This window comes from Pseudalkalibacillus decolorationis, from assembly GCF_024609785.1.
Lineage (GTDB): Bacteria > Bacillota > Bacilli > Bacillales > Fictibacillaceae > Pseudalkalibacillus > Pseudalkalibacillus decolorationis.
In genome coordinates this window covers 1-57,671 of the sequence record NZ_JANHJQ010000002.1, presented here as the reverse complement: position 1 = coordinate 57,671, position 57,671 = coordinate 1, and the positions used below count along the sequence as shown (strand labels likewise).

Sequence of the window (57,671 nt, the reverse complement as noted above, 5' to 3'; positions counted from 1 at the left end):
GGATTAGGAGAATCAAGCGGTGGGCGGAAACCACTGATGTACGCGATCGAGCCTAATGCCAATTATTTGATCGGCATTGATATTTCTCGATCTTTTACCACTGTGGTGCTCCTTGACTTGAAATTAAACATTTTAAGCGTAAACAAATTGGAAATGCAATCATTTTGCACAGCCGATTATACCTTAGAATATATTTGCAATCGCATTCATGAGATGCTTCATAAACACAACTTACCACTGCAAAAGGTGCTTGGAATTGGTGTCGGTGTTTTCGGGCCATTAGACCGTGAAAGCGGAATGATCTTGGAAATGGAGAACGGCTGGGGAAATATTAATATTGTAGAGTATTTGAAAAAGCATTTTGACACGCTCATTTTGCTAGATAACGGTGCAAACTTAGCAGCTCTTGGAGAATACCGCAGGAGATACTGGAAGGATATCGATAATCTCGCCTACACCCTATGCGGGACTGGCATTCGAAGTGGCTTTGTTTTAAAAGGAGAAGTCGTTGACAGTAAAATGAATATGGATAGTTCACTTGGACATATTATCGTAGATATTCATGGTCCTAAATGTTCATGCGGGTCATACGGATGCCTGGAAACATTCAGCAGTGTTTCAGCAATACGTAAGGAAATCATTCGGCAAATGAAGCGTGGCAAAACATCCGTGATCCAGGACATAGTAAATGACCCTGAAGAAATACGGTTTGACCATATATTAAAGGCATTAGATGATCGAGATTCACTTTGCAGCAGTGTTGTTCAAGAAGCTGCCTTCTACTACGGTATTGGTCTTTCTAACCTTGTTTACTTAATGCGCCCGGATGTCGTCGTTGTAGGCGGTGCATTAGGTCCAAAACCGATTTTTTTCGAAACGGCTATGGAAACGGCAAAACAACGTATCCAGTATTATCCGAACTATCAAGTCGAGTTTAAAGCAGCTAGTGATTATAATGCAGTAGCTGTTGGTGCAGGCAGTCTGATTTTTGACTATTTTATAGAAACCGCGTGAACAAACACGCGGTTTCTATTAATTTATTGTGAATAAACTTCACAAAACTAGTTACAGCTAGCCGTTAATTTTCAAGCTTTCTATCTTCATTCAACCTACTTCAAGTATGATCCTTACATCTTGTTGATCGGTGTAGGTGTGCAACTGTTTTTCAGCAATTAATTTACTACTCTAAATGCGAATAACACTTCCAAATCTACGAATAAATAAATGGTTTCCGCGAATAAAAATGCTCGAGTATCAAGATTTTCGTCCTTCAGCAACAAGTTTGCTGCTAAAAAGAGCTGCTATTTAGAACATTAAACTAAATCAATAGCAAAAGGGCATCAGTCAATTCTGATGCCTTTTTATTGTGCGGGACTTTAACTCGATAGAACTTGTTGCAAACAAGCAATCTCTCAAATCTTGATCCGTATCTTTGATCCCACATCCCCGGACATAGTTATTACTTTCACCTTGACGAAGCTTCCTCTGCCATTTCAATTTTAGGTTGAATCGGATCTTTGTCGTTGTCTAATTCGTAAACGACCTTTTTGATTGTACCGTTGTATGGGAATTCACCTTGTTCTAAATAGGATTCAGTGACAGTTGGCAGTGAATCGCGACCGATACTTAGCCCTTTTCGTGAAATTTTTAATTGGTAGGTTTTCGGAAGCTCCCTTTCGGCAAAATTTTCTCCATTAATGGATAAGGAACCAGTACCTGAAATAGAACCTGGTTGTTTTCTAAACGTGAAGCAAATGTCTAACGATCCAGTGGGAACATCGCGGTTCGATTCGATTTTGTAAAGGGTGCGTGTATGATTATATTCAAAATACAGGCGATTGTTTCGAATATAGAGTGTATAACCCCCGTCGTAATTGCCCATGGCAACAATGACACCTTCGCAAGACTCATTCGGTCTCTCAACATACGCCTTGATCTTGTAGGATCGATTCATTATCGGCGGTGCGGCAGCCGATCCGATAATAGAAACCCCGCCGTAATACGTAAACTGACGACGCGCGGTGACCGATTCCGGATTCTCCTTACCTAAATCTTTCCATCCACCTTCACGAAGCGGTAGTACATCATTTTTCTCTGCTTCCTCCCACCATCTATCGATTAACGCCTGAAGCTTGTCCGAACAACGTTCCGATAAATCATTCACCTCATTAAAATCTTCACGTAAATCAAACAATTCCCATACGTCGTCTTCAAATGAAGAACCTCGCTTGTGGTAGGTCACCGCTTTCCAACCATCATGAATCATGGCTCGATGACCCATCATCTCCAAATACTGCGTCGTTCGTTTAGCCGGAGATTCTGGTTGATCGTACGTATATGTCATGCTGACACCGCGCATTGGAATTTGCGAAACACCGCCGAGCATATCTGGTGCTTCAATGTCCAAGACATCAAGCACAGTCGGTGTAATATCGGTAATATAATGAAACTGGTTACGAACGATTTCCTTGTTCTTAATACCACCTTTCGGATATTGAATGATGAGCGGTACGCGTGTACCCCCAAAATACGTATTGTTTTTGTAGTGTCGAAAAGGCGTGTTACAAACTTGTGCCCAACCGCTTGGATATTCACAGCTTACACGGTCTCCGTACAATTGATTGTAGTAGGGCAAAATATCGTCGATGGTTTCAGTATATCCTTCGACGATTTTGGAATAATCGATACTACCATTTGCCCCACCTGTCGGACTTGCTCCATTATCCGAAATTAACACGAACATCGTATTTTCGTATTGACCAATTTCTTTCAGGTATGCAAGCATTCTGCCGATTTGATGATCCGTGTGGGTCATAAATCCAGCGTAAATTTCCATAAATCGAGCGGCCACTTTCTTTTCATCGCTTGTTAACGTATCCCATGAACGAACATCTGGATTAAACGGCGGAAGCTTTGTGTCCTCTGGGACAATGCCAAGCTCCTTTTGACGGTGGAAACGCTGTTCACGAATTTGATCCCATCCAATGTCGTAACAACCTTGATATTTTTGAATGTATTCCATCGGTGCCTGATGCGGCACATGCTGGGCACCGAATGATAGGTAAAGAAAAAACGGCTTTTCAGGCTTAATGGAAACATGATCCGTAACAAAATGCTTAGCATGATCAACTAAGTCCCCGGATAAATGGTAATCTTCACCGTCAGGACGTGATACGAAATGATTATCGTAAACAAGATCAGGGTAGAATTGATCTGTCTCCCCTTCCAAGAAGCCGTAAAAGCGTTGGAACCCCTTCCCAAGCGGCCAATAATCGTATGGTCCAGCAGGGGAGCAATGATGAACAGGTGCCAGATGCCATTTACCAACAGCAAACGTGCTATAACCGTTATTTTTCAAAATTTCTGCAATTGTTCCCGCATTATCCGAAATTCGCCCCCTCGTATTCGGGCAGTCCGGGCCAAGATCAAAGTTTGTGATGGTGGACATTCCGACAGAATGGTGGTTTCGTCCCGTTAGCAATGACGCCCGAGTCGGCGAACAAAGCGGAGTCGCGTGGAAATTATTATAGCGAAGTCCCCCGTTTGCTAACTGATCGATGTTAGGCGTTTCAATTTCTGAACCGTAACAACCAAAGTCAGAAAAGCCGACATCATCTAAGACAATGTATACAATATTTATTGATTCTTTGTTCATGATTTTCGACCCTCCGATTCGAATCGTTTAATAGAATAAGCAAACCGCTCCTTTGTCTAAAAGCATTCTTTTTAAGCATCCGCCACACAGCGGAACCCTATATTTCCAGTTGAGCTGTCCGGCGTGTTCGAACTTCTCGCCGCCACGCGGTATCGATTGCAGTAGGACCGGTGACAAAGATAGGATCCCCCACGCATCGCTTTTGCCGCTCCAGTCTTGGGACCTTGCGGATTATGACGTGGACCATGAATATGAAAATTCGGACTGAACCAATCTGAACACCATTCCCATACATTTCCTACTATGTTATACAAACCATATCCGTTTACGGGAAAAGATTGGGAAGGAGCGGTACCGAAGTAACTGTCCTCCTCCGTATTCTTGCTTGGAAAGTGACCTTGCCAAATATTGCAGTAGTGTTTATCATTTGGCGTCAATCGATTTCCCCATGGATACGTTTGTTGTTCAAGCCCTCCTCGTGCCGCAAACTCCCATTCCGCCTCTGTAGGTAGTCGTTTGCCAGCCCACTCACAAAAGGCAAGCGCGTCATTCCAGGAAACATGTACGACAGGATGATCCATCCGTTTGACGATCGTTGAATCAGACCCTTCAGGATGACGCCAATCGGCACCTTCAACAGGCCACCACCAAGGTGCACCCTGAACAGCTTGTTTTACAGTTTGGGCTGTCACGGATGACACAAAGCTGGAGAAAACAAACGACCACCCGAACCTTTCCGCTTCCGTCTTATAATTCGTCGCTTGAACAAAGTTTTCAAATTGTTCGTTTGTAACCGTACAGCGATCGATATAAAATGAATGAACCTTTACCTTACGCACTAGCCCCTCACCGTCCGCTGGAAAACCTTCCTTATCGTTCGTTCCCATCAGAAATTCTCCCCCCGACAGCAAAACCATGCCTTCCTTAGAAGAAATCTCACCCTTGCTTTGAAATGTCGTTTTTGACGATGAATGTTTGGAACACCCCGAAGATTCTGAATGTTTATGATCTAGTGAACAACAATTTGAATTCATTTATTTAACACTCCTATCTAATTAGCTATCTCATCTAATGATTCAGTATCATCATACGACTTACGGTTATACTCTTTTGGGAAAACCTTAACAAAAATAAATGTTGCTAATGTAATCATAACCATAAGCAAAAGTGTCATATTGCTAAACTGAGCAGATTGATGGTTGCTAGAGAAATCGACGATTTTAGTCATCATAAATGGTTGACTATAGAACATCGCTATAAAAGCAGTTCCTATGGATAGTGAAATTTGAAAAACTAACTTTTCTGTACCAATACCTACACCATGTTGACCTTGTGGAAGCAATTGTGTGTAGTTGGAAAGATATCCTGAAAAGAACAAAACATAACCTATATTGAAAATACCCATACCAATAAAAATGAAAGCGACGTTATACCCTGAGAGAAATGCTACTGACGCTAAACCGATAAAGATGAACGAACCACCGAACAAAACCATGTTACGATAACCAATTGCTTTTATAATACGACCTGAAAACATCCCCGTAATAAAAGCAACAATGTTTGTTATCATGTAAAATACACCGATTGTCGTCAACGCCATGCCGTAAACATCTGTTAAAATAAATGGAAAGATGAAATAAAAGGCAGACTGTGTAGCGTAAAATAAGGCACACACAATCAATGACAAAGCAACACCTTTCAATTTGAATAATTCTGGTTTGATAAAAGGGTTGTCTTTTTTAAGTGAATAGACAACCAAAATAAATAAAGAAACAAGTGCTAAAATCAGCAATATCGGATGTTGCATTTTAAACGTCAAAAACATCACAAGAAGCGTAACAAATGCCGTTACCAAACCCGCTCCAATGAAATCAAATGAGCTTTTTTTACTTTTTTCTTCTTCTGGTAAATTTTTGTAGATTGTCGGCACACTAAATATCGTTACAACTGGAATCATAAGTGCCCACTTCCAATCCAGATGTTCTGTAATGTAACCGCCTAATAAGTGTCCAGATGCCGAAGCAATCTGGTAAATTGCCGTATTGTAACCAAAAAATTTAGCCGCTGATAATTTGTCAAAATATTTAATTGCGATCACAATCGATAAAGCAAGAGGGGCTGCAATAGCAATTCCGAACAAAACACGATAACTAATTAATAATGCAAAACTTAAATCTGATACTATTCCAAATAGAGCAACTAACGGTACTGCAATACTTGAATACAGAATTAACTTACGTATACTCACACTGTCAGATAAAATAGTAAAGACGATTGAAAAAATACCGAAAGCCAAAAATCCCAATGAAATGACCAAGCTTATCGTTGATGGCGATACTTCAAATTCTTTGACTAGCTGTGGAGAAATGAGATTAAATATATTATTCGAAAACACAAGGAAAAACTCAAATACCAACAACCACCTTAAAACTTTCCAGACCCCACTTTGCACTTCTTCTGAGTACTTTTGAACCATGAAATTCACTCCCCTGATTTATTACTGACTCTCGCAATGAAATGTACTATTTCAGATTCCTTACCCTTGAAATCGCTTCCAAAAAAGATTGAAATTATAATGGAAATATCTTGGCTGTATAACTAAATGACTTTTATTCCTACTTCCAGCATTCTTGTCTACCTTGGTGTATTTGATATATTCATAGCGCTTTCAAATTTTGACATTCCACCTCTGGATCGTTACCACCACCTTGTTTAATTGCCCATGTTGAAAAAGGTATTTACAAACATGATATCCTAAACCGATTCATTTTGTAAACATCTTTTCATTATTTTGATAAAAAGTGTTTTTCTTTATATCTTATCCTCTATCAATTAACCTTTTTATTTATCTAATAACCCAATCATAACCGATTTTCCGATAGCAGATTGTATAATAAACGTTCTCTTTTTACCATTTTGAATTAAACATTCCGCTTCTCCGGAGATTTTGTATAAATACTTCACCATGATAGAAGTTCAATAAATGAGGAGGAATTTGAAGAAAAGAATAGAACGCAAAAATATATAGTATTTGAAAGTTTTAGGAGGTGGACTCAAAAAAAGAAGGTGGTCTCGTCATGGTTCGAATAATTGTTGGAGGATGACTAATGAAAAGAAAAAACTATTGTTCTATTGATCGCAGTATTATTTATGATGAGTAGTATCCTACCAACGGTAATCACCAGTTCTACTGCTAAGGCTGACGAAAACGTCTATGATTAGATTTTAAGAAACGGAATGATCATTGATGGGACTGGAGGACCTTCCTATCAAGCCGATGAAAAAAAAAGAACGCACCAGGCGTCCTTTTCAAGATTTTCATTATTCATTTCCAACTAGTTTTTAGTTATTTACGTGTTTATGATTGAGAATCTATTAAGTAGTTACTTGACTTAGTTTAGATTGTTTGTCTTTTTAATACATATCAGCCTCGCATATCCAAACAAACCATTAAAAAGCTAGTCAAGTTTAGGTCTATTACAAAGATCAACAATGGATTCAGTATAAACTCTTGCTGCCGTCATCTCACCTACCACCTAGAAATGACTTTAAAAAAGGAAGTATGGATAAACTACCCGTTCTCCCTTTTACAACCTTTCAATTCTATTAAAATGGTAAGTCATTCGTTTTTTATATCCATTGTTTCTCCTTAACCCTTATAGGATCAGCAACAACTTCTGTTACAAATACCGTTTTTCTGTTGGGTACCATCTATTGCTAAACGTTGATAATCGATGCATGAACATTAACGGTCTTTATTATTTTAATCACATTGTAGTCGATTATAATATGATTGTACACGTTGTTTAGGTAATTACCTTCTATATATTAAAGATAACCCCTGTAATCACTGCGACAATAGTCATAACAACAGTAGCCAAACCTGCCCACTTTAACATCATTTTCTGAAGGTCACCAAATTCAACTCCGGCCATCCCTACTAATAAATAAGTCGAAGGTACAAGCGGACTCAGCAGATGAACTGGCAAACCAAGAAGAGACGCCCGTCCAACTTCTACCGGACTAACACCATAAGTAGACGCAGTTTCTGCAAGCACCGGAAGGACTCCGAAATAATACGCATCATTTGACATGAAAAAGGTAAACGGTGCACTTGTAATTGCGGTTACAATGGCAAAATACTGACCCCATCCCTCGGGAATAACTGAAATTAACGAATTCGCCATGGCATCAACCATTTCAGTCCCTGTGAGAATACCTGTAAAAACACCTGCGGCAAATACCAATGAAACTACAGACAGCACATTGCCCGCATAAGTTGAAATTCTTTCCTTCTGCTGTTCCATATTCGGATAATTAATCATAATAGCAACAGCAAATGCTACCATAAATAACACTGGAGTAGGAAGCACCCCAACAACAAGACAGACTAAAAGTAAAACAGTCAAAAGAAAGTTCACCCATATTAATTTAGGACGTTTGATGTTTTCATCCTGTCCAACAGCTTCAGAAGCAGCTGCCGTTTCTTTCGATGCCATCTCGTCAATAACGCTTTGATTAATGTGGATGACACCTAGTCTCTTCCTTTCCTTTTTGCCATAGTAAAAAGCAACGACTAACACAACCAGAACGCCCCCGAGCATAGCTGGTATAACAGGAACAAAAAGTTCTGAAACACCGAGTCCTAAAACACTCATTGCTCTCGCCGTCGGTCCTCCCCACGGAAGCAAATTCATTACTCCAGATCCTAATACTGAAATACCAGCCAGTATAAGCGGATTCATGCCAATTCGTTTATACAATGGCAACATAGCCGAAACCGTAATCATATAGGCGGTTGTCCCATCGCCGTCTAAGGAAACAAAAAGTATCAAACAGGCAGTTCCCAATGCTACTTTTAAAGGATCGCCCTTTACAATTCGAATGATTTTTTCAACCACCGGGTCAAATAAACCAGCATCAATCATTACTCCAAAAAACAGAATCGCGAACATAATCATAATGCCTGTCGGTGCTACTTTTATAACACCATCTAGCATCATTTTACCAATGTCTTCGAAAAAACCGCCGAATAATGCAAAAACGATCGGTATAACCATTAAGGCAATAAGTGCGGAAAGACGCTTCGTCATGATTAAATACATGAAAACAGCAATCATTAAAAATCCTAGTAAAGCTAACATATTAACACTCCATTTTTAAGCGCTTACATTTAAAGCATTGACGCTTTTATTTTAAGTCTTAAAAGTATTTTAAATTATCAGTCACCTGATGTAACGGTTTTGAGTGTATTGGCTTTAAAAACCGTTTTGGCTCTTTTTTGTCGATTTTGATTATAAAAAAGATGCACAATGGCCAAAAAGCCATTGTGCATCTTAGAAAAACTCATCATTACCTATTTCTAATATCAAATTTCGAAGTTTATCTTATACTGAATTCCGGTTTCATTTTTCGTGTGAATCGGTTATAGATCATAGTACTTACGCTCCGGCCGTCCCACGGAACCATATTCCACTTCTGAGCGGCACTTGTCTACGGAAATTAAATATTCTAAGTAACGTCTTGCAGTAGTCCTCGCCGCACCCATTCTTTTCCCGATTTCCTCTGCAGACAAACCCTTCTGGCTGTTTCTAAGAACCTCCAAAACTTTATTAAGAGTAAGAGCATCTATTCCTTTTGGCAACTCCCGATTATCTTCTGTTTTACTTTCATCTGAATTCTTGAATAGCCTATCCACTATATTTTGATCCACTTCTTCTTTGTTTTGTAATAAATTCCTACTTTGAATATATTCTTTCACCGTATCCGTAAACCGATCCATCTTAACAGGCTTAATTAAATAATTCTGTACACCGTTCCGTATTGCCTTTTCAAGGAACGCTTTATCCGTTGCAGCTGTAATCATGATAATATCCACGTCTTCGAAGTTCGCACGGATCGTCGTTAAAATATCAGTACCAAGTTTATCCGGCATGTAGATATCAAGCAATAACAGGTCAACTTTTTTGGTATGTAAAAGTTCCAGGGTTTTTTCAGCATTTAAAGCCTTCCCCGCAATTTCGACTTCAGGTATTTTCTTAAGAAATTTCTCATGAACATTAGCAACGCGGAAATCATCTTCAGCAATTGCCACCTTTACAGTTTCCATCATTATCCTCCTTTATTATTATTTAGGTATATACACAGTGAACACAGCACCTTTTCCTTTCTCACTATGAAGTTCAATCATCCCCCCGAGTTGATTGACGGCCTCATTCACGTTGGCAAGTCCATAGCCCCTCGGCTCATTAGAGTTTTTTTCTGTAAAACCTCTGCAAAAGATTAAAGCCTTATTTTCTTCAGGAATACCATTTCCATTATCATGTACTTCAAAAATGATATCTTTTCCAAGATCAGTTGCAAAGAACATTACTTTAGGATTTTTGTTACGTACAACAGCTTCAAATGCATTGTCTATAAGGTTCCCAATGATCACGATGAGATGTGATAAGTTGATATGAATAGGCAGCGTCTGCAGGGAACTATTTGAATCGATTTCAAACTCAATTTTCTTCTCTGAAGCTTTTCCGATTTTACCCAATAAGACAGCCTGTACCCTGGTTTCTTCAATCTGGTTAAAAAGAATATGATTTTTCACCTCGAAATCCTCCGTTTCATCTTGTATCATATCCACAGCTTCATCATATTCACCCAGTTGCAATAAACCTGACAGCACATACAATTTATTCGTAAATTCATGGGTTTGGGCCCGTAAATCTTCAGAATATCGCTGGACTTCAGAAAGTGTATTGAGCATTTGTTCAAATTCCGTTTTATCACGGAAAGATGCAACAATCCCATTTACCTCATCTTTATGAAAAACTGGTGTCCAGTTGACAATTAATGTCCTATCCTTCAATGTAATTTCTCGGTCTTTTTGAGATCTCCCTGTCTTAAAAACCTGGTAAAGATTTGAGTTTGGGAAGAGGTCTTCAATTTCTAGACGATGAGAGCTTCCTTTAATATTGAGCAGCTTTTTAGCAGTTTTATTAATCATCGTTACCCTGCCCGTTTTGTCATACGCCAATATACCTTCCCTGACGGATTGGAGAATGGCATCCCTTTCTGTGTATAATGTAGCGATTTGGTAGGGTTCCAATCCCATTGTATCCTTACGAATATTTCTGGATAACATGATACTTCCGGCGACGGCAATAATAAGGACAGCCATTGATATAAACCCGGCTCTGATCACATTATGAAAGATTTGCTCTTTGATATTCTCTGAAAGAAAACCGACTGAGACGATCCCAATAATTTCATTTTTCTTATTAAAAACCGGGGATTTCCCTCGTAGAGAAGGACCTAATGATCCCACGGCCCTTGATGTATAATATTTTCCTTCAACAAGCGCGCGATAATTATCCTTACCAACCATTTTCTTCCCGATTCGTTCAGGTACAGGATGTGAATATCGAATGCCTTCCTTATTGCCAACCACAATAAATTCAGCGCCAACCTCTTTTCTGATTCTCTCCACCGTCGGTTGTATGATTGCTGCGGGATCCTTTGTTTGAAAGGCTTTGATCACTTCAGGCATGAATGAAATCGTTTTAGAAATTTTCAAAGCCAACTGGCCTTTCTGCTCTTCAATCTGCTTACTTTCCAGATAAGTAAAGGATGCAGTTAACAGAATAATGATCAGAAATGCAAGTGATAAGACCAGAATCAGTATTTTAGTTTGCAGCGATATTCTCAAAGACTTCAACTACCTCCAACACTTATATTTCATTTATTCAATTTATGTAATACGTTTACCTTGACGGATTAGGGTCACTCCGAAATCAGTTTATAATCAATATTAGATTTAGTAGTAAACAATGTTTATTAATATTTCCAATAAAGTATAGCATAAAAGAAATATTTCATGTCCAGGGTTAAACACGGAACTCCTATATACTATTTATTGGACGGGTGGCACTAAAATCGGCGGGCGCTACCTTTATTCCTATTAAAAACTATCCTATCCTTATTAAGTACGACAGTTTTGAGGACCGGAACGTATGTTACTTGCATAATATGATATGGATCTTCGACTAATTACTTTACATCCTGTGATAACGTCGAAGTCAGCACGCCCATGTGCAAGTCCGGAAAAACCGAGTACAAGAATAACCTACGGAAGTGGTTCCTCGCACGAAGGAAAAGTGTCCATTTTTTTCAAGGAACGAAGAAATTCGCAGTTTATCATTTGGGGATATTTGAACATCCTCTATCAGTACTCCGTTTTACAACATCTGAATTTTTATCCAACCTACAATTTCTGATGCAATTCTTGGGATGCTTTTCCCTTCTGTCTCAACAATCAAATCTGCATCATGATAATATGGCTGTCTATGTTTAAACAGCTTTTGAAGCTCCCTTCTCGTTTTGCCGGCAGCAAGTGGTCTCGATAAATCATCATGAAGACGATTGAAAATGGTATTGACCGAAGATTCCAGTGTAATTACATAGCCATTCTCCTTCATGAAACATCGATTTTCCTTTCGGAGTACCATCCCTCCACCTGTAGTTATGATGACATTCTCTCTTGGCAATTCACGGAGGGCAGTCTGTTCCTCATCACGGAAATACATCTCACCCTTCCTTTCAAAGATCGAAGGTATGTCCCACGCTAGCTTTTCCTCGATATATTGATCGGTATCAATGACAGGTAGATCCAACACTTTTCCGAGCTCATTTCCGATGGACGTCGTCCCTACTGCCATAAAGCCTGTTATATAGATTGCTCTCATTACACCACCACCCATTTTTCAACTTCTTTCTTAAAAAACTAGAAGTCAGGTACTTCAATATTATTACTGTAAAAAGAGATTGGCGAGATTATTTTTCCAAATCTCCTTAAAATTTTCTTTTGGATTTATCCGCTTTATTCCCCCAAAAGAGGAGCGTTCCAGAACATTTCTCATGTCCCTGTGTCCATATTTGATAACTCCATGTAAATCAGCATGGCCGGTCGTGGTCTAGATATTTGTCGTTTTACTTCTTGATCATCTCCACTACCCAGGAGTCTGTCCGACGAAAAAGACTTTGTCCATGTCGCAAAGAATAGTACATGTAACCGTATTGAACGTATAAAGGATGTGTAGGACATGGCAAAATTCAGAGCTTATTCCGTAAAACAAGGAGAACTCGTTCCGTCTTATTTGAGCGAATGGGTACTAGACAATCACTTAGTTCGGATGATCAGCGACTTGTAGATGAATTGACCTTCCTTCCATTACGGATGTCTATTCTGCTCGTGGAGGAGAAGCTTACCATCCTGCCCTGTTATTAAAATTAGTTTTACGGCTAAGAAGCACTCCTTTTTTAAAGTCAAATGAAGCGGGGGTGGTCCAGATCTATCTATTCACCGTGGTTTGGAATAATGCAATTCGAAAGGCTTGTGAAACTCTTGTTAATACTACCTATTTCTCTATATCGAAGTTTGAAAAATTATTAGACATACACTTCATATTTCATAACGCATTCATTGAGGTAGGAATGTATTAATTTTAGCTTGGATCAAGGATAGTTATACCTATGAAAGACAAAAAGTTATCGTAATTGTACCTCTTTAATGAATTTCTCCGAATAAATACCTACTACGGATTCAATTATCAAAGCCTTGTTTCGCTTATCTAATTGTTAATCACCTTACTTACACAATTTTTATTGTTTACACATACAGTACCAGTAGGCTTTTGTGGTCAATTGTATTAAATCCACAGAAAGAAGTACTAGTTAACTTCTACATATGTGTTACTCGGAAGCCTTGAACTATTATCAATACCGAGACTAGAGGGAGTGGAAAAATTGTGTCAAATGAATTAGAAGTAATACGTACAGAGATAGAAGAACTTAGCTTAAAAATTTTAGATCTTTTAAACCAAAGAGGAGTACTTGCCCAAAAAATTGGTAGGATCAAGAAGATGAAAGGTACACAGCGTTTTGATCCTGTCCGTGAGCGGAGTCTTCTTGACTTAATAGCTGAAAACAATAAGGGTCCTTTTGACACTCCTACCCTTCAACATATTTTCAAAAGTATTTTCCAAGCAAGCTTAGAACTACAAGAAGGAGATAACCGAAAAGAACTTCTGGTATCAAGAAAACGAAAACCAAACAATACTGTCATCAAAATTAAAGATGAGCTGATTGGTGATGGGAAGCCACATTTTGTAATAGGTCCTTGCGCAGTTGAAAGTGAGGAGCAGGTCCGGTGTGTGGCAAAAGTAATAAAAGATCATGGAATAACCCTAATTCGGGGTGGCGCTTTTAAACCTAGAACTTCCCCATATGATTTTCAGGGACTCGGCTTTGAAGGTTTAAGGATCTTACGGCAGGTAGCTGATAAATATAATCTTGCGGTGGTCAGTGAAATACTGAATCCCAATGATCTGGAAAAAGCTGTGGATTATGTAGACGTGATTCAAATAGGCGCCCGAAATATGCAGAATTTTGAATTATTAAAAGCAGCAGGACTGGTAACTAAGCCAATCTTATTAAAACGTGGATTGTCTGCAACAATTGAAGAATTCATGTATGCTGCCGAATATATCATTGAAAAAGGAAATGATCAAATCATACTTTGTGAGAGAGGGATTAGAACATTCGAACGAGCTACTAGAAATACACTTGATATAACCGCAGTTCCTATTCTCAAAAAAGAGACACACTTGCCTGTATTTGTGGATGTAACTCATTCAACTGGACGAAAAGATTTAGTCCTTCCTGCTGCTCGGGCAGCACTTGCTATAGGAGCCGATGGAGTCATGGCAGAGGTCCATCCTGATCCCCCTATAGCTTTATCTGACCCTGCTCAACAAATGAATATCCCTGAGTTCAACAACTTCATGAATAAGTTAAAAAGCAAATCAGACGATTTTAATCTCTAATAGAAAAATTACAGCGCTGTGTTGGTATTGATTAAAGTTTAACCTTAAACCGGCCTTTACTTGAAGATGAAAAAAAATTTATTGAATGGCTTTCAAAGAAGGCTATGGAAGAATATAAAAAGGTTCCATACAAAATATAACAATAACACATCAAAAATATGCTTATTCACCAATACTATAGTCCTGTCCACTGCTGATTTTTTTTCATACCATATCAAGGGAAGAGGATACCTCTTTTAATAAATATGATGGTGGTGAGAATATGTCAGGTTATGGTGGACGTGGTTCTGGATTTGCATTGATTGTTGTGTTGTTTATTCTACTCATTATTGTTGGGGTAGCTTTCGTCAAGGATGATAAGCGTGATTATTAATATTTAACCCTTTAGTATTATTCCATTAAGGGGTAACGCCATGACGTTACCCCTTAATGATAAAAAGAAGTTCTTACCTAACAAAAAAGAAGCACGTCTCACTACAGCGATTCTGAGAACAACGTTTTAAATTCCGTTGTCTCCTTATTTGTGTTAAATTAATACTTTTTATCATCAAACATGGCTGCTCCAACAATAATAAGCAAGATAAACAATACTACGATTAACGCAAAGCCATTATTATCTCTTTTGCGACCAAAGTCGCCACCGAAGTTACCGAAACCACTCATAATATCACCACCTTTTTAGTCGATACCATATTTTATGAAGGTGATGACAAATTGGAAAGACTAACAACTAGGAAGAACAAAAAAAGGCAAGAAGAAAATCCTCGACTTAAATCTGACAATTTAATTATTAAGACAAACACAAATTGTGTATATTAACCCAATCATTCCTCCGGTGGAGTATACAGCAAATGTCCAAGAACTAATAGAGTTCTGATGCCTTTTAAGAGTTTCCAGCGTCCCTGAGGTCAACAAGGTATACTTTATGTTTAGAGGTAAACGTTTCAGCAAAGTAATCACCACTATTATTACAGATTAATGGTGAGTGACACAAACTGGAGTATGGACTCAAAATCACTGAATTTTATACTCTATGAAAAAACAAACATATAGCCTCCTAGTTTTTCTATACTAATTCAGTAATAGGTTCAAGAATGTTCATACGAAGATTAACTCAAAGTTGTTATCCTAGTATCTGCTTGTAATCTATACCTCTTTACCCTCACAAGGACGGGGGTTTTTTATACACATATTGAAACTGCCGTTACAAGTTGTCCATCTCTTACATAGATTATTGATATAAATTTTTGAGAGAAAAGGAGCCAGTGGGACACCTTTTTTTACCATCAGGTGTGGGCAGGACTGTTGCATTGGTAAATAAGTATATATTTGATGTTATTTACTGTATTTTTGAATGGAATCTTTGATATTCTTCTATAACCTTCATTGAAACCCATTCAATAAACTTTTTCTCATCGTCAAACAAGGGACGGTTCAACCTTAGTTGAAACTCAATAATAAACCTCTCGTATATAGCTTCAAACATCTGATTTTCCAAGTTTAATCACCTACCTATGTTTTTAATAGTGGTTAGGCTCAAATTAACCCCAATATGAATATATGTAAGGGTTCACTTTTTTAAAACAGGGCGGAATAAATGATACAGCAATTAAATTTGTTAAGCGAATACAACAGTATCGAAATACTTGCAGAGAACATGTTAGGTACAAAAAGGAGTAGACCCGAACTCATCCGATTAAAAGGTAAAGTGTGACCTGGAGATGCGATCGTTTTTAGAGAATAGGTCGAGGTACAAAAGATTTGATAGAGTTAGTCGAGTACTTTGAATGATAAAAACGCAAAAAAATACCATATAGATAGATCTATATGGCTAGGTCTCCTTTCTTTATTACCCTCTTAATTTCTTTTAGACTATAGAAGCTTTTCCTCAATAATACGAACAGCAACAATATTTCTTCTTATCTTTCTTTTTACAAGGATTAAAAAAGACACAAGAATCATAATCATAATCTCTCTTTTTACAAGGATCACAATAGTCACAAGGATCATAATAATAATCTTTCTTTTTACAAGTATCGTAATAACACATAAAATAACCCCCCTTCTATTAAATTGATCCTTTCATTTCATAGTATGATATTAAAAGGAAAATAGATTGGACAAGTTCCATAGTCAAAAAAGCCTTGACTGTTATGTATAAAGTCAAGGCTTTCCTATCAGTATGGGTATTTTTGCCCGTCCCCTCGAAAATGGGGAGTAGGCTGAATCCCTTAAATATCAAGCGATTAGTCATAAGAGGAGGCTGACTCCACAGAGTCTGCCCCCTTACTATTAAGTTAGCCAAGACACTCTTACTTCGATCGACTTCGATCTTCTTTTTCATCTGACATTAAATCATTTGCTGAGCTTTTAAATTCTTTTAATGTATGACCAAATGCACGCCCGATTTCAGGTAACTTAGATGGTCCAAATACGATGAGAGCAATAACTAAAAGTAGAATTAGACCAGGTACGCCTATACTTTGTAACATGTTGTGTCCTCCATAATAAATTGTTTTCTATTCCATAGATACGGCTCATACTTATCTTTTCTCTACTTTTTCCTTGTTTTTATTATTTAATGGTAAAGGATCTATACTTTGATCATTCGCTGATAAATCAATTCCGTAGTCCTTAGCAAAAACCATATGGGTGTCTACAAGAACCCCTTCCTTATTTTCATCTAAATGGAATACTCTAGCACCACGAAGTCTATTCCGATCAGCACCGGAAAGACCGTATGTTCCGAAACCGGTGTTACCAGCATATCCAAGCATGATTCCATAATAGTTGCCACAATAGGTGTTTACATGATCATGTCCGCAGAAAACCCCTTTAACGTCTCCTCTCTCTAACATGGCTGAAAACAAGCCACCGTTAATCGGACCTGGACATTCATCTTCATTTCTTTCTCCTACTATATTATGCTTTTTCACTGCCAATTCATGGTTGGCTTGTGTTCGACTATCTACACTTGCATACCACATAAAACGATGTTCCCATAGAGGGATATGAATGAACACGAGTGAAGGTACTTTATAACGGTACCTCTTCTCAAGTTTTTTAGATGTCTCATAATACCAATTAACTTGATTAAAGCGTAACCAGTCCCAAGTAGGGTATCCTTTAAAATCTTGCCCAGCTATTTGAGCTGGTGCATATCTTCCACTATCAAGAAGCCAGAGGTTGAATGCCGCTTTATTGCCTTTTGATTGTCTAATTAAGAGATTCATATTTCCTGTTCCAGTAAGGCCCCTTTCACCTCGTTCGTTCATATTATGTTTGTACTTCATATAGAACTTCAGCATGTCATTCTCATACATCCCACTCTTGGATGAAGAGTCTTCATCATGGTTTCCAAATGTAATCGCCCATTTGATCTCTCTTTTTTCCACCAGATGAACGACATTATTCATGGCTTGTTTCATTTCTAATTCTGTATCACAGCCTCCTGTAATAATGTCACCGTTGAAAACAACAAAATCCGGCTTCTCTGAGTCAAGAACTTTCTCCATAAGTTCAATTGTCCTACGATCAATGCGTTCATCATCTTGAGTGTCGTTAAATTGTACGATTTTAAACTTACCATCTGAGTTGAATTGGAGCTTAGGATGTTGTTTTTTTTCAGAATAAGCATGCGCGTTGTCATTCAATAAATTTACTGGCAACCCAGTAGACGCAAGTGTTAAAGCAAGCGTAGCCATTCCTCCTTTTTTTATAAAACTCTTTCTGTCTAACCCTTTGTTTTGATCCTGATTACTCATCAAAATGACCTCCAGTTTTTTTATTGTTCAGCCGAGCATCAAAAAGAGAGGGGAAATTTCAATACAAGCATCATGACTTAAAAATGAGATGCCGCCAATATCCCCTTACACTACTTTTCATCTTAGAATAAAAATATTAATACACTATTAATCATGCTGAAAAGACAAGTAAAAAAAACAAAGAAAACTTAGAAAACAAAAGCTAAAGAAAACGACACAAATAGCTTTCCTAAGAAAAAATGCTAAGATTTTTGGTAGAAAAGTTCGATGAAAAAGGTGCTTTTGTTTTTGTTTGACATGCTATTTCTGTTTCATTTACAAAAGTTAATAATTTCATCATCTTTTTTTAAAATTCAGCCCTTATAATTAGTTAATACAAAACAAATCAAAACGACGAGGGCTTAGGAGATCTATATGAAGGAGTCATTAATTACAGATAGACATAGAATGATCATTAGAGAACTTGAGATAAAAAATAAAGTGAGTGTCGTTGATTTAGCAATGAAATTAAACGTAACACCTGAAACGATACGAAAAGATTTAAGCACGCTTGAGGAGAATAAAAATTTATGTAGAATTCATGGTGGGGCTGTTCCCTATTTTGGTTCGATTAAAGAACCCCATTTTAATAAAAAAGTCGGTATCTCTCATAATCCAAAAAAAAGGATCGGTGAAACTGCCGCAACTTTCATTATGGATGGAGAAACCATTGCACTAGATGTAGGCTCAACAACCTTGCACATTGCGAGTTCGATTAAAAACGTAAAAAATGTCACGATTGTGACCAACTCTTTAGCAGCAGTCGAAATATTAAATAATCGATTAGAAAACCAATTATTTGATGGTAGAGTAATTGTACTTGGAGGAACGACGAACCCCTTGCAACAGTCAATCAGTGGATCATTAACTAATCATTTGTTAGAACACTTTTATTTTGATAAAGCTTTTATTTCGTGTGGAGGCATCAACAATGATGGAATATGTGATTTCAACATTGATGAAGCAACGGCATCTTCTATTATGATGAAGCGATCAAGACAAGTTTATGTTGTCGCTGATGCTTCCAAAATTAATCAGAGGGCTCTTTTTCATATCGGGTCATTCTCATCCATTGATTGTGTTATGACAGATCAGGAAATGCCCATTGATTGGTCCAAATATGCAATGATTAAGGACCTAGATTGGATAAAAATCGGTGACATGAATGAGCATTGATGACCCTGTTCATCCTAGGCTTCGAACATTAGTTATACAATGACACCGTCAACACCGGAGGATTGAACCAGCTGTGTAACTGCGGAGGACACAATAAACCAGCTAATGATCAAGATTTTAGCTGGTTTATTCTAATGAATAGTTTTAAGCGTTCAGTCTTTTGTCTAAAGGTATCATTCAAATAGTTACAATTTTACAGGCACCTAATTTTTAATAATAATGACCGTTTTTTACGTCCGTAAAACTATTAAAATATTTTACGGACGTTCACATATTTCTATATACTTTTATGAACCTATTTTAGTAGAATAAACTTTTTTTTTGGACATTTTAGCGTGATAAAGTGAAAAATGTTGACAATAACCTTTGTTAGTTACTATTTTTTTACAATAAAGATCTACTGGAACTCATCATTTCTACAGGAAGTGTGAAACAAAACAATATGCGACTTTTTCGTCCTTTTCAGCCACCTATATTACAACACAAACTATTAGATTCTAATTATCGATATGGAGAATATTTACCATCCAAGAGTCTAGAATGTTATGTTGCTTGCTATTGACCGTTGATTTCAATGCATCGAATACGAATAAATTGCATCGTATCATACCAGATGGCTGCGTGGATATTATTTTTGACCTAAGCTTATCTTCTTTTTCCAAAGGAGTCTTTGTTACGGAATTGACGACTGAATTTGAGTAATAAACCTTTCTCCAGACTCTTCCTTATTTGGATTTCGCTTTTATTTAGACACTGTATACCCTTTTTTTAGGCATCCTGTTTCTGAGCTTATCGGAAATCATGTATTTCTGGAGGGTATATGGGGAATGAAGCGGTGTTTTTGATGGAAGATATTATATCCACCTACTCGAATTTCAGAAATAATTGAAAAGGTTGAATCAAAATTAATACAACTTCCTATCTTTAAATGAATTAAAAACTGATTACTTACTACAACCAAGTATGCAATATATGTTTGCCCAAGGGAATCATTTCAATTCGCTCTTTATCAGAAAAACTCAGTTACAGTGAACGACATATTAGAAAAACTTTTCAAAAGGGAATCAGCGATTTCATCGGAATCTTTTTCTTTCAATGGGGTTCGATGCCCCATTGAAAGAACCTATATCAACTAGTATCCCGGTGCGCTTTTATTCTTAAATATAAAAGCCGTTAACCTAGCTTATCTAAAATCCATAGTCTTGATCACGGTCTGTTAGAGGGATGTCATGATATTCATCAGCATCGATTTCGTAAACATTACCGGAAGAAACACCGTTAATGATGCCGTACAGACCAGTTTCAACGGCGTTTACTAACTGTCCTCTCTTTTTCTGGCCGTAGCTTTGTGTTTGTCCGGTGACTTCAAACAGTACGGCCCCGCTACCGTTAAGAGCAAAAGATCCAAGTGCTGTCCCTGGAAGATCCAACCCTTGCGGATAAAGAGAAATATTTCCGAACGGGGAATTTCCCATTTGCTGCAATGCGTCATAAGCAGCAACATTTAATTGTTTTGAAAATTCTATGTTGTATTGATCAGCATATTCACTATATTTTGCTCCCTCAGTGCTGTCCAGATTAGGAACAAACTGTCCGGATATAGAAAGAGTTACAGGCTCTCCACTTCCTTCAATTGTGTATACTCCTTGGTGGTGGAGATCAACGAAGACATCGACCTTTCCAAACTGTTCAGTTAGGCTTATATAAACATCACGTACAGTTTGTGCTTCAGGTGTGATGAACCAGCCAGGTAATGATGAATCACCTGGAAAATCATCGGATTCAGGCACATAATCAAGATTTGGGTTAAAATCACGATTTACGTCAAATCCCGGATTTGATGCATAATCCCAATATTCGTTTTTATATGTGTAATAATTCCATGATGGTTCAGCTCCATTTAATTGAGGGAAATCCTCAACAACTTCACTCCAAGACAAGTCGTTTCCCCGACGGTTTAATTCTGTCGCATCCGGATTCACCATCGGCATCGCTACGATTGTAACTTCCTCTCTGATTTTCTTAACTTCGGGAGAGTTGTTGGATCCGAGATTTTGCAAAATATTTAACAATGCAGCTGTTCCGGTTTTTTCATTTCCGTGAATTTCACTTTGGAGTAATAAAACTTTGTCTCCTGTACCTACGGTTGCTTTATAAATTTCGCGTCCTTGATTCGAATACCCGGCTACCTCTACATCAACTCTTCCCTGGCTGTTTTTCTCAATCTGCCCAAGTTTTTTGCTTAATTCTTCATGACTTATAAATCCCGAAATAGAGTAATTTTGATTTTCCGGTGTTCCTGACCCTTTACCTGAAGTCTCAGCATAAACAGGACTAATCATTCCTACAGACAATACAATAGAACTGCATAACATAGCGATTTTCTTCATTTTTCGCATCGAATTCCTCCTGAATGTTTTCTTATCATTGTTTAAATTCCTTTTTCATTTTTTGATTTCCTTGTTTTTAAGAAAAAACACACCATTTGTCATATGGGAAGATTTGTACCTAGTACATAATGTTCAAATAAAAAAGCAATTCCTGTCTCTTTCATATATGAAAACTTACATTTCATGACCAGACTTCCCCAAGTACTTTACGGACATTTTATACCTCCACGTCTACTTTATAAATCTCCTATTCAACATGTGAGGTGTTTTAAACGTTTTAGAGAGGAAAAGAGGAAGCACTTTTCCAGTGGGTCCGAAAACAAAGACGGATTGAATAAAACCCCTAATTTTCTTCGATGAAGTTGGGGAGCTTTGTAAAACTAGAACGGTCCCAATGTACTGGAGAAAAGTAAACACAAAAAGATACAATGTATGCCCACCACATTTCAGCCAGCTGTTCCTTAAACATGTTTTCTCTAAGGAGCTTAATCGCTTTACCCAAACCTTCGTCAATGGAACCAAGCATATCTTCGTGTTCTATAGATAGGACATAATCATACCCTATAGCACGAAGCATACTGATCATATCTTTCCACATTTTTTTTCATGACCATATCCTACAGATCTGAACGTCCATGAGCGATTGAGGACTTCGCTATAATGTTTCGTATCTAACACACCATTTACTTTTATATTAGTCTAATCGAGATACGTATCTTTCGCATGGAAATGGTAGATTACATTTTCCTTACCAAGCTTTTTGATAGCTTCTACAGGATCGATCCCCTGCCATACAAGATGGCTTGGGTCAAAGTTTGCACCAATGCTTTGTCCTGCATGTTCTCTTAACTTTAATAACGTTTCAGGGTTATAAACGACAAAACCAGGGTGCATTTCAAACGCGATCTGGTTGATCCCATGGGAATCTGCAAATTTCGCTTCTTCCTTCCAGTATGGAATGACAACTTCATTCCATAGCCAGTCCAGAACCTCCATATATTCAGGTGGCCATGAACACGTTACCCAATTTGGACTTTTTGCGTTTATATGGTCACCAGGACATCCAGAAAAACCATTGACTACAGGAACTTCTAAACGCTCAGATAGAAGTACCGTTTTTCTCCATACATCGTGTGCTTCCCGCGCTGCCTTTTTTGAAGGATGGAGAGGAGTTCCATGACAACTGAGCCCACTGATCGTCATATCTCTGTTTTCAAATGCACATTTGAAATTTCTAAGTTTATCAGGATTTTCTAGCAACTCATCCGGGTTACAATGTGCGTTTCCAGGAAAATTACCAGTGCCAAGTTCGACCACTTCAACACCCCTTCAAAATAGACGTATCGACACTAGCGTCGCATTAATTATTTTTGAAGATTTTAAATTCTTAAAATCCTCAAAAATAATGGGTATTAGACATTAAAAAATCCTTTATATTATTGTTAATATGAGATGTACGGGTGAAAAGATCCCTACAATATGTAGAAGCCATGATAATATCATCTTTATGGTTTCGTGATATGGATCAGTACCAGATTGCTTATGGAATACGATTCTGAGTCCCGATATTTACCAAAACCATTATAAACTCAGTATCTTCAACGATTGTTAGATATCCAATTTATTTGAAAACACGATTACTGACTATTATGCCTCTGTCCTTCTATAGGTCAAGTTAAAAGAGGCTTGTTTATTAAACGTTTGATTGAAGAAATAAAAAGAATGTCGAATACATCTCAGTGCAGGCACTCACAGTAGTCCTTGCGGCACAAGAGTTTCTAAATAGTGTCAGACACTGCATAAATGGTACTAGTTAATTAACAGTTAAATAGTTTTGATTTCTTCAGTCCTATTAAATTTGCAGGATATATTAAAACGATCGTTGAAGATAGCTTGTGAAGATTACGAAACCCTTCATATGAGAAGTAATATTGCAAAGAGGAGGAGAATCACCGTACATAGTTTACTATTTTTACATAATTATAGGAGGATATACAAAAAATGAAATTGAGGCTTAATTTAAAGCATCTTTTTATGTGTTTTTCAGTTTTTTTATTAGGGATTCTATTATTACCGACTTCTGCTAATGCTCACAATAATATCGTAAATCCATATCAAACCTACACTTATTCCCAAATGGTCAAGGATATCAAGTCCTTAGCTGAAAAATACCCAAACTTAATCAAATATAAAGTAATTGGTAAGAGTGAATATGGTCGTGATATCTATGCGGTATCCCTTGGAACTGAAGAACCTGGAGGACCGACGGTATTTTTCAACGGCTCCCACCATGCAAGGGAATGGCTAACGACTAACCTCAATATGTACATGATCGATCAATATGCACAGGCTTATGAGGCTAACCGAACAATGGAAGGTTATAATGTAAACCAAATTCTAGACAAAACAACCATGTGGTTCGTCCCGATGGTCAATCCAGATGGGGTTACACTCCAACAGAGTGGTCTAAACGCTTTTCCAGAAAGGGTACACGACGATTTGGTAGAAATGAATGAGGGTAGTAAAGATTTCACAAGATGGAAAGCCAATGCAAAGGGCGTTGACTTGAATCGCCAATATGATGCAGATTGGGAAAATATCAAAAACAACCGTGACGAACCAAGTTGGTCAAATCATAAAGGGGTAGCTCCGCATTCTTCGTCTGAGGTTAGAGCAATCGTCAATTTCACACAGGAAATCGCCCCTGAAATGGTTGTACCCTATCATAGTGCTGGGAAGGTAATTTATTGGAGTTTTCACCAAACAGGTAATCGGTATGACCGGGACCATCAATATGCTGAAGAGGTCGGGAACTTAACCGGGTATGAAGTCATATACCCAGGACAAAATCAATCAGGTGGTGGAATGACGGACTGGTTCATCAGTAAATATAAACGTCCAGCCCTCACAATGGAAATTGGAAATTACCCTGGTGAACGTCATTTGCCTATATCTGAATTCGATCAAGCTTGGCAGGAAAATAGGTTAGTAGGATTGTACGCTGCAGAGGAGAGTTATAATCTGTACTGAGTGAAATTTAACGAGATTAGCTAGAGGTTGTATGCTCTGATCCTGTAACAAAACGTATAGATTTTGAAGGTTGAGGCAAAACAGCGTTATGTTCATCCAAGGGATATGGATTAGGGAAATGTATGCTATGATATCAAGTCATTTTCCAATGTTAATTGACAAAAGGTAATCAATTAATGCTTGTTGTTCCTTTTTTGTGAATCTTGTCGATTCGTCCACCCAAAACTCATGCCCACTCCCATCGACGTGAACGGATTGCAAATCCTTTGAATTTCGGTTGGACTGTATCACATCCATCCGTAAACTCTTGTCTATTAGTGCTAAAAGACTGTTTCTTGGATCAACCGGAATCCCTTTCATGGTCGTACCAGCAGCTCCTAGTTCCGTTTCTAAATTAGTACCGACCGCAACACCACCGTCATGAAGATAAGGTGCTGACCAAAACAACCCATTCAAGCTTGGAACTTTGTACCCGCCTGGCGAATTTCCGTGAGCAAAGCCGAGTTTAATTTGATTGGGATCCAATTTATCTACCGGAACCTCTAGCACTTTTGGATTTTCCGGAATGGGTACTGGTGTATCCGGAGAATACAAAACAGATTTACCGAAGATTTTTCCGGTTTTTTTCAATGCTGCGGCCCGGGATGGTTCCGTACCAATTCGGTTAACAGGAATAATTTTATTGTTTGTGAGGTATCGACCTGCATGACAGGAAATACAGCCAGCCTTGGAAAAAACCCTTTCTCCCAATTCGATGGAATCCCTTTCAACATCTAGGTCTGGATTTGGTGGAACGATTGTATTTTGCCACGCTGACATCCCATTGTTCTGTTCATTAAAGTTATAACCTGGGGAACTCACAATCAAGCCATCGGGTGCCACAGCCGACACTTTCGGAAATTGTGGCAGTGCGACAAGTTCATTGACACCTGGAACACCAGGAGTCGGGTCAACGGAAGCAAAAAACTCCGACGGCGTCTCATCTTCAGATGGATTATAGCGGTATTTTTCATTCGCAGCATTTTGTAAAAGGGTTCCTAAATACACTTCTTTATCCATTCCAAACAAGGCTTTACTTGCCTCTGATTGGGAAAGCGAATCGGAATTTTGCGCATGAACATTATTTATAAAAGTACTCAATCCTTTGAATGCACCAACTTGTGCAAAGCCACTCCAACCATAAGGATGATCACCGATTGTAAACGAGTCTGGAATTTGGGTGAGATTACTTTTCATATCAATTGTTGAATCAAAATTACCTTTCGGCCATTTGAGGAAATTCCGATCGACAGCTTTCTCAAGAGTTTTTGGATCGGGTAAAGGAGTTTGCTTACCATCGGATGTTTCCACTGTTCGATCCATATCCTTAAGAAACGCTTTCAACGACGAGATATCGGTATGAGTCAAATAGGCAGCTGAGTTCGTCGAAAGTGCTATCAGTAAGCCCGCATTTAAGTCTCTATTAGGGGCACCTTCAAGGACTTTGTGGGTATTCCGATCAACGGTTGCATGACAGGCAGCACAGCTGATGCCAACTTTCAATCGTCCTTCTGAAAACGTGACCGGCATCCCTAAAGGTGCATAAGATCCCTTAGGAACATCCATGCCGGTGTCAATTTTCGTGCCTTTTTCAAATTGTTTATCCCCTATTGTGACATCTTCGGCTAATTCAACCCTAAGATTCGTGGTTCCCTCTCCACCTAAAGCAAGGATTGCTTTCATCGCATTTGGAATCGTAAAGGCTCCATCGACAATCCCCATGATATCCGTCAAGAAAACTTCATTTCCGAAGGTCTCTTGATAAAAGGCTTCTCTCCCTAATTCCAGTAGTTCGTCATCAATTTTTACAGCGCCACTGGCTGGCGACTGTGTCGACTTTCCTTCTTCTGTCTTTAGTATCGTGGCTTCTTTTCCTGATGTATGTACTCCCCAAACATCGTATCCTTTGAGATCCCCATTATCATTCAAGACCTTATCTTTCGGAGGTATATAAGCATACTCCGGTTCAACTTGATAAAGAATAATACCAATCACAATGAGTAGGATGACAATCAAGCTTGGAACAATGATCCACTTTCTCCTTTTCATTTTTTGAGCTCCTTTAACGTTTTTTTCATAAAGGTATTATTTGAAAGGGAGAAGCAATTATGTGTTATTACTAGGATTAATTAGTAATGTGATCTTGACTTCATAGGTCGGCTACATTTTTTGTATGTAACTATCGTCATAGGAAAGAATGAACATAAAACACATGCAGATTTTTTGGAGGAAACGATGTGGGATATAAACAGTTATTCATGACAATCATCATATTGTTCGTGACAGCTTGCACTCAAAATAATCAAAATGAAGCAGAGCAAATGGATGATCCCCCAGTAACAGTCATTGAAGTAACTGCTACCAATTGGGAATTTAACAAAAAGGTTTATAAAGTAATAGCCGGGAAGCCGGTGACGATCAACTTTAAGAGTGAAGATGGTTATCATGGTCTTGGCATAAAAGGTATGGAGAACGTTAATATTGAGGGAGAAGGTTCTACGAAAGTAATGTTCGAACCAGGAGAATATCAAGTCTATTGTACGATTCCGTGTGGAGAAGGTCATTCCACAATGGTCTCTACACTTATAGCCGTTGATATACAACAACAGTAAAGCCAGCTGACACGGATTCAGGAGAAATGTAATTTAATTGTTGATGTATTAAACTAACTTGAATCTTCTGTAATCGCACCCCTGACGAATGAAAGAATGATCAATAGGAATAGCGTTTAGATTCTACTTTACGATACGTGAAACTTTATCATTTTCCCTTCGCCATTTTTAGCAGTCGCAAGGACTCCTTTTTCCGATCTACTCGATCCTTTCTACAATATAGTGTTTTAGTTCATTTTTGAATAGTGTCATAGCTGTTATTAAAAACGAACGTTTTTGATACGGTAATTACATAAAAGTCTGGTTTTTGGTAATAGCATGTATTAACATAGCATTACGTTATTCAGCAATCGGATTGTTGAGTAAAAAAGATTTTTAGCAAACGAGAAGAAATCCTTAGCAGTCGGATGTGATAAACTTAAATAAAATAGAATTATAATAAAGGAGATGTATTTATGAGCGCTGTTTTTAATAAAGTTCAGGATGTCCTGGAAAATTACAAATCTGCAGTCTACGAGAAAGATGTTGAGAGGTTTGTATCTTCATGCGCTTCTAATATCCATGTTTATGATTGTTGGGAAGACTGGGAGTGTATCGGCATTTCCCAATGGAAGGAAATGGTGAAAGAGTGGTTTAAAGGTTTAAAAGAGGAAGGTGTTTTACTCAAAACAGATTTTGACGATTTAGTCGTTGAAGAAAATGAAGATCTCGCTTTCGTTCATTGTAATGTTACATACGCTGCTCACAACGAATCTGGAGATAAACTCCGTCAGATGACAAATCGATTCACATTCGGTTTAAGAAAGGAAAATAACTCTTGGAACATAATACATGAACATTCATCATTGCCTATAAATATGAAAACTGGGAAGGGCATTTTTAACTTAAGGTAATAATGATACCCTAAAAATTAATGCTGTCATGCTATCGCTTCATTTACCGCTGTAGGTCCCATATCTATAAGCGGCTCTATAGAGATGAGAAACCATTCCAACTGGTAAATTCATTGTAGATAAAACAATAAAGCGCGGCAAATGTAGCCCCTCCGCCTATATCTGCGACACCAAATGAACTTATTGCGACGACAGCAATTAAATTCAAAATGAAAGAGACGGATAAGGGGTCAATTCCTACAGAAGGTGCAACCATTACAGCAAGCATTGCAATAAATACCTGCACATCCATTCTGTCCGATAGTTATACAAAAGAGCCTGCAAATAGGACTTGTATGAACGGTGGAACAAAACGAGTGCTTTCCCACCATCCGCAGCTACATCCGCCTCATACCATTTTGTATCAAAATATCGCTTCAATAAATCTCTTCTTTCTTTTTACGATTTTAATAGATTTGATGCTTCCCCAATTTACGATAAAGAGTAGTAAGACTAATATTTAATTTTTTTGCTATTTCCTCCTTATCAATGTTAGAAGAATCGGAAGAAATATGTTTCAATAAAATGTTTCGTTCACATTCAGATACCAGTTCCGTCAACCCCATTGACTCTTCCAGTTGAGTTTCAGGTTTGATGATAATGTCTTCTTTCATATACTCAGGTAAATCATCAAAGTCCAGTAGATCAGTTTCATTCATGTTCATCATATACTCGACTACATTTTGTAGATGTCTAATATTCCCTGGCCAATCATAGTTCATCAACCATTTTTCCAGCATTGGGTTCATCCCAGGTATACCCCTATCAAGTATAAGACTGTACTTTCCAGTATAGTGAGCTAGAAGCAAAGGAATGTCATCACGTCTTTCCCTTAACGGCATCACATGGAGTGGAATAACGTTGATCCTGTAATATAAATCCTCCCGAAATGTTCCCTTCTTGACCATTGATTCAAGATCTTTATTCGTCGCCGCAATGACTCTTACATCTAACGGAATGATTTGATTACCGCCAATTCTCTCAATATACTTTTCTTGCAATACCCTTAAAAGTTTTGACTGCATAGAAAGTGGCAGATCACCAATCTCGTCGAGGAATATGGTTCCATTGTTTGCCAACTCGAATTTTCCTTCTTTCCCTTGACGTTTCGCACCGGTAAAAGCGCCTCCATCATAGCCAAAAAGTTCACTTTCTAATAGATGTTCAGGAATCGCGCCACAATTAACCGAAATAAATGGCTTATTAATGCCCGTTCTACCATAATGAATCGCTTGCGCAAGTAATTCTTTCCCTGTCCCATTTTCACCCCTTATCAAAACAGAACTAGGGCTTTTGGATATTTTTCGAGCTTTCTCAATTAAGGATTGAAACTTTGCATTTGTACCGATGATCGAATCAAACGTGTAACTCTTTGGAGGGACTGGGGCTTGTTCGTGAAATTGGCAATCTTCTAGTGATAATTTGTTTTCAAACAATGTACTTATATTTTGTAAATATTTTGATAGACTCCCGGAATGCTCGACAATCATTTTCTTTTGTCTCGAGGTAAAGCCGATAAAACCGATGACACCAACCGGCTTATTTTTTTTGATAATCGGGAATCCAACTGTTGCCAATTCCGTACATTGTTTATTAAAAATGCAATTGCGGCATTTCTTACTACCTTCCCGTCGGTCAAAAATAATCCCTGGTCGTCCGGTTTTTAAGATCGTCTCAAAAAAAGATCCTTTTGGAACTGGCTTTCCGATCAATTGGCGATGAAGACCCGTTCCAGCTACTCTGATATTGTTATGATCTATGATCGAAACATCCAACCCTAAAATTTCAGCCAAATTATCTGAGTATTCTTGAGCAAAATCTTGTATTTTTGCGATACTGGCCATTATAAACACCTCACTGATCTTTAGGTAACATCATCGGTAAATCGTCTATAACTATAATTATACGCTAGAAGATTCAGTACAAAAAGTAGACATTGATTTTATAAGAAACCAATGCCTGCTTTTAATTCTTAGGTTATCTATCTTTCATTCAACTTTCTCCAATATACGCAATAGCTTCGATTTCGATCAGTACATCTTTTGGCAAGCGACTTACTTCCACAGTAGAACGGGCAGGTCGATGCTCCCCAAAGAATTTCCCATATTCTTCATTCACCGAGGAAAATTGATTCATATCCTTAATAAAAATGGTCGTTTTTACAATGTGTTCGAATGTAAGACTTTCATTCTCTAAAATTGCCTTCATATTTTTCATGACTTGCTGGGTTTGTAATTTAATATCATGTTCTACTATTTCGTTTGTTTGTGGTTCAACGGGAATTTGACCGGATAAAAAGAGAAAATCGTTGACCTTCAATGCTTGTGAATAAGGGCCAATTGCCTTGGGTGCTCTTTCGGTATAAACTGTTTTTATCATTTTATTTGCACTTCCTCTCCAAAAAATTGAATTAGATTATATGTTCTTTAATCATTGGCGTTTCAGTTTGATTGATTTCATTATTATAAGTAGATGTATCAAGTTGTTTTATAATTTTACTTGTCAATAGTCCTGTTGTCATGCTTCCGCTTACGTTTACTGCTGTTCGCGCCATGTCAATGAGCGGCTCTATAGAGATGAGCAATCCTACGATCCCAACTGGTAAGTTCATTGTTGATAATACGATAAGTGCCGCAAAGGTTGCTCCCCCTCCGACGCCTGCAACACCAAACGAGCTAATCCCTACGACGGCAATCAAAGTCAGAATAAAGGCAGGATTTAACGGATCAATGCCTACAGTTGGTGCGACCATCACCGCAAGCATTGCTGGATAGATACCAGCGCATCCGTTTTGGCCCATCGTAATTCCGAATGCCCCCGCAATATCAGCAATCCCATCAGGAACACCTAACTCTTTCTTTTGCGTACTTACATTTAGTGGCAAAGTTCCTGCACTCGAACGTGATGAGAAAGCAAATGTAAGAACTGGAATCACTTTTTTCACATATTTCACAGGATTTAAACCCGTCATTGCAAGGAGAAGCAAATGAATCAAAAACATGATGAGCAACGCAACATATGAAGCGAGAATAAATTTCCCTAAATTCCAAAAGGCATTTAGATCGCTGGTTGCGGCCATTTTTGTTATCAGCGCAAGTATTCCGTATGGTGTCAGTCGTAAGATAAGGGTTACTACCCTCATTATGACGGTAAAAAGCGATTCAGTAATTTTCTCAAACAACTCTGCTTGTGCAGGCTTTTTCCGCTTGACTCCCAAAAAGGCAATCCCTAAAATAGCCGCGAAAATGACAACCGAGATCGTGGAAGTAGGACGTGCACCTGTCAAATCTAAAAAAATGTTCCCTGGAAGCAGTGACACGATTTTCTCTGGCATTGTCATGTTTTCGATATCGCCTAGTCGTTCTCCTGTTTGTTCTATGGCAGCCGATTCTGCATCTCCCTGAGTGAGTTCCATTTCCCCTAAGTTGAAAGATAAAGATGATGCAATACCGACTGCGGCTGCAATTGCTGTTGTACCTACCAATAACCCTATTACTAAACCACCAATTTTTCCAAGATCATTCGATAACTTTGCTTTTGTAAAAGCCGACAGGATCGCAAGAAAAACCAACGGCATTACGACCATTTTTAATAATTGCACATAACCATTTCCAGCGATGTTGATCCAATCCACTGATTGTTTAATGACATCTGATGTTGGACCATACGTAAACTGAAGGATAAGCCCAAATACAATCCCGATTCCGAGGGCGCTAAAAACACGCTTAGAAAACGAAACATACTTCTTTTGCATGTACATTAAACCCATACTAATCATAAGGAATAAAATAACGTTTAAAATAATTTGAAGAGTTACCAAAATGAATACCTCCTAAATTTTTACAAATCCATTATTAACTACCCTTTCAATTCTCTTCAATCCCTCTTCCAATACTGACCGGGGGCAAGCAATATTGATTCTAGTAAACCCTTCGCCTCCCGGGCCAAACTTATACCCTTCATCAAATGCTACTTTCGCCTCCTTTTGCAAGAATTGCTCAAGTTGTCTCGCATCCATGCCCAGTTCACGACAGTCTAACCAAACAAGATATGTCCCTTCCGGTTGGATCACTTTGATTTGTTTCATATTGGTTTCAATAAATTGGGTTAAATAATCCAAATTTCCTTTTAAATAATCCAAACATTGATCCAGCCAATCATCCCCGGATCTGTAAGCGTTTTCAGCTGCGACAATTCCAAATGTATTGGATAGCCCTAAATAAAGGTTATCAATCGTTTCAGTGAATGTTTTCCTTAGTTCATCATTCGGAATAATAATGTTTGCCATTTGCAGCCCGGCTATGTTGAATGTTTTACTAGGAGCCGTACATGTTATTGAATGTTCCGAAAATTCATCAGAGATTCTGGCAAAAGGCGTATGAATCGTATCTTTATAAATGAAATCCAAATGGGCTTCATCGGATACGATGAGAACATTGTGTTTGATACATATTTCTCCTAATTTGTTCAGCTCTTCTTTCGTCCACACTCTCCCAACCGGATTATGAGGATTGCAAAGGATAATCATTTTAACATCTGCATCTATTTTCCTTTCCAAGTCTTCGTAATCCATTACATACCGTCCATTTTCAAGTTTGAGTGGATTATAGACGAGTTCACGTTCGTTTTTTACTACAACATCTGTAAAAGGATGATAGACGGGCGTTTGAATGATGACTTTATCTCCAGGCTGTGTAAAGGATTGAATAATGAAGCTTATTGCAGGCATGATTCCCGGGGTGCAGCGGATCCATTGCTTCTTAATTGCCCAATTATGTCGTCTATCCAACCAACCTATAAATGCGTCAAAATAGGACTTTGATCTCGTTGTATAACCAAACATTCCATGTTCAGTTCTCTTTTTTATTGCGTCAATCACTGGTTGTGGACACACTAAATCCATATCGGCAATCCACATGGGGAGGATATCCTTTTCCCTGAACAACTTCTCTGCTTTGTCCCATTTTACTGAATCCGTGTTCAGACGATTTGTTACTTGATCAAAATCATATTTCATTAAAAAAACCTCCTGAAGTCAGTTCTCAATATTGTCAATCTAGTATGAGCTTCTAGTATTTTTTCAACCTATATGGAGGAACACCCGAAGCCATGTTGTTTGGTCACGGGTGGCTGATAACAAGCTAAAAAGCCACCCCGTCTTAATCGATCTATTATGATATAGAGACGTTTTCTTCTACCAATCTTGTTTTAAAATAGTTGACACCACTTAGCGGTGGAGAATAAACATGCAACGTGACTAAGCTGTCATCCGTATTATTTTCCATGACATGAATATGTTGATTGGGCACATGGAACGTTTCATCTTGCGTTGCTTTCGATTTTGAAACGAACTCTAATGCCCCTTCTCTATTTTTATAAGAAACTTCAGTCATTTCACCTTTTATAACGACTCCGCATCCGATCGACCGACCATGATCATGCATTGGTGTTTTTGTATGGGATGGAAAATGAAGCACAATAACCTCAAACTCATCTGAGCGATAGATAACATTTCTACCATATGGAAGGTCATCCGGCTCGGTAATGTACGGAGAAAGGTCCTCTTTAGTGAAGTCAATCGTTTCAATCACGTTGTTAAGATTGGACAAAGAGTGCTTATCAAGTCCTTCAAGTCTCTCGAAAAAGTTTTTCAAAAAATCCATTTTAACACCCCGCAATTTTTAAATTTGTTCGTTTTCTAAATTAGGATGTAGGAATATGATCCCCTGTTTTTACCCATTCATCATATCCACCTATTAGGTTTCGAACATCCTCAAACCCGTTTGCATGTAAAATACTCGCCGCAACAGCCGACCTTCTTCCGGTTTTACAATATACGAGAATCGGCTTGTCACGAGAAATTTCCTGTACCCGACCTGGCAAATATCCGAGCATGATATGTTTTGCCTCTGGAATATGCCCATCGTTCCATTCACTTTCGTACCGGACATCAAGTACGTATACTTGTTCAGTTCGAATAGCATCGCAAGCCGCTGCAGGAGTCAATTCTTTATAATTCATCAAGCGTTTGTCACCTTCGTCCGCTTGATCAGTCACATTCGGGTCCATCGTCGCAATGACTTGATCCAATCCTATTGAGCGCAAATCATTCAAAATATCCTCTACGTACTTCTCGCTGGCTAGGAGATAAATAGGCCGGTCATAATCCAACAGCCACCCTGCCCAGTTGACAAACAATTTGTTGTACGGGATATTCATTACTCCACGCAAATGCTTTTCGGCAAATTTTTTCACTGGACGGGTATCCACGACAACGCCTTGTTTCATCCATGTTTCTACCGTGTCTAATGAAGCCTTCATACTATTTGGCGCTTCAATTTCATCGATCAGTTGAGTCCCATCTTTGTTCAGCCGCTTCATCATTGAAAAGTAAGTTGGTGCTTCAGGCTGCCCGGTTAGCATTGCCTCGACAAAATGTTCCTCGGTATCGTATTGTAGTGCCCAATTGGTCAGCTTTTCATAGCCGACAGTCGTCGATGGAACTGCTCCTAACGTCTTGCCACATGCGCTTCCCGCGCCATGTCCGGGCCACACTTGTAAATAATCTGGAAGCTGTTTGAATCTTTGTAACGAGCGGAACATCTTAAGCGTCATTTCTTCAGAGGAGTCGTGTACACCGGCTAATTTCTCCAACAGATCTGGACGTCCCACATCTCCGACAAAAACAAAGTCTCCGGTGAAGATCCCGATCGGTTTATTTTCAGATAAACGGCCTTCTGTTACCAGCAAAGAAATATGCTCTGGTGTGTGTCCCGGTGTATGCAGCACTTCAAAAGTAAGGTTCCCAATGTCAAATGTATCCCCGTCTTTAAGGAATACATGATCATACCCGGGTGCGTATCGGTATTTCCAATTCATTCCCCCTTCATCCGACAGATATAATGTTGCACCGAATCTTGAAGCTAGCTCCCGTGTACCGGACAAGAAATCCGCGTGAATATGTGTTTCCGTTACACCGACGATCTTTACACCGTTTGCTTTTGCCGTTTTAGCATAATCCTTAATGTTACGTGCCGGATCAATAACAATAGCCTCTCCGGCAGCCTGGCATCCTATCAGGTACGACGCTTGGGCCAATTTGTCATCATAGAAATACTTAAGCAGCATTCTTTCAACCTCCCTTTACAACTCTTAACTTACACAGCTTAGAAATGCAGGGCTTTAGCATTGATAATCAGCATGTATATTGCGACGGTCATCACGACACCGGAAAAAATGTAATTAAGTGTCTTTCGCCGTTTACTTAAACTTGCTGCAATGTAAGCACCTAACATTCCACCTAAAATTCCTCCTCCGACAAACTCTAATACGATCCACCAATTGACGAGACCAGATATACTGTAATTCACTGCTGTCGTAAGTCCAAAAGTGCCAACTGAAAACAGCGAGGTCCCAATCGCCGTAATCATCGGCATCTTCATCGCGAACATCAGACCCGGAACAATCAAGAAGCCCCCGCCTATCCCGAAAAAACCGGATAACAATCCTACCAGAATAGCTACAATGATAATCCGCAGCAAATTACTCTGGTCCCTAGATTCAATGACTTGATTTGTCTTTTTCTTAGGTAAAGCCATTTTTACAGCCATTACGATCATCAGAATGGCAAAGAAAAATAGTAATTGTTTGCCCGGTACCATTTTGCCGAGGGCCGATCCGAAATAAGCACTTATCGCGCCGGGAATCGTAAAATATAACGCCGATTTCCAATGAACGTGCCCCGCCCGTGCGTGAGGAATGAGATTTGTATAAGCGTTTACCGCAACCGAGAAAGCAGTGGTACCAATAACAATGTGCGGATCTTGAATACCGACAGCGTATAGTAAGAGAGGTACAGCAAGGATGGAACCACCTCCACCTAGCAAACCAAGCACGAATCCGACAATTCCACCTGAAATTATTGAACTGATCACTTGAATCGATGTCATCGTCTTTGTGAGACCTTCCCTCCTTTCTTTCACTTACACGTCATTAAAATGCAAGAGTCATGCCAATTTTAAATCCCCTATAAAACAGCTATTTTCCATGCATACTCAATGTTTAGATTTTCAATTTTGTATTAATCAATTTTAAAAAGCCCTTGGGTAAGGGCTTTTATTGATTCGCAATATTGAAAATATTTTTTCACCTATGATAAGATCTCCATCAATGAAGCTATAAATTGTGATGGCAACTTTTTTATAATGTCCATTATTCGGGTTACAGTTCAAGATAGATCAAAGGTCCTGTGCGTTATTTCCAATGATATTCTATCATCTACTCAATTCCTTAAAGATATTTTATCTCTGTCTATTGCATTGGCCGCAAACCCTTCTGAAGTTTTGGGTCAAATCGAAGGACGACACCTCTAGGCAAGGATACTGAAAAATCATAACCGATTACTTAACATGTTGCGCAAATTTACTGATATCAGAGAAAGTGTACAAAAAATGAAACACAAAACAGCTGGGACATTAAGGTTAGGATCTTCCAATCACTATACTAAATATAAGCTCCCTGTTTTGTTAAAATGACTAAAGCATCACCGGGGTTCGCTTCTCTTATAGCTCTTAGAACTTCCAGGTTATCTCCTACCGGAATTTTCACTGTAAAAGCCCTCCCACACAGTTTATAATTTTCCTGTAAGGGTTTTATAGTCGGGTCCATGTTATTTAAACCTTGCATGGCATCAGAAATACAAGTGGTCGGAACCGTTTCAAATTTCTCTAGTAAATCTGGCATCTAGTAACCTCCGTTATTCATTTTTGAACTTGTTTCAAAGTCAATTGCAAAATCAACAAATGCTTTCACCATGTTCTTTTGGATAACGCCAAATAGGAGGAAGCAGCCAATAGGAAGTGATGGTCCCAAAATGCAATTAGTAAGCTGCTGCTCAATGATTAAAAATAAACCGCTTGTTCCCAATAAAGTGAAAATGGAAGCGATGTAAACGTACCAGTTTCCATTTCCGGTTGCATCATAAATCCTGGTGATATAATTGTAGGAAGTAACGATTGCTAGTTAGTAGTTCCAAACTAAACGCTTGATCTCCTGAAAATTTAATATGTTATAGCGGAACCAAAACGGGTCGTCGAACAGGTAAACCGTCTGTAACTTTATATGGAGATTCCTCTATACCTGAAAAATTGTATTTAAGCTACCTTACTAGATGATAGAAGTCGTCATCAAAAATCCGAATAGTAAACAACAGCATTAGCAAGAGCAGTAAAAGCTGATATTGATGCTGTTTATAATAGTGTTAATAGTTCTTATTCGTATTACTGTGAAATTGATATATCTAAAAGAAAAATAAATAGAAAAATCTGCATCTAAGTTACACTTTTTCAAACCACTATTTTACAGGGGATAGTTTTAACCTGACAATGTTTGTTCTTTTTTATGTGGATGCGGGCCTTAGCCCATGAAGCAGAACCTTCATCTCCCCCAACCTTTACCTTTTCCGCCTTCATACCATCTACTGAGAGTGTCCATTTCCCAGCTGTTTCGGCATCCACTATCATTTGAACATTATGTATCCTTTTGTTGTTTTGGCTCGTTTTTATTGTCTTTTCGAAGAAGCTTTAGTTGATAAAAAAATTATAATTTTCATAATATTTGTTGATTAGCAAACAATGAATACTTTATAATACTATTTATCAATCAATTGTTACCAAAATTTTCGTTTTACCTTTACATAGGAAAGTAACATTATAAATGGACAAACATAAAGAAATTAAGGAGGCGTGAATATGCAACAAATCTTGTCGCCTGTAAAGGGCTTTATTTTATTATTCTTATCCATCACGGTTGTACTAACCGGAATCATGATCATCGACGCACCTACCACGATTGTACTCATTTCTGCGGGTTCTCTCATCATTATCCTTTCGTTAATATGGGGAATAAAATGGAATGATATCGAAACGGATATTCTCCAAAGTTTAAACGCCATGTTTAAACCGATTTTAATCTTATTGGCAGTGGGAATGTTAATCGGTTCCTGGATTTTATCAGGTACAATTCCCGTTCTAATTTATTATGGACTCATGATTTTAACACCGGCAATTTTTCTGTTTGCTGCTGTCTTCATTTGCTCGTTAATGTCAATTATGGCTGGAACTTCATGGGGAACGATCGGAACTGTCGGTGTTGCGTTAATGGGGATTTCGGCCGGTCTCGGGATTCCTCCCTCCTATACAGCAGGGGCTATTGTTGTTGGTGCAATGTTCGGAGATAAGCTTTCTCCGCTTTCAGATACTACAGTGATGGCTTCTGCGGTATCCGATGTTCCATTAGTCGAACATATTAAACATATGTTGTATACGACAATACCTGGTTACATCATATCGGTTATTCTCTATGTTATTGTTGGTTTCCAGTTTAGCGGGCAGGATATTAATAAGGAAAAGATCGATGTTATCATGTCTACGTTAAATGAAGCGTTTAATTTGAACTTGATTTTAATTTTTCCTCCAGTCATTGTTTTATTTTTGATCTACAAGCGGAAACCGACTTTACCTGTTTTTGGTACAGGGATATTATTGGGATGCATTTTGGCTGTAATCTTTCAGGGAAGTGGGCTCTCAGAGGTTGCAAACGCGCTGAACGGCGGATTTTCTGACAGTACGGGAGTTAAGGCTGTAGACGAAATGTTGCAGCGCGGAGGATTAAACAGCATGCTTGAAACAACAGCTTTATTAATTGCTGCGGCCTTTTTCGGAGCACCGCTTCGAACATCAGGTGTCATAACCGTTATCCTCGAAAAAATATCAGAGGTTACAGAACATGGTAAAACAATGATGATGTCTTCCCTGACGGTACACGCCCTTTTTTTCATGGTTACGGGCAGCTACTATGTAACTTTCGCAGTTTTGGGGCCGATGCTGAAGTCGTTATACGATCAATTTGGACTGCACCGGAAAAATTTATCGCGAACAATGGAAGATACTGGAACCACCTTATCCCCTCTTATTCCATGGGGTGTTACTGGGGCCTTTTGCTCTAGCACCTTACAAACTCCGGTCACCGAATACGCTCTTTATGCACCAATGACTTATCTTGCCATCGTATTCGCCATAGTATATATTTTTACGGGATATGGAATTGCAGCAGCAACTCCCGAATCAGGAAAGCAAAACATATATAAAGGGGGAAGTTCAAAAAACATGTAAGTGCGAATTGTTCTTCTATAACCGTGTGACAAGCGAGGCAAAAAGGTGTATAAGTAGCAAATTTATATGGAAATACAACCCTTATTGAGGCAAGGGTTAGATGTTTCAGAAGGTAGGGTTAGAGTGTATGTCAGGGAGCTTCGGACCGAGTACCATATCCCAATATACAGAAACATTATAGCCGGATTTATCGTTTTTCACGTTTTTTATTAGCCTACTAGAAAAATTAATAAATGCACGACCCTGTGGTACCGTCTACATATCCATTGACTCTTATGACTATTAGTACATTTATCCTCATTACAAGTTTCCCTTCCATTAGAGTAATCTAACTCCTTTTACATTTAGTCCGAGTCTTAATAAACTTTTAAAAATAAGGAGAATATATGAATCTATCTAGCAATTTCGATATGACATTGGAGACACTCATTAAAATTTTAGACTATTCTTCAGATGAGATATTTGTTCTTGACGGTGATATGCGAATTATTTATGTAAACAAGGCATGTGAAAAACATTATGGATTAAAAAAATCGACTGTATTAGGAAAGAACAGTAGCGATCTATTTAAACAAGGATATTGGACACCGTCAATATTTCCAGATGTGTTTGAAAAGAAAAAACCGTTTACGATCAAACAGACAACGAATATCGGAGCAGAATTACTTACGTCTGCAATCCCTATTCTAAATGATAAAGCTGAAGTTGAATTAGTTGTGACCACAGCCAGGGAATTACAAAGTTATAAACTACTTAAGGCGAAAGAAGAAACAAGTGGACAACCCTATCAACAGCATAAACAACATGAAATTGATATTACCAATTGTTTAAAAGTTAAGCAGATCTTGAAACTTTCACAAAAAATTGCAGTAACGAACACCACTATTTTAATACAAGGTGAATCTGGAACAGGGAAAGGGTTACTAGCTGAATATATCCACCAACAGAGCAAAAGAAAAGAAGGACCTTTTTTAACGATCAACTGCTCAGCTATTCCTGCAGATCTATTAGAATCGGAACTTTTCGGATATACATCTGGAGCTTTTACCGGCGCAAATCGATCAGGTAAAATCGGGTTACTTGAAGCAACAAACAATGGAACGCTATTTCTGGATGAAATCGGAGAAATGTCACTGCCACTTCAAGCTAAACTGCTTCAAGTCATTCAGGACAAGAAGTTTATTCCGATTGGTAGCCATGTAGAAAAGGAGGTAAATATTCGTATCATTGCAGCAACAAATCGAAACCTTCTTGAAATGGTAGAAAGTCGACATTTCCGAGAGGATTTATTTTACAGGTTAAATGTCATTGATATCAATATGCCACCGCTCCGGGAACGAAGAGAAGATATTATTCCTCTTATATATAACTTTTTATATAATTTTAATCGGATCCATGAAGTAAACAAACTGATTTCAGAAGAGTGTCTTGATATGCTCACACGTTATTCATGGCCTGGCAATGTTCGGCAGTTGGAAAACCTTATCGAGAGACTTGTCATTACAAGTGATGACGTTATCGATATTCAGGATCTTCCTGAGGTCATTTACCAAAGTGTCAGAAAAATGACTGAACAAGCCTCTCCATCCACTCTTAGTGAAGGTTTAGATCAAGTAAAAAAAGAAATGATACGCAAATCATTTAAAATACATGGAAGTTCTCGTAAGGTAGCAAATGATTTAAAGGTCAGTCAAACACATGCAGCCAAGTTAATTAGAAAGTATTGTCAGGACTTATATAAAGAGAAAGGTAGCCGATGAAAAAAGACATGAATCCCGTTACACTGGGTAATTTCATGTCTTTTTTATTTCTTCAGTAGTGAAATTAAAAAGATAATGGTTAGCTAGATTTTTTTTCAACATGATCTGTTTTTTCCGAAGATTGATTAGCACCGCTCGCTTCATAATCTTCCTTTAACCATTTAAATAGTGATATTGCAATTATCACCATGATAAGCATAATCGGGAAGCCCGTAATCACGGATAACGTTTGTAAAGCGTCTAGCCCCCCTCCAAACATCAAAATGATTGAAACGGCACCGATAAACATTGCCCAAAACAAGCGGATCCACCTTGCGGGTTCTTGCTCAACTGTCGAAGCCTTTGATGACATAAAAGAAAGAGTGTAAGCAGCGGAATCGATTGTCGTCGCCAAAAAGATAAAGGCAAGAACAATAAACAATGCTAACAACACATTAGTTCCTAACGGCATCGCTGTAATTATAGCAACTATGGCTGCGGGTGCTCCTTCACTTTGCAAAATATCCACAACAGGTACAATATTATTTAACTGAAAATAAAGGCTTGTATTACCGAATACTGTGAATGCTAAGGCGCATCCAAGCGTGCCAGCGACACACATTCCAACGATGACCTCGCGAATCGTCCGGCCTTTTGAAATACGAGCTGTAAACATCGCCATAAATGGCGCTAATGAGAACCACCATGCCCAGTAAAAGATTGTCCAATCTTGTGCAAAGCTTGAACCGCCTACTGAATCCGTATATAGACTCATTCTTATAAAGTTTTGAATTAACAATCCCATACTATCTGTGAATTTTTCAAGAATAAATACCGTTGGACCGACAATGAAGAAAAAAGCTGCGAATACGAAATAAATATTAATATTAATATCACTTAAGATTTTAAGTCCTTTTTTCAACCCAAAATATACGCTTGCAGAGAAAATGGCCGTCCAAAGAAGAATAATTATGATATCCAGTTTTAATGAACGTTCAACTCCAAACAATTGTGAAACACCTTCTGCTAACATCGGCGTACCAAGCCCGAGTGAAGTTCCAACGCCGCCAACGATTCCAAACATAAACATAACATCGATACATTTCCCCATCCACCCATCGACTCGATCTCCTAATACCCCACGACAGGCTGAGCTCAATCGTAAACTTGGAACTTTTCGTACGTACAATATATAAGCTAACGCAATCGTCGGTAAGCAATAGACGGAAAATCCCATAAAACCCCAGTGAAAAATACCATACGTCGAAGCCCATTCAGCAGCCTCTATACTTTCTGGTGTAATCCCAAAAGGTGGTGCTGTGTAATAATAAGTCCATTCAATAAACCCCCAGTACAATAAGCTTGATCCCGCAGTTGAAGTAAAAATAAGTGCAATCCAGCTAACCGTGGAAAACTCTGGTCCTTCTTTTGGATCACCGAGCGTAATCTTTCCATACTTTCCCATCGCTAAACATAACAAGGCGCAAAAAATTAAAAACGTTGCCAATAAATAAAGCGATCCAAACTTTCCGCTAATAAACCCTAAAACTACTCCTAAAAATTGGGTCCCCTTTTCAGGATTAATTAAAACTGGTACCGTAAAAATGCTTATAACAACTACAGCCGAGAAAAATATCATCCGATCTACTCTAGATTGTTCCATGAAACTCCCCCTCACAATTAATATTTTGGATATTTTTGGCGTATCTTTGTTATCAATTAGTATTGGTGAATCACATTCGAAAAATCTCCTTTTCTTTTTTTAAGGTCACCCCTCCTCAGATACCTACATTCTCAAAGAGAGAGGTGTCCTTTTTTTGATGATGAAATTAACATTGCCCTCCATTTAAGCGCTTTCAAAAATAACTGTATTATTCAATAATCATTGCTTCTTTAATCCGTTGATGGAAGTTACGTAAACCGTGTTCAGTTGGTGAATAAATTCCTTGTTTAAACGCTTGCGTATTAAAACCAGTTTGCAGTAATTCTACTAGTTCAAAATCCTCCTCACGTACTTGATCAACGAATTTAATAAGCTCTTCTTGTTCTTCCGTAATCTCATCCGTTCGGAAATAGTAGCTATAAATAGCGAGAGATTGATCTGGAGAAATAGGCAAAATTGTACTCGTTGTCATATTTCCTTCTTCACCAGGATAAATGCTTACCATCAAGTTGGGCCATATCCAATAAAAATGAGCTTGATTCTCATTGCCACCTTTTTTTAACTGAGAGTATTGACAAGAGTAATTTTTATGAGTATCGATATTATAGTTGTTCATGTCAAATGTTCTTGAAAAAGCTGGGTGAGCAATTTTACAGTGATCACACTCAAGATAATTATCAACGATCGCTTTCCAATTCGCATTAACCATTCTCTGTGTCACTCTTACTTTCTTTAGTGAATCAAGGAAAGTATATTTATCCAAATCATTTACCAATTCTTCGTAAGAATCCGAAAGTGGCCGTGCATTCTTATCTAAATTAACAAAGATAAGCGATTTGTAAACTTCTAATTTCACATGCGTCATACAGCTATGTTCACCTAAATTACCGTTATCAAAGTTCGGGGCTCTATTTAGTTTTCCGTCTAACTGGAACGTCCATCCGTGGTAGGAGCACATGAATACCTTTTTGTTGCCTTGCTCACTGCGTTCCACTTTAGTACCACGGTGAGGACAAATATTATAAAAAGCATTCAATTTATTATTTTTATCTCTGCTAACAATAAGTGATTCTCCAACAACTTCGAAAGTAAAAAAGTCACCTTCCTTTTCTACCTGGCTCGCATGTCCTGCCAAAATCCAATTTTTAAAAAATATGTTTTTCTTTTCTTTGTCTAAAATTTGAGGATCGACATAATGCTTGTAAGGTAGTGTGTACTCTAATACCTTTTCATTTTCTCTGACGGTCATAATCAGTTGTTCCTCCTTAATAGTAATAAAGTTAATAATAAACAGATGTGTTATACTAAGCATTGCAATATTCATGCCAACACTAATAGTGCTTAGTTTTATGAGAATATCCGATTCCTAAATGGTTGAATCCGTAGAAAAGTGAGTTTAATATACTCAGTTGAGTTTCCTTACACTCAAAGGTTATATTCGAAATAGCCATCTATAACTAAAAGTTTAATATTAATTTCCTTATCTGGTTAATAACTTTTGAACATAATGCTGATTACTTTAAAATTTTCGTGGGTTGACATATACAGATGTCATTTGAAACTGGTTTATTAAGGTTTTTGATTCAATATGTGAATTTCAGTGGTAAATGACGTATTAATTTGAGAGCTATTTGTCGCAAGAAGCTGATCCCTAGACGAATTTGGTTGCTATATAAGAAAAGCGTAAACGCCCTGTTCAGGTACGACAAGCGCTGGAGATTCTGCAGCACAACACGCTTTTTGTGTTTGTGGAAGAATCGAAGCGACCTCGAGTACCTGGGCGTTGGAGCTAGACATTGCATCTATGCAGCAAAATTTTATACTTTCTTAACGTTAAAAAAACCATACGAATTTTTCGTATGGTTTTAAAAGATTTTTTTATGAATTGGACGTTCAACATAGAGTTTCTCGAGAAAAGAGTAAGCAATCTTCTGCAATCGCGCCCCGTTTGCGGAAGAACGTTTCAAAGACTCTTAAAGAAAAGCCACCCGTTAAATATAAAACACTATCCTAAAGCCCACTCTTTTCCATGTTCACGAATAAATTTGATAATGTTCAAGATGCCCTTCATCTATCATCTTTTGAAAAGCAATGTCACCTTCACTGGCTTTTCTTGTAATTGTTTTACATAACCCTTCTAATCGTAGCAATACCATCTCCAAATAATCTTCTTTTATTCCCTCACCGTAAGATTCAAAAAACAATCTAACTCTTTGTTTTATACGGTTAACATGCTGTAGTGATTTATAATAAACTTCCTCACCTGTTTCAGAGAGATAAAATCTACTTAAGGGAACACAAGTATAAAGAGTATAAGCTATGTCCCAAAGTCTTGGACCAGGTCCGGCAACATCAAAATCAATAATCCCTATTGGTCTTCCATGATTAAAAATAATATTGTATCTAGCAAAATCATTATGATCACAATACCTCCACTTTGTGTGGAGTATTATCTATCGGTTTCCAATCATCTGATAATGGGAAATCACTCACAGCATCATGATAAAGACGAAGCATCTTCGCTATATCTTTTAAAACATCATCAGACCACATGTATTCTTTTAAAGGATCGTTACCAGCTTCACCTTCAATAAAGGATAATATTTCTCTTCCTTTTTCATCAATAACTAAAACCTTTGTTTTCCAAATGCATTAATAGCTTATGGATTTTGGGGCTATCTGGATTTAATTCTCGTCGCACAGTATCTCCAGAACGATAAACGTTAGAGACATTCCCTCCTATTAACATTTTTTCATTTTCATGGTTTGGCATCTATATATCCCCCCTAATATGACTTTCTATTGTTCAACTAATGCTCCTTTAACTTCATAACAATCATCGCAACTTAATTGAAAGAAAAATACATAGAAAGAGGTGAACCAAGGATGAAAAAACTGTTTACTTTCTTTATGACTGTTACAACCTTTGTATTCATTTCAGCTGCTGCGTCAGCACACACTGCAACTCCTTGTAATGATACAAATGGTGATGGACAACCATCTGGACAACAATATGCCCAGCATCATATTGTTCCGCTTGCTCAAGCACACAAATTGGGACATGACGGGCACAGACCAGGGACTCATCACGGATTCAGTGTCTGTAAATAGTATTTCCCCTTAATTTTTTGGTTAAGGGGGAATACTGTACCCCAAAAAGGTAATTTTGATCTATTAATCATCTCAAAAACAGTTTAGGAAAAGCATCTACAGCATCAGCAAGATCACTATAGGAATCTTTTAAGTATCTTGCTGTTGTTGTAATGTTGCTATGGCCGGCTAATCTTCTTACTTTTCGATATAATTCTATTTTTTTTGACGAAGTCCGTTCAAGGAGAGAAGGGCATTTTAAGCTCTTTTGATACCACCATGACGAATGGAATCCTGATCAATTTCAAGAGCCGTCTTAAGAAGAGTAACTAGCCACCAATTCTTAGCACTAATTTTCTGAACAGGAAATTGGTGCTAAGGTATACATTGGGTTATTGGATTCCAGCCATAAATGGATATTTTATGGCTTGTTCTTTATATAATCTTATACGACTGGTTTAATTGGAAATGATAGAATGTAAAACTACATCCCCTTATCTACATATTCCTTGGAAGTAGTTTTTTCAAAGGTTTCCTTATGGATCCTCTCAATGCCGATCCCTGTGTACCCTAGTATGATGGCAAAGATAAATCCAAGATAGCATAGGATGGCCCAGGGTGCATAGCTCAGTGTAGATACGCCAAGTGTTCCAGCCATGTATACACCTGCCGATGACCACGGGATAAGCGGAACAACAACCGTTCCTGAATCTTCCAAGGTTCTTGACAAGTTCTTAGCATGTAACATTTTCTTCTTGTACGTATCTTTAAAGATTTCGCCCGGAACGATAATAGACAAATAAGAGTTTCCTGTTACCAGGGCCATAGTAATACAAGAAACAACTGTCGAAAGAATCACCCCACCGGTTGTTTTTACTACCTTGAGCAGAGAGGCTATGATTACCTCGAGGCAACCTGCTTTCGTGACGATTCCGGCAAATATAAATGCACTAAATGCGATTAAGATGACACCTGTCATTGATTGCATGCCACCCTGATTGACCAGCCTTGTGACTTCAAATATTACTTCATCAGGATTGAATCCTGAGGCCTTTACCATGGAGACATTAAAACCGGTGACAGTTGAAGCAAAAATATCTTTTACGGAAAATCCTTGAATAAATTTCGCGAGAATTCCGGCAACAATAGATGAAAAAATGATCGTCGGCAATGTCGGCTTTTTCCTGATAGAACCGTAAAGAATAATCACAGGTGGTAATAATAAAAGAATATTCCAATCAAACATCTCCGTTAATGTTTTTAACATGATGTCCATTTCTTCCGGAATAGACTCCGAATCTCCCGATAAATTAAATCCAACTAATGTATAAACAATTAATGCAATCACTGCGGCTGGAATCGTGGTGTAAAGCATGTGTTTAATATGTTCATATAATTCACTTCCTGCAGCTATAGGCGCCAAATTCGTTGTATCTGACAAAGGAGACAGTTTGTCACCAAAATAAGATCCTGCCACTACTGCTCCAGCTGTCGCGGGCAAAGAAGCTCCAAATCCGGTTGCAATCCCCATCAGTGCAACACCGACTGTTCCTGCCGAACCCCAGGATGTCCCTGTAACTATCGAAATAATGGCTGAAACAACAAACGCAATCACGACAATAAACGCAGGATTAATGATTTCTAATCCATAATAGATCATCATCGGAATCGTTCCCGAAATCATCCAGGTGCCAATTAAAATCCCGATTGAAATTAATATTAAAATCGCTGGCATTGCTGCATCTAACTTTTCACGAATTCCCGCCATCATTTCCTCCCATTTCACCCCAACTCTGAGGGCTACGCCTGCGGCACAAATGGCTGCAAGAATTAATAACGGTTCAGGGCTAAGTTGAAATACGCCGTAGCCAATCGCAAGAAGTAACAGCATGGCGACTATTGGAAAGATAGCTTCCAATAAAGTAGGTTGTCTTTTCAATTTCGTTAACCTCCCTAATAACTATTTTTCAAAAGTTCCTTTTACAATGGTTTTTCGATCTTTCAACATGTGTCGTCCTTTTGCAAAAACGTGCTCTATTTCCAAAGTTTCATTGTTTACTATTGTAACATCAGCATCATGCCCTTCCTGTAAACGTCCTTTCTTCGGTAAACAAAGAGCGTTGGCAGTATTAAGCGTTACGAATCGCAAGACTTCAGTCAACGGTAACCCCTGCTCCTTCACTGCCCTAGTGACTTGCTCGTATAACGTATGAGGACTTGCGACACCCATCCCGATCAATTGCCCTTGATCATTAAATTTGGGCAAGCTTCCGTTGCCGTCCGAGGATAGAGTAAGTCTTTCTAATTCTCCACCGTTTTCTTTAAAATATTTAATCCATTCTCCTGTTGTTTCATCAGCCGTAATATCTACGAAAGCGCCTTTTTGAGATAAAGAAATGGCATCATCCATCAACTCCCTGCTTCGCATAATATGAGTAGCATAAAGCTTGGATGCCGGAATCTCGTATTCTTCTAAAAGTCGATGCAAAAATGTTAAACGATCTTTTCCTGGACCAACATGAAAATGAGTGACACCCGCTTTGTTGCTGAGTAACCCGCCTATCCGTGCTTCCGCAACCAGCTTTCCGACTTCATGAAGAGAAGGTTGGGCTGACCGTGAGTCCGATATGGCAATTTCACCAGCACCAATCACCTTGTCAATAAGAATGACATCATCTTTAACGGATGACGTAATTGTTGGTGTAGGAATATGATAATTTCCTGTGTATATATAAGCTGTAACCCCCTCTTCTTCCAACCCCTTCGCTTTAGCCAATAATGAAGTCATATGTCGTGTCGTACCGTCCGTCCCCAAACAACCGACAACAGTAGTGATTCCGGATTTTATAATTTCACTCAGCTGTAATTCAGGCGTTCTCGTTGAGAATCCGCCTTCTCCTCCCCCACCGATTAAATGGACATGGGGATCAATCAAACCGGGGACAACAATTGAACCCTCTGCATCCACCAATTGAACTTCCAAATCAAGATCAAGCAACTTGTTCTCATTCATCTCTCCGATTTTTACAATTTCCCCGCCGATTAAAAGAATGGATTGGCGTCCCAGATACTCCGGTGCATAAATTTCTCCGTTTTTTATAAGCGTGATCATATTTTGTCTCCTTTTGTTATTTTGTGTTATGACGAAAGCTAGTATAAATAGGCGGCTGTATAAATAATATGCAATTTTCATGCCAAACTAACATAACCGAAATTTCATGAATATTTAGCAATTAATTGTTTTTAGGTTAATTTTTAGGTAGTGCCGAATCCTAAAAAACTGTAGTTTCTCCCAAAAAGGAAAAACTACAGTTTTAATTTCTTAAGCACTTCGGAACCAAAGTTTGTTATCTTTGTTCCCTGTTTCTTCACGCCAGAGTGCACGCAGCCGCAGCGTCTTAAAGTATCAAGTTTGCTACGAAGCTGTCCTTCGGAAACAGAGAGATCAAGGACGGACAATAATGAACCTCTACCGAGACCTGATTTTTGGTTTTGATAGAGTGACAGACATTCTAATATTTGCATGAAAAGATGCAGGTCTCCCTGATTTTTTAGGTAAGAGATGGTAGAATCGACTTTATTCAATTCTTCAGTGTTTTTTTGTTTGATTCGCGGGGGAAGATGTTCGACTCCCACTCTATTCCCATCGACGGTAACCGTCAGATAATTGATAAAAGCCACTAATTCACGAATATTTCCCGGCCACTCATATTTGGTGATCGCTTCAACAAACTCAGGAGTTAAAACCAACACACTGTTTCTTTCCCGCAAAAAATGATACATGAGAACTTCAATATCTTCCCCTCTCTTTCTTAACGGCGGGATATCCAAAGGCAATTGGTTCAACCGATAAAATAGGTCTTCTCTGAAAGTTCCTTCCTTAATCATCTGGTAAAGATCTTTGTTTGTAGCGGCAATGATCCTGACATTTATCGGTATCACCTTTCTACCGCCTACTCTCATAACTTGTCTTTCTTGAAGCACCCTTAATAAAGCAGCTTGTATGCTTGGAGGTGCATCACCGATTTCATCTAAAAAGATGGTTCCGTTTTGAGCCAATTCAAACAAACCTGTTTTGCCACCTCTCCTTGCCCCGGTAAATGCGCCCTCCTCATAGCCGAAAAGTTCGCTTTCGGCTAGAGATTGTGTCAGTCCTGCAAAATTGACAGCGAGGAAGGGTCCGTCTATTCTTGACGAATAGTTATGGATCGCTTGGGCGAATACTTCTTTTCCTGTTCCGCTTTCTCCGGAGATGAGAATCGTATAATCGCTCCTGGCTATTTTTTCGGCGATTTCTTTCGTATGCTCAATAGCCACGCTGCAGCCAATTACGTCTTCAAAGGAGTATTTCGTTGTCAGGCCAGACTCTTTTTTCTTTTTTCTAATCTCCTGTTCCAGCCGTTGTACATGTGTAACATCTTGAAAAGTGATAACCGCCCCCAGAAAACTGTCGTCCAACATAATCGGAGTTTTTGTGATCAATATTTGTAAACCTTGCATTTGAATGATCTGTCTGGGGAATTCTTTCATGGTTTTAAAGACATCGTCAACGTTAAAATTACCAATGACTTCCGAATGATGACGACGAATAGCATTTTCACATTTAACACCCAGTATACTTCCTGCTTCTTGATTAAAGACAGTAATAATCCCCTTTTGGTCAACCCAGATAACACCTTCGTGAACAGCATTTAATACCGTCTCGAGATGCTCATTCAGATGTCTCTCATTTTCAATGGAGTAGGCCAATTTTTTGCCGAGTCGAACGAAATTCCGAAAGAAGTCAGCGGTAAAAAGATGGGCCTTATCAACCGATACTTGCAGTATTCTTGAAATTTCAAAGATGGTTGATAAATCAAGACTTCGATCTCCCAGGTCAATGATCCTCTTAAATTCTGCCGGAACAAGTTCCGATAAACCGTGTGTAATTGCAATTTCAATCCCCTCTAATGGGGGCAACGGACTCATGTCCGGAGAATACGGAGTAAAATATAGATGATCAAATCCCATCCTCTCTAGAAACTCCACCGAATCCTTGGCTATTTGGGATTCATTACTAACCAGAAGGCAATGAACACCTGAGGGAAGCTCCAATAGTTTTTCCAGTTTAGAAAAATCAATCGATCGGTTGGCAGTCAACAAAGGGGGATCATCGTTTCTCCCTTCAACAAATTCCGCCTCCAATTCACGAGACCCTGAAGAAAGAATCAAATCGATGTCATTCATATTGACCGGAGGAAAATGGTTACTGGCCAATTGAATGTCACTGCCGAAGATTTCCCTGAGCTTGTCCCTGAAGGCATAGTAAACCGAAACTTTTTTTGTAATCACAAAGATGGTAGATTTGTTCATTTATCAACTTTTTCCCTTTCCATTACGTAGTTTTTGAAATGATCTGATTATAAGATAAAAAACCCATCACTCTTACGCCTGATCTTGATCTGTGTATTTAATCGATTTCCATCTCCAACAAAGCACTGCTTAAGCTTTTACCGTGCGTATCCATTGACAATGAGGTCGTTACACCGCCTAGTAAACTTTGGTGACAGACAAAATTGAAAGCTTTGATATGAGGAAGTTCATAGCGGATCACTTCACCTTGGACAATGTTCTGTAAATGATTTTTCACTTCTGAGGCAGTTATTTTTTCGCGTAATCGTTCATAGTCCTTTTCATCATAAGGTATAAGAGACAGATTTAGGATATCTCCTTTATCTCCAGCCCTGCTGTGGGCGACTTCATATAGTTTCATTGATACCCCACTCCTTCAACGAGACATTCGGCTTGATCCATTCTCTGGAAATGAAACTGGAAACGACCCCGATCGATTCGGTGACTCTTTTTCGGGCACCGCCGCCTCCGGCCGGGCCGTTTGTATACAATGCTTCCACTTCTTCCCCGATCAGCCTCGCGATTTCTTCCGTCGGACATTGTCCTGCAATACGCAACCTTACTTCATAAGGATTTCCGTTCCAAAAATGTGTCCGATGTACGGAAGATACACCGATGAAATCGACACGTAAATCAGGTATATGCTTCGATAACCTTTCTTTTAAAATATCTGCTGCAAGTTCAGCGCGGGACAGGGCATTAGATCCTGCGTACGAAATCTCACCTACCCCTAAATAACCGGCATGATAACCAACGGAAACCTTTAACGTTTCTGGTTGCTTTTTTCCGCTTCCGTTCCAAACCTGAACCTGATTTTCACCGATTTCTTTCATGTGGACAGTAGAAAAGTCAGCCGTAACATCCGGTGTCTTATATTCAGCTGGATTATGAACTTCATACAATAATTGTTCTTTGACCGTGTTAAGGTTAATTAGTCCCCCTGTCCCTTCCACCTTTGTAATGACTGCCGTCCCATCCGAATCGATCTCTGAATAAGGAAATCCGATATTGGCAAGATCCGGGACATCTTTTTTACCTGGATCTGCAAAATATCCCCCGCTAATTTGACCTGCACATTCAAGCAAATGCCCGATTACCGTTCCTCTTCCTAACTTCTCATAGTCATCTCTTGACCAATTAAAATGATACACTATCGGTGCAAGGAAAAGCGACGGATCGGCCACCCTTCCGGTAATGATGATCGTAGCATCTGTTTCAAGGGCAGGCAGCAAAGCATCAATTCCGAGATAGGCATTGGCCGATAGGATCGGTTCGTAAGTCGATAACGTTCGATCACTCTCCCAAGCAGTTGTCTTTTTATCAATCAGATTGGATACATCGTCACCTGTTACTGCTGCTACTTTACAAGGCAAGTTCAATTCTTTTGCGATTTCGATGATCTTTTCTGCACCAGCAATCGGATTTGCCGCACCCATGTTAGTGATCAAGCGGACATTTTGTTTGACAAGTAACGGTAAAATCCTCTTGATCCTTTTTTTAAGTAAAGGATCGTATCCGCCGTTAACGTCGTGTGATTTTTGTTGTTGTGCTAACGCTATTGTTCGTTCAGCCAAACATTCCATAACTAAATAGTCCAAATTTGCATGTTCCAATAATACTTCAGCTGGTTCTATACGGTCACCCGAAAAACCGGCACCTGACCCGATTCGTAACATCGTATCCTCCTTAAGTCAAAATAATATCGTAGTAGCCTTAATACTTGATATAAAATGAACGATTATACATTGATTATGATGTCATCAATACTATTAGTTTAAAAGACCCATAAGTAATGCCACAATAGCCATTACGACAGTTATCCCAAAGGCAAGCGGAATCGCCTTTTTTTGTAAATCTCCTAAATGGATGCCTGCTAAACCAACCAGCAGCCATGTGGATCCTGTAAGAGGACTAACTGGAAAGCCAACTGTCATCTGTCCTAATATAGCCGCCCTTCCCATTGTTACCGGTTCAACCCCGAATGTTTCTGCCGTCACACTTAATACAGGAAGTACGCCGAAATAAAAGGAATCCGGATCAAAAACTAAACTTAATGGCATTGATAAAAAAGCAAGTAATATTGGCAACGACTGCCCCCATCCTGCCGGAATACCAGAAGCCAATGTGTCTGCCATCGCTTCAATCATACCTGTACCAGATAATATTCCTGTGAAGATTCCTGCAGAGAAAATGACCGAAGATGTATAGATCGCACCTTTGGCATGTGCCTCTATTCTTTTTTGCTGCATGGAAACCGTACGGTAATTCAACATGAGTGCCAATGGAACACCAATAACGAATGGAATTGCCAATGGTATCGTCCCCATTACTAAAACAACGATGACAGCAACAGTCAGGAGTAGATTTGGAATGAACATTTTCGGGCGTTTCGTATCTTCGTCTTCCTGACTATCTTGCCCTTTCGTGATTTCCTTCGGCAGTTCCTTATTTACGCCTACCCGTTCTCTCTCTTTTTTCCCTAACCAGAAACTTGCAAGCAATACACAAATCAACCCGACAATCTGCACAGGTATCATTGGAGAATATAGTTCGATTACATCAACCTCCAATGCTGTTGCAGCCCTTATCGTCGGCCCTCCCCACGGTACCATGTTCATAGTGCCAGCACTTAATGCTGCGATCGCCGCTAGTGTAACTGGACTCATCTTCAACGCATGATAAATAGGAAGAAGTGCGGATATCGTGATCAAGAAGGTACTTGAACCAGAACCGTCAAGATGTGATACCATCGCGATAACTGCTGTGCCTACAGCAATTTTTACCGGATCTCCTCCGGCAATATTGATTACCTTTTTAATAATCGGGTCAAATAATCCTGCATCAAACATAATCCCGAAAAACAGAACAGCAAACGTAAGCATGATCCCGGTTTGTGCTATCCCAGATAATCCCGAACCCATAAATTCCCCAAGTTCAATGAAATTAAATCCTGCGATCAATCCGAAAACGATGGGAACAACGACCAAAGCAAAATGAATCGAGGTTTTCTTTGACAATACTAAATACAACAAAACAGCAATAATCAAAAATCCAATCAATGAAAGCATGTGATCCCCCCTTATAATTCTAACAACTGCTCTCCACAAAACACCTTCCCAATCAATTCCTCCATCATAGAGGGTCGGTTCCCCATCCTTACCATCATTCTCCCAGGCATAACGGACTACGTAACCACCGTTTGACACACCAACTGCAAACGTTGAATCTGATACCAGCCTTTTTGATTGTCTTCGGTACTCCAAGAAAACGGTGCTAGACCATTCGACAATCCACCTGCAACTTCTAACTGCTCAGGATTTTTTGTGGTCAACCAGTTTCCGTTTTCACCATCAAAGTACGTAATCATTAGGTCATCGGCGCCGGGATAACTGTTGTATCTTCAGATTTAACAGCCGATACCTCATAAAGTGATGTCACCATACAAATGACTAAAGTAAAAACCACTCACATGTACAGCACTTTTATCTTCATGAATTCTGCCTTCCTTTCTTTCGTTTTATTAGTAAATTGCAAGAATGATGCCAAAAAAAAATCCTTGTAATACAAGGACTTTTCTTCTCAGAATTCTAAAAAGTTGAAACCATTTATAACCAGTTTAGTTTTCTCACAGTTATGAATGTAAGCGTTATCAATGTTTCTAATATACTGGAACCCTATTCTTATTTATTAGAAACCGTTGACTGATTCAGCTTGTTATACAAGGTTGCCAGTGAAATGCCTAGTTTTTTTGCCGCCTGCTTTTTTCCGTGAAGGGTGTTTCCGAAGGATTTTACGGTTTCAATAATAATTTCCTGTTCCGTTGTTTGAAGGATTTCTTTCAACGTTTTTTCGGAATCACTAGCCTTTGGGACGGTGCTCTGCCTTCGTATCGTTTCAGGTAGATGATGAAGCTCAATCGAGTCATTGTCCGTCATATTAACCGCATAGTTGAGAGCATTATACAGTTCACGGACATTGCCCGGCCAATTGTAACGTGAAAATGCGTCCAATACCTCTTCATTCAAGTTCCAATGTTGTGAAGTACTGCCGCCGGGAAGGAATTTATTGATCAAATCGGTAAGATCGCTTTTTCGTTCTCGTAAAGGAGGAATCAAAATTTGTACCCCGTTCAATCGGTAATATAAGTCTTCCCTGAACCTTTGTTTCCCGACCATGGTCCCCAAATTTTTGTTCGTTGCACATATTAAACGTACATCGACTTCTTGCTCTCGTATGCTTCCAATCTTTCGAATCCTTCCATCCTGTAGGACTCTAAGAAGTTTAGCCTGAAGATCCATAGGCAGTTCCCCGATCTCGTCTAAAAATATCGTCCCGTTATGTGCTAATTCAAATAACCCGATCTTTCCGCCTTTTTTGGAGTTTGTAAACGAACCTTCCTCATAACCGAACAGTTCACTTTCGAGGAGGGATGAAGGAATTGCAGTACAATTGACCGGTACAAATGGAAAATTCACACGAGAACTTCCATGATGAATCGCATGGGCCAGCAGTTCTTTTCCTGTGCCGCTTTCTCCTTGTATAAGGATATTCAAGTTTGATTGAGTTGCTTTTCTGGCTATATTTACCGGTGCCCTAAGACCTGCTTCATTCCCGATGATGTCGTCAAACGTATACCTAGCTTGATATATGTGCCCAAACGTGTTTTCCAATTTTGCGATCATTTCACGACTTTGTTTAAGCTCTTTCGTCAAGTAATGGACCTCAGTCAAGCTTTTGCAAACAGAAACGGCCCCTACAATTTCACCTTGTCGATATACAGGGGCCATGTCCACGACATATTCAGTGGTTCCTTCCTTACGATATATCCCTGATCTTCTTTTTCCATCTTTTAACGTCTCGGTTAACATGGCTCCTTTACGTACATCTCTCAGATATCGACCAATGATGTCTTTCTTCCTCACACTCGTTATCTTCGTGTATTCATCATTGATCAATCGAACGACCCCTTGTTTGTCAATGACGAGAATCCCATCATTGATCGAACCGATGATCTCCTCAAGCCAATCTACATAGTCGGCTGACGACGTCAGGTACTCTGAAGTATATTGATTTGCATCCATTTGAGATTCTCCCTTTAAAAATTGATTTGAATGAACCTTTTTGATGAAAGATTCACGTTTTTCTAAATATTGTTTCAAATGATGTGATTTGTCAATGATACTTAGACACTTTTAAACTTGTAAACCAACTTTTTTGCGTATTTTAATCTTGATCGTACAACCTTCAATGCAGACGGCAGCTCTGATAAATAAGAACACTCTTGGAATTCCTTTTGGAGTTTCAATAAAGATTTGGTCGTTTGGTAGTGATCGAGTTTTTTAAGGCCCGATCTGGTTAGGCGGTATTGGCGTAGTCTTAGGATTAATTGGTTTGGCTACCCCGCAAAAATCCAACATCATTTTGAGGTGTAAACGCTTTCATCCATCATTGTCAGTCACCAGCACCGGAGAAAGGATACGAAACCATTTCGAGAAGATATTGAGGTTACGAACCGATTGGTTGAAGCTGGGAAGATTCTCGGGATTGACGTTCTGGATCACTTGATCGTGAATGAAAAGGCTGATTACTTTAGCATAAAAGAAAAAGGTACGTTTGAATCAAGGAGGGAGTGATCTCCTTCGCAACATTCACCCTAAAAACCATTTATACCAATGGGTAGAATATTCATAAAATTGTAATAATTAATTCAATTTTGGGGAATAATAGATGATAGAATAGTTTTAAAGGAGTTGATACGAATGAGGAAACGAAGAAAAATTTCATTTAAGGAATTAGTCATAGAGAATAGAAAAAATTTAATAAACAGCCAAAAAGATATGGAATTAATTGAAAAAAAGATAGAAGATAAACATTTAAGCAAACTATTGTAAGAGAGACAGGAATCACTCAAGTGAATTACATCTGTTAGAAATATAAAGAAAACTTGGCGATCGCCTTAGTTGCACTTATACTATAGAAAGTATTTTTATACTCCCTCTATAAAGTAAGGATTTTCTCCGTTATTCTTGTTATTTCTAAGCTTTTCACTCGATACATCTAATGAAATGCATCAAATGTATGGATAAGTCAGCCATATATGTTTCAT

Annotated in this window: 41 protein-coding genes and 6 pseudogenes (1 of these 47 running past the window's edge); 12 read left to right on the top strand and 35 right to left on the bottom strand. The window is 38.6% G+C overall.

Annotation, left to right across the window (positions count from 1 at the left end):
• Positions 1 to 1,014: the 3' portion of an ROK family transcriptional regulator gene (locus tag NON16_RS02205; protein ID WP_257346726.1), read on the top strand. Its footprint begins 183 nt before the window's first position; the window shows 1,014 of its 1,197 coding nt (coding positions 184-1,197); its start codon lies off the left edge, out of view; its stop codon occupies positions 1,012 to 1,014.
• 451 nt (positions 1,015 to 1,465) lie between these two features.
• Here the strand turns inward: NON16_RS02205 and NON16_RS02200 are convergent, their stop codons facing one another.
• The 8 genes and pseudogenes from NON16_RS02200 to NON16_RS02165 all read right to left on the bottom strand — a co-directional run.
• The gene (locus tag NON16_RS02200) at positions 1,466 to 3,655 is read right to left on the bottom strand and encodes an arylsulfatase (protein WP_257346724.1); all 2,190 of its coding nucleotides are present in this window, start codon (positions 3,653 to 3,655) and stop codon (positions 1,466 to 1,468) included.
• 71 nt (positions 3,656 to 3,726) lie between these two features.
• Entirely contained in the window at positions 3,727 to 4,689 is a 963-nt protein-coding gene (locus tag NON16_RS02195) for a formylglycine-generating enzyme family protein (RefSeq protein WP_257346722.1), read from the bottom strand.
• A gap of 17 nt (positions 4,690 to 4,706) precedes the next feature.
• Positions 4,707 to 6,131: an MFS transporter gene (locus NON16_RS02190; protein ID WP_257346720.1), complete on the bottom strand. Its 1,425-nt coding sequence runs from the start codon at positions 6,129 to 6,131 to the stop codon at positions 4,707 to 4,709.
• A 1,345-nt stretch (positions 6,132 to 7,476) separates the two neighbouring features.
• Positions 7,477 to 8,799, bottom strand: coding sequence for a CitMHS family transporter (locus NON16_RS02185; protein ID WP_257346718.1), 1,323 nt, complete (start codon positions 8,797 to 8,799; stop codon positions 7,477 to 7,479).
• A 281-nt stretch (positions 8,800 to 9,080) separates the two neighbouring features.
• Positions 9,081 to 9,764, bottom strand: coding sequence for a response regulator (locus tag NON16_RS02180; protein WP_257346716.1), 684 nt, complete (start codon positions 9,762 to 9,764; stop codon positions 9,081 to 9,083).
• A gap of 18 nt (positions 9,765 to 9,782) precedes the next feature.
• Entirely contained in the window at positions 9,783 to 11,354 is a 1,572-nt protein-coding gene (locus tag NON16_RS02175; protein WP_308216569.1) for an ATP-binding protein, read from the bottom strand.
• A gap of 529 nt (positions 11,355 to 11,883) precedes the next feature.
• Entirely contained in the window at positions 11,884 to 12,390 is a 507-nt protein-coding gene (locus NON16_RS02170; protein WP_257346712.1) for a shikimate kinase, read from the bottom strand.
• Between the two features lie 147 nt (positions 12,391 to 12,537).
• Positions 12,538 to 12,641, bottom strand: a pseudogene (locus NON16_RS02165) (chorismate synthase); the annotation flags it as partial.
• Positions 12,642 to 13,449: 808 nt separating this feature from the next.
• Between NON16_RS02165 and NON16_RS02160 the strand changes: the two are divergent.
• Both NON16_RS02160 and NON16_RS02155 read left to right on the top strand, forming a co-directional pair.
• On the top strand, positions 13,450 to 14,529 hold the full coding sequence (locus tag NON16_RS02160; RefSeq protein WP_257347193.1) for a bifunctional 3-deoxy-7-phosphoheptulonate synthase/chorismate mutase: 1,080 nt from the start codon (positions 13,450 to 13,452) through the stop codon (positions 14,527 to 14,529).
• A 262-nt stretch (positions 14,530 to 14,791) separates the two neighbouring features.
• Positions 14,792 to 14,902, top strand: a complete 111-nt coding sequence (locus tag NON16_RS02155) for a YjcZ family sporulation protein (protein ID WP_257346711.1) — start codon at positions 14,792 to 14,794, stop codon at positions 14,900 to 14,902.
• Positions 14,903 to 15,060: 158 nt separating this feature from the next.
• Here the strand turns inward: NON16_RS02155 and NON16_RS02150 are convergent, their stop codons facing one another.
• From NON16_RS02150 to NON16_RS02135, 4 genes and pseudogenes are all read right to left on the bottom strand, one after another.
• Complete coding sequence (locus NON16_RS02150) at positions 15,061 to 15,192, bottom strand: YjcZ family sporulation protein (RefSeq protein ID WP_257346709.1); 132 nt, start codon at positions 15,190 to 15,192, stop codon at positions 15,061 to 15,063.
• Positions 15,193 to 15,411: 219 nt separating this feature from the next.
• Positions 15,412 to 15,528: pseudogene (locus NON16_RS25525) on the bottom strand (alpha/beta fold hydrolase); the annotation flags it as partial.
• 1,313 nt (positions 15,529 to 16,841) lie between these two features.
• Positions 16,842 to 17,021 carry a twin-arginine translocase TatA/TatE family subunit gene (gene tatA, locus NON16_RS02140; RefSeq protein ID WP_257346708.1) on the bottom strand — a complete coding sequence of 60 codons (180 nt, stop codon included), beginning with the start codon at positions 17,019 to 17,021 and terminating at the stop codon, positions 16,842 to 16,844.
• A 51-nt stretch (positions 17,022 to 17,072) separates the two neighbouring features.
• On the bottom strand, positions 17,073 to 18,293 hold the full coding sequence (locus NON16_RS02135) for a metallophosphoesterase family protein (RefSeq protein ID WP_257346706.1): 1,221 nt from the start codon (positions 18,291 to 18,293) through the stop codon (positions 17,073 to 17,075).
• 414 nt (positions 18,294 to 18,707) lie between these two features.
• On the opposite strand from NON16_RS02135, the gene NON16_RS02130 reads away from it, so the two are divergent.
• A complete protein-coding gene (locus NON16_RS02130) occupies positions 18,708 to 19,508 on the top strand; it encodes a DeoR/GlpR family DNA-binding transcription regulator (RefSeq protein WP_257346704.1) in 801 nt (266 codons plus the stop codon).
• 1,187 nt (positions 19,509 to 20,695) lie between these two features.
• Here NON16_RS02130 and NON16_RS02125 read toward each other — a convergent pair.
• Together NON16_RS02125 and NON16_RS02120 are read right to left on the bottom strand one after the other, a co-directional pair.
• Positions 20,696 to 21,907 (bottom strand): M14 family zinc carboxypeptidase, encoded by a 1,212-nt coding sequence (locus NON16_RS02125; protein ID WP_257346702.1) that lies wholly within the window; start codon positions 21,905 to 21,907, stop codon positions 20,696 to 20,698.
• Positions 21,908 to 22,331: 424 nt separating this feature from the next.
• Positions 22,332 to 23,224, bottom strand: a pseudogene (locus tag NON16_RS02120) (sugar phosphate isomerase/epimerase family protein); the annotation flags it as partial.
• A 675-nt stretch (positions 23,225 to 23,899) separates the two neighbouring features.
• Between NON16_RS02120 and NON16_RS02115 the strand changes: the two are divergent.
• Positions 23,900 to 24,928 (top strand): M14 family metallopeptidase, encoded by a 1,029-nt coding sequence (locus tag NON16_RS02115; RefSeq protein WP_257346700.1) that lies wholly within the window; start codon positions 23,900 to 23,902, stop codon positions 24,926 to 24,928.
• A 138-nt stretch (positions 24,929 to 25,066) separates the two neighbouring features.
• Here NON16_RS02115 and NON16_RS02110 read toward each other — a convergent pair whose 3' ends face one another.
• The gene (locus NON16_RS02110; RefSeq protein WP_257346698.1) at positions 25,067 to 27,016 is read right to left on the bottom strand and encodes an electron transport protein; all 1,950 of its coding nucleotides are present in this window, start codon (positions 27,014 to 27,016) and stop codon (positions 25,067 to 25,069) included.
• A gap of 188 nt (positions 27,017 to 27,204) precedes the next feature.
• Between NON16_RS02110 and NON16_RS02105 the strand changes: the two genes are divergently transcribed.
• Both NON16_RS02105 and NON16_RS02100 read left to right on the top strand, forming a co-directional pair.
• Complete coding sequence (locus NON16_RS02105; protein WP_257346696.1) at positions 27,205 to 27,579, top strand: cupredoxin domain-containing protein; 375 nt, start codon at positions 27,205 to 27,207, stop codon at positions 27,577 to 27,579.
• A 455-nt stretch (positions 27,580 to 28,034) separates the two neighbouring features.
• Positions 28,035 to 28,472 (top strand): YybH family protein, encoded by a 438-nt coding sequence (locus tag NON16_RS02100; protein WP_257346694.1) that lies wholly within the window; start codon positions 28,035 to 28,037, stop codon positions 28,470 to 28,472.
• 41 nt (positions 28,473 to 28,513) lie between these two features.
• Here the strand turns inward: NON16_RS02100 and NON16_RS02095 are convergent.
• The 9 genes and pseudogenes from NON16_RS02095 to NON16_RS02055 form a co-directional block, all read right to left on the bottom strand.
• Positions 28,514 to 28,786 (bottom strand): annotated as a pseudogene (locus NON16_RS02095) (cation:dicarboxylate symporter family transporter); the annotation flags it as partial.
• 132 nt (positions 28,787 to 28,918) lie between these two features.
• Positions 28,919 to 30,355, bottom strand: coding sequence for a sigma 54-interacting transcriptional regulator (locus tag NON16_RS02090; RefSeq protein WP_257346692.1), 1,437 nt, complete (start codon positions 30,353 to 30,355; stop codon positions 28,919 to 28,921).
• Between the two features lie 148 nt (positions 30,356 to 30,503).
• The gene (locus NON16_RS02085; protein ID WP_257346690.1) at positions 30,504 to 30,890 is read right to left on the bottom strand and encodes a RidA family protein; all 387 of its coding nucleotides are present in this window, start codon (positions 30,888 to 30,890) and stop codon (positions 30,504 to 30,506) included.
• Between the two features lie 31 nt (positions 30,891 to 30,921).
• Positions 30,922 to 32,331 (bottom strand): L-cystine transporter, encoded by a 1,410-nt coding sequence (locus NON16_RS02080; protein WP_257346688.1) that lies wholly within the window; start codon positions 32,329 to 32,331, stop codon positions 30,922 to 30,924.
• A gap of 12 nt (positions 32,332 to 32,343) precedes the next feature.
• A complete protein-coding gene (locus NON16_RS02075) occupies positions 32,344 to 33,528 on the bottom strand; it encodes a MalY/PatB family protein (protein WP_257346686.1) in 1,185 nt (394 codons plus the stop codon).
• A 154-nt stretch (positions 33,529 to 33,682) separates the two neighbouring features.
• The gene (locus NON16_RS02070; RefSeq protein WP_257346684.1) at positions 33,683 to 34,174 is read right to left on the bottom strand and encodes a cysteine dioxygenase; all 492 of its coding nucleotides are present in this window, start codon (positions 34,172 to 34,174) and stop codon (positions 33,683 to 33,685) included.
• 40 nt (positions 34,175 to 34,214) lie between these two features.
• The gene (locus tag NON16_RS02065) at positions 34,215 to 35,639 is read right to left on the bottom strand and encodes an MBL fold metallo-hydrolase (RefSeq protein WP_257346682.1); all 1,425 of its coding nucleotides are present in this window, start codon (positions 35,637 to 35,639) and stop codon (positions 34,215 to 34,217) included.
• A 38-nt stretch (positions 35,640 to 35,677) separates the two neighbouring features.
• A complete protein-coding gene (locus tag NON16_RS02060) occupies positions 35,678 to 36,460 on the bottom strand; it encodes a sulfite exporter TauE/SafE family protein (protein WP_257346680.1) in 783 nt (260 codons plus the stop codon).
• A 559-nt stretch (positions 36,461 to 37,019) separates the two neighbouring features.
• Positions 37,020 to 37,253, bottom strand: a pseudogene (locus tag NON16_RS02055) (RraA family protein); the annotation flags it as partial.
• A gap of 1,007 nt (positions 37,254 to 38,260) precedes the next feature.
• On the opposite strand from NON16_RS02055, the gene nhaC (NON16_RS02050) reads away from it, so the two are divergent.
• Both nhaC (NON16_RS02050) and NON16_RS02045 read left to right on the top strand, forming a co-directional pair.
• On the top strand, positions 38,261 to 39,682 hold the full coding sequence (nhaC, locus tag NON16_RS02050) for a Na+/H+ antiporter NhaC (protein ID WP_257346678.1): 1,422 nt from the start codon (positions 38,261 to 38,263) through the stop codon (positions 39,680 to 39,682).
• A 386-nt stretch (positions 39,683 to 40,068) separates the two neighbouring features.
• Positions 40,069 to 41,442: a sigma-54 interaction domain-containing protein gene (locus NON16_RS02045; protein ID WP_257346677.1), complete on the top strand. Its 1,374-nt coding sequence runs from the start codon at positions 40,069 to 40,071 to the stop codon at positions 41,440 to 41,442.
• Between the two features lie 79 nt (positions 41,443 to 41,521).
• Here the strand turns inward: NON16_RS02045 and NON16_RS02040 are convergent, their stop codons facing one another.
• From NON16_RS02040 to NON16_RS02030, 3 genes and pseudogenes are all read right to left on the bottom strand, one after another.
• Entirely contained in the window at positions 41,522 to 43,084 is a 1,563-nt protein-coding gene (locus NON16_RS02040; RefSeq protein ID WP_257346675.1) for a BCCT family transporter, read from the bottom strand.
• Between the two features lie 208 nt (positions 43,085 to 43,292).
• On the bottom strand, positions 43,293 to 44,408 hold the full coding sequence (locus tag NON16_RS02035; RefSeq protein WP_257346673.1) for an aromatic ring-hydroxylating oxygenase subunit alpha: 1,116 nt from the start codon (positions 44,406 to 44,408) through the stop codon (positions 43,293 to 43,295).
• Between the two features lie 681 nt (positions 44,409 to 45,089).
• Positions 45,090 to 45,857: pseudogene (locus NON16_RS02030) on the bottom strand (phosphotransferase).
• Positions 45,858 to 45,970: 113 nt separating this feature from the next.
• Between NON16_RS02030 and NON16_RS02025 the strand changes: the two are divergent.
• A complete protein-coding gene (locus tag NON16_RS02025; RefSeq protein WP_257346672.1) occupies positions 45,971 to 46,195 on the top strand; it encodes a hypothetical protein in 225 nt (74 codons plus the stop codon).
• A gap of 463 nt (positions 46,196 to 46,658) precedes the next feature.
• On the opposite strand, the gene nhaC (NON16_RS02020) is transcribed toward NON16_RS02025, so the two are convergent.
• From nhaC (NON16_RS02020) to NON16_RS01985, 8 genes are all read right to left on the bottom strand, one after another.
• Positions 46,659 to 48,113 (bottom strand): Na+/H+ antiporter NhaC, encoded by a 1,455-nt coding sequence (gene nhaC, locus NON16_RS02020; RefSeq protein WP_257346670.1) that lies wholly within the window; start codon positions 48,111 to 48,113, stop codon positions 46,659 to 46,661.
• A gap of 21 nt (positions 48,114 to 48,134) precedes the next feature.
• Positions 48,135 to 49,286 carry a beta-aspartyl-peptidase gene (gene iadA / locus NON16_RS02015; RefSeq protein ID WP_257346668.1) on the bottom strand — a complete coding sequence of 384 codons (1,152 nt, stop codon included), beginning with the start codon at positions 49,284 to 49,286 and terminating at the stop codon, positions 48,135 to 48,137.
• A gap of 194 nt (positions 49,287 to 49,480) precedes the next feature.
• Positions 49,481 to 51,505 (bottom strand): sigma-54 interaction domain-containing protein, encoded by a 2,025-nt coding sequence (locus NON16_RS02010; RefSeq protein WP_257346666.1) that lies wholly within the window; start codon positions 51,503 to 51,505, stop codon positions 49,481 to 49,483.
• Positions 51,506 to 51,623: 118 nt separating this feature from the next.
• On the bottom strand, positions 51,624 to 51,926 hold the full coding sequence (locus NON16_RS02005; protein ID WP_257346665.1) for an AtuA-related protein: 303 nt from the start codon (positions 51,924 to 51,926) through the stop codon (positions 51,624 to 51,626).
• Entirely contained in the window at positions 51,913 to 53,241 is a 1,329-nt protein-coding gene (locus NON16_RS02000) for an acyclic terpene utilization AtuA family protein (RefSeq protein WP_257346663.1), read from the bottom strand. The genes NON16_RS02005 and NON16_RS02000 overlap by 14 nt, the downstream gene beginning before the upstream one ends.
• Before the next feature lie 93 nt (positions 53,242 to 53,334).
• On the bottom strand, positions 53,335 to 54,633 hold the full coding sequence (locus NON16_RS01995; RefSeq protein WP_257346661.1) for a CitMHS family transporter: 1,299 nt from the start codon (positions 54,631 to 54,633) through the stop codon (positions 53,335 to 53,337).
• Between the two features lie 116 nt (positions 54,634 to 54,749).
• Positions 54,750 to 54,932 carry a hypothetical protein gene (locus NON16_RS01990; RefSeq protein WP_257346659.1) on the bottom strand — a complete coding sequence of 61 codons (183 nt, stop codon included), beginning with the start codon at positions 54,930 to 54,932 and terminating at the stop codon, positions 54,750 to 54,752.
• A 313-nt stretch (positions 54,933 to 55,245) separates the two neighbouring features.
• Complete coding sequence (locus tag NON16_RS01985) at positions 55,246 to 56,646, bottom strand: sigma-54 interaction domain-containing protein (RefSeq protein WP_257346657.1); 1,401 nt, start codon at positions 56,644 to 56,646, stop codon at positions 55,246 to 55,248.
• A gap of 363 nt (positions 56,647 to 57,009) precedes the next feature.
• Between NON16_RS01985 and NON16_RS01980 the strand changes: the two genes are divergently transcribed.
• Together NON16_RS01980 and NON16_RS01975 are read left to right on the top strand one after the other, a co-directional pair.
• Complete coding sequence (locus NON16_RS01980; protein ID WP_308216573.1) at positions 57,010 to 57,198, top strand: JAB domain-containing protein; 189 nt, start codon at positions 57,010 to 57,012, stop codon at positions 57,196 to 57,198.
• A 126-nt stretch (positions 57,199 to 57,324) separates the two neighbouring features.
• The gene (locus NON16_RS01975; protein WP_257346655.1) at positions 57,325 to 57,456 is read left to right on the top strand and encodes an FbpB family small basic protein; all 132 of its coding nucleotides are present in this window, start codon (positions 57,325 to 57,327) and stop codon (positions 57,454 to 57,456) included.
• The last annotated feature ends 215 nt before the right edge of the window (positions 57,457 to 57,671 follow it).

Excerpts from the sequence above, each read along its gene's own strand:
- NON16_RS02200 (WP_257346724.1), bottom strand. The coding sequence starts at position 3,655 with ATGAACAAAGAATCAATAAATATTGTATACATTGTCTTAGATGATGTC.
- NON16_RS02195 (WP_257346722.1), bottom strand. The coding sequence starts at position 4,689 with ATGAATTCAAATTGTTGTTCACTAGATCATAAACATTCAGAATCTTCG.
- NON16_RS02190 (WP_257346720.1), bottom strand. The coding sequence starts at position 6,131 with ATGGTTCAAAAGTACTCAGAAGAAGTGCAAAGTGGGGTCTGGAAAGTT.
- NON16_RS02185 (WP_257346718.1), bottom strand. The coding sequence starts at position 8,799 with ATGTTAGCTTTACTAGGATTTTTAATGATTGCTGTTTTCATGTATTTA.
- NON16_RS02180 (WP_257346716.1), bottom strand. The coding sequence starts at position 9,764 with ATGGAAACTGTAAAGGTGGCAATTGCTGAAGATGATTTCCGCGTTGCT.
- NON16_RS02170 (WP_257346712.1), bottom strand. The coding sequence starts at position 12,390 with ATGAGAGCAATCTATATAACAGGCTTTATGGCAGTAGGGACGACGTCC.
- NON16_RS02155 (WP_257346711.1), top strand. The coding sequence starts at position 14,792 with ATGTCAGGTTATGGTGGACGTGGTTCTGGATTTGCATTGATTGTTGTG.
- NON16_RS02150 (WP_257346709.1), bottom strand. The coding sequence starts at position 15,192 with ATGAGTGGTTTCGGTAACTTCGGTGGCGACTTTGGTCGCAAAAGAGAT.
- tatA (WP_257346708.1), bottom strand. The coding sequence starts at position 17,021 with ATGTTACAAAGTATAGGCGTACCTGGTCTAATTCTACTTTTAGTTATT.
- NON16_RS02135 (WP_257346706.1), bottom strand. The coding sequence starts at position 18,293 with ATGAGTAATCAGGATCAAAACAAAGGGTTAGACAGAAAGAGTTTTATA.
- NON16_RS02130 (WP_257346704.1), top strand. The coding sequence starts at position 18,708 with ATGAAGGAGTCATTAATTACAGATAGACATAGAATGATCATTAGAGAA.
- NON16_RS02125 (WP_257346702.1), bottom strand. The coding sequence starts at position 21,907 with ATGCGAAAAATGAAGAAAATCGCTATGTTATGCAGTTCTATTGTATTG.
- NON16_RS02115 (WP_257346700.1), top strand. The coding sequence starts at position 23,900 with ATGAAATTGAGGCTTAATTTAAAGCATCTTTTTATGTGTTTTTCAGTT.
- NON16_RS02110 (WP_257346698.1), bottom strand. The coding sequence starts at position 27,016 with ATGAAAAGGAGAAAGTGGATCATTGTTCCAAGCTTGATTGTCATCCTA.
- NON16_RS02100 (WP_257346694.1), top strand. The coding sequence starts at position 28,035 with ATGAGCGCTGTTTTTAATAAAGTTCAGGATGTCCTGGAAAATTACAAA.
- NON16_RS02090 (WP_257346692.1), bottom strand. The coding sequence starts at position 30,355 with ATGGCCAGTATCGCAAAAATACAAGATTTTGCTCAAGAATACTCAGAT.
- NON16_RS02085 (WP_257346690.1), bottom strand. The coding sequence starts at position 30,890 with ATGATAAAAACAGTTTATACCGAAAGAGCACCCAAGGCAATTGGCCCT.
- NON16_RS02075 (WP_257346686.1), bottom strand. The coding sequence starts at position 33,528 with ATGAAATATGATTTTGATCAAGTAACAAATCGTCTGAACACGGATTCA.
- NON16_RS02070 (WP_257346684.1), bottom strand. The coding sequence starts at position 34,174 with ATGGATTTTTTGAAAAACTTTTTCGAGAGACTTGAAGGACTTGATAAG.
- NON16_RS02065 (WP_257346682.1), bottom strand. The coding sequence starts at position 35,639 with ATGCTGCTTAAGTATTTCTATGATGACAAATTGGCCCAAGCGTCGTAC.
- NON16_RS02060 (WP_257346680.1), bottom strand. The coding sequence starts at position 36,460 with ATGACATCGATTCAAGTGATCAGTTCAATAATTTCAGGTGGAATTGTC.
- nhaC (WP_257346678.1), top strand. The coding sequence starts at position 38,261 with ATGCAACAAATCTTGTCGCCTGTAAAGGGCTTTATTTTATTATTCTTA.
- NON16_RS02045 (WP_257346677.1), top strand. The coding sequence starts at position 40,069 with ATGAATCTATCTAGCAATTTCGATATGACATTGGAGACACTCATTAAA.
- NON16_RS02040 (WP_257346675.1), bottom strand. The coding sequence starts at position 43,084 with ATGGAACAATCTAGAGTAGATCGGATGATATTTTTCTCGGCTGTAGTT.
- NON16_RS02035 (WP_257346673.1), bottom strand. The coding sequence starts at position 44,408 with ATGAATATTGCAATGCTTAGTATAACACATCTGTTTATTATTAACTTT.
- NON16_RS02025 (WP_257346672.1), top strand. The coding sequence starts at position 45,971 with ATGAAAAAACTGTTTACTTTCTTTATGACTGTTACAACCTTTGTATTC.
- iadA (WP_257346668.1), bottom strand. The coding sequence starts at position 49,286 with ATGATCACGCTTATAAAAAACGGAGAAATTTATGCACCGGAGTATCTG.
- NON16_RS02005 (WP_257346665.1), bottom strand. The coding sequence starts at position 51,926 with ATGAAACTATATGAAGTCGCCCACAGCAGGGCTGGAGATAAAGGAGAT.
- NON16_RS02000 (WP_257346663.1), bottom strand. The coding sequence starts at position 53,241 with ATGTTACGAATCGGGTCAGGTGCCGGTTTTTCGGGTGACCGTATAGAA.
- NON16_RS01995 (WP_257346661.1), bottom strand. The coding sequence starts at position 54,633 with ATGCTTTCATTGATTGGATTTTTGATTATTGCTGTTTTGTTGTATTTA.
- NON16_RS01990 (WP_257346659.1), bottom strand. The coding sequence starts at position 54,932 with ATGATTACGTACTTTGATGGTGAAAACGGAAACTGGTTGACCACAAAA.
- NON16_RS01985 (WP_257346657.1), bottom strand. The coding sequence starts at position 56,646 with ATGGATGCAAATCAATATACTTCAGAGTACCTGACGTCGTCAGCCGAC.
- NON16_RS01975 (WP_257346655.1), top strand. The coding sequence starts at position 57,325 with ATGAGGAAACGAAGAAAAATTTCATTTAAGGAATTAGTCATAGAGAAT.